General features: G+C 63.7%; 59 protein-coding genes and 1 tRNA gene. 37 read left to right on the top strand and 23 right to left on the bottom strand.

The features are described 5' to 3' along the window. Positions 1 to 190: 190 nt before the first annotated feature. On the top strand, positions 191 to 514 hold the full coding sequence (locus NKI39_RS29080) for a hypothetical protein (protein WP_352539878.1): 324 nt from the start codon (positions 191 to 193) through the stop codon (positions 512 to 514). A 39-nt stretch (positions 515 to 553) separates the two neighbouring features. On the opposite strand, the gene NKI39_RS29075 is transcribed toward NKI39_RS29080, so the two are convergent. The 3 genes from NKI39_RS29075 to NKI39_RS29065 all read right to left on the bottom strand — a co-directional run bounded on the left by NKI39_RS29075 (position 554) and on the right by NKI39_RS29065 (position 2,439). Then, a complete protein-coding gene (locus NKI39_RS29075) occupies positions 554 to 769 on the bottom strand; it encodes a hypothetical protein (protein ID WP_352473044.1) in 216 nt (71 codons plus the stop codon). A 17-nt stretch (positions 770 to 786) separates the two neighbouring features. After that, positions 787 to 1,158 carry a SpoIIAA family protein gene (locus NKI39_RS29070; RefSeq protein WP_352539879.1) on the bottom strand — a complete coding sequence of 124 codons (372 nt, stop codon included), beginning with the start codon at positions 1,156 to 1,158 and terminating at the stop codon, positions 787 to 789. Between the two features lie 99 nt (positions 1,159 to 1,257). Then, positions 1,258 to 2,439 carry a DUF3182 family protein gene (locus tag NKI39_RS29065; protein WP_352836152.1) on the bottom strand — a complete coding sequence of 394 codons (1,182 nt, stop codon included), beginning with the start codon at positions 2,437 to 2,439 and terminating at the stop codon, positions 1,258 to 1,260. Positions 2,440 to 2,607: 168 nt separating this feature from the next. On the opposite strand from NKI39_RS29065, the gene NKI39_RS29060 reads away from it, so the two are divergent. Both NKI39_RS29060 and NKI39_RS29055 read left to right on the top strand, forming a co-directional pair. Further along, positions 2,608 to 3,075 carry a YbhB/YbcL family Raf kinase inhibitor-like protein gene (locus NKI39_RS29060; RefSeq protein WP_352836149.1) on the top strand — a complete coding sequence of 156 codons (468 nt, stop codon included), beginning with the start codon at positions 2,608 to 2,610 and terminating at the stop codon, positions 3,073 to 3,075. A gap of 46 nt (positions 3,076 to 3,121) precedes the next feature. Continuing rightward, entirely contained in the window at positions 3,122 to 3,319 is a 198-nt protein-coding gene (locus NKI39_RS29055) for a hypothetical protein (RefSeq protein ID WP_352836147.1), read from the top strand. A 78-nt stretch (positions 3,320 to 3,397) separates the two neighbouring features. Here NKI39_RS29055 and cyoD read toward each other — a convergent pair whose 3' ends face one another. From cyoD to cyoA, 4 genes are read right to left on the bottom strand one after another with little or no spacing between them, the layout of a single operon-like run. Beyond that, a complete protein-coding gene (gene cyoD / locus NKI39_RS29050) occupies positions 3,398 to 3,826 on the bottom strand; it encodes a cytochrome o ubiquinol oxidase subunit IV (protein WP_352769325.1) in 429 nt (142 codons plus the stop codon). Then, a complete protein-coding gene (gene cyoC, locus NKI39_RS29045) occupies positions 3,823 to 4,473 on the bottom strand; it encodes a cytochrome o ubiquinol oxidase subunit III (protein ID WP_352449535.1) in 651 nt (216 codons plus the stop codon). Before cyoC ends, cyoD begins: the two co-directional genes overlap by 4 nt. Then, entirely contained in the window at positions 4,470 to 6,476 is a 2,007-nt protein-coding gene (gene cyoB, locus NKI39_RS29040) for a cytochrome o ubiquinol oxidase subunit I (protein WP_352836144.1), read from the bottom strand. The genes cyoC and cyoB overlap by 4 nt, the downstream gene beginning before the upstream one ends. A gap of 2 nt (positions 6,477 to 6,478) precedes the next feature. Next, entirely contained in the window at positions 6,479 to 7,402 is a 924-nt protein-coding gene (cyoA, locus tag NKI39_RS29035; RefSeq protein WP_352539884.1) for a ubiquinol oxidase subunit II, read from the bottom strand. Between the two features lie 609 nt (positions 7,403 to 8,011). Between cyoA and NKI39_RS29030 the strand changes: the two genes are divergently transcribed. The 11 genes from NKI39_RS29030 to NKI39_RS28980 all read left to right on the top strand — a co-directional run bounded on the left by NKI39_RS29030 (position 8,012) and on the right by NKI39_RS28980 (position 20,152). After that, complete coding sequence (locus NKI39_RS29030; RefSeq protein WP_352615127.1) at positions 8,012 to 9,154, top strand: ABC transporter substrate-binding protein; 1,143 nt, start codon at positions 8,012 to 8,014, stop codon at positions 9,152 to 9,154. Further along, positions 9,154 to 10,005, top strand: a complete 852-nt coding sequence (locus NKI39_RS29025) for an IclR family transcriptional regulator (protein WP_352615125.1) — start codon at positions 9,154 to 9,156, stop codon at positions 10,003 to 10,005. Before NKI39_RS29030 ends, NKI39_RS29025 begins: the two co-directional genes overlap by 1 nt. A 23-nt stretch (positions 10,006 to 10,028) precedes the next feature. Further along, entirely contained in the window at positions 10,029 to 11,060 is a 1,032-nt protein-coding gene (locus NKI39_RS29020) for a sugar ABC transporter substrate-binding protein (RefSeq protein ID WP_352473034.1), read from the top strand. Positions 11,061 to 11,201: 141 nt separating this feature from the next. Next, on the top strand, positions 11,202 to 12,185 hold the full coding sequence (locus tag NKI39_RS29015) for an ABC transporter permease (RefSeq protein WP_352539886.1): 984 nt from the start codon (positions 11,202 to 11,204) through the stop codon (positions 12,183 to 12,185). Next, positions 12,175 to 13,707 (top strand): sugar ABC transporter ATP-binding protein, encoded by a 1,533-nt coding sequence (locus NKI39_RS29010; protein ID WP_352615123.1) that lies wholly within the window; start codon positions 12,175 to 12,177, stop codon positions 13,705 to 13,707. Before NKI39_RS29015 ends, NKI39_RS29010 begins: the two co-directional genes overlap by 11 nt. Positions 13,708 to 13,737: 30 nt before the next feature. Beyond that, entirely contained in the window at positions 13,738 to 14,733 is a 996-nt protein-coding gene (locus NKI39_RS29005) for an ABC transporter permease (RefSeq protein ID WP_352836141.1), read from the top strand. A gap of 1 nt (position 14,734) precedes the next feature. After that, complete coding sequence (locus NKI39_RS29000; RefSeq protein WP_023677038.1) at positions 14,735 to 15,520, top strand: SDR family NAD(P)-dependent oxidoreductase; 786 nt, start codon at positions 14,735 to 14,737, stop codon at positions 15,518 to 15,520. An 18-nt stretch (positions 15,521 to 15,538) separates the two neighbouring features. Beyond that, positions 15,539 to 16,744 carry a CaiB/BaiF CoA transferase family protein gene (locus NKI39_RS28995; protein WP_352615121.1) on the top strand — a complete coding sequence of 402 codons (1,206 nt, stop codon included), beginning with the start codon at positions 15,539 to 15,541 and terminating at the stop codon, positions 16,742 to 16,744. 2 nt (positions 16,745 to 16,746) lie between these two features. Beyond that, positions 16,747 to 17,535, top strand: a complete 789-nt coding sequence (locus NKI39_RS28990; protein ID WP_352615119.1) for an enoyl-CoA hydratase/isomerase family protein — start codon at positions 16,747 to 16,749, stop codon at positions 17,533 to 17,535. Next, positions 17,532 to 19,307, top strand: a complete 1,776-nt coding sequence (locus tag NKI39_RS28985; RefSeq protein WP_352836138.1) for a CoA-transferase — start codon at positions 17,532 to 17,534, stop codon at positions 19,305 to 19,307. Before NKI39_RS28990 ends, NKI39_RS28985 begins: the two co-directional genes overlap by 4 nt. Before the next feature lie 11 nt (positions 19,308 to 19,318). Next, a complete protein-coding gene (locus NKI39_RS28980) occupies positions 19,319 to 20,152 on the top strand; it encodes an SMP-30/gluconolactonase/LRE family protein (RefSeq protein WP_352836135.1) in 834 nt (277 codons plus the stop codon). A 26-nt stretch (positions 20,153 to 20,178) separates the two neighbouring features. Here the strand turns inward: NKI39_RS28980 and NKI39_RS28975 are convergent, their stop codons facing one another. Next, positions 20,179 to 20,520: an antibiotic biosynthesis monooxygenase family protein gene (locus NKI39_RS28975; protein ID WP_352539894.1), complete on the bottom strand. Its 342-nt coding sequence runs from the start codon at positions 20,518 to 20,520 to the stop codon at positions 20,179 to 20,181. A 170-nt stretch (positions 20,521 to 20,690) separates the two neighbouring features. Further along, positions 20,691 to 21,221: an EF-hand domain-containing protein gene (locus tag NKI39_RS28970; protein ID WP_352836132.1), complete on the bottom strand. Its 531-nt coding sequence runs from the start codon at positions 21,219 to 21,221 to the stop codon at positions 20,691 to 20,693. 157 nt (positions 21,222 to 21,378) lie between these two features. On the opposite strand from NKI39_RS28970, the gene NKI39_RS28965 reads away from it, so the two are divergent. Then, positions 21,379 to 21,645, top strand: coding sequence for a DUF3606 domain-containing protein (locus NKI39_RS28965; protein ID WP_352455899.1), 267 nt, complete (start codon positions 21,379 to 21,381; stop codon positions 21,643 to 21,645). Between the two features lie 36 nt (positions 21,646 to 21,681). Here NKI39_RS28965 and NKI39_RS28960 read toward each other — a convergent pair whose 3' ends face one another. Then, positions 21,682 to 22,230 (bottom strand): DNA-3-methyladenine glycosylase, encoded by a 549-nt coding sequence (locus NKI39_RS28960; RefSeq protein WP_352615109.1) that lies wholly within the window; start codon positions 22,228 to 22,230, stop codon positions 21,682 to 21,684. 101 nt (positions 22,231 to 22,331) lie between these two features. Continuing rightward, positions 22,332 to 22,661: a hypothetical protein gene (locus NKI39_RS28955; protein ID WP_352615107.1), complete on the bottom strand. Its 330-nt coding sequence runs from the start codon at positions 22,659 to 22,661 to the stop codon at positions 22,332 to 22,334. Between the two features lie 257 nt (positions 22,662 to 22,918). Between NKI39_RS28955 and NKI39_RS28950 the strand changes: the two genes are divergently transcribed. The 3 genes from NKI39_RS28950 to NKI39_RS28940 all read left to right on the top strand — a co-directional run bounded on the left by NKI39_RS28950 (position 22,919) and on the right by NKI39_RS28940 (position 25,183). Next, positions 22,919 to 23,446, top strand: a complete 528-nt coding sequence (locus tag NKI39_RS28950) for a metallophosphoesterase (RefSeq protein ID WP_502898628.1) — start codon at positions 22,919 to 22,921, stop codon at positions 23,444 to 23,446. Between the two features lie 50 nt (positions 23,447 to 23,496). Continuing rightward, positions 23,497 to 24,795, top strand: a complete 1,299-nt coding sequence (locus NKI39_RS28945; RefSeq protein ID WP_352539900.1) for a cytochrome P450 — start codon at positions 23,497 to 23,499, stop codon at positions 24,793 to 24,795. Positions 24,796 to 24,868: 73 nt separating this feature from the next. Next, positions 24,869 to 25,183, top strand: a complete 315-nt coding sequence (locus tag NKI39_RS28940) for a hypothetical protein (protein WP_352540042.1) — start codon at positions 24,869 to 24,871, stop codon at positions 25,181 to 25,183. Between the two features lie 106 nt (positions 25,184 to 25,289). Here the strand turns inward: NKI39_RS28940 and NKI39_RS28935 are convergent, their stop codons facing one another. From NKI39_RS28935 to NKI39_RS28915, 5 genes are all read right to left on the bottom strand, one after another. Beyond that, entirely contained in the window at positions 25,290 to 25,523 is a 234-nt protein-coding gene (locus NKI39_RS28935; RefSeq protein WP_352539901.1) for a hypothetical protein, read from the bottom strand. A gap of 39 nt (positions 25,524 to 25,562) precedes the next feature. Next, positions 25,563 to 25,772, bottom strand: a complete 210-nt coding sequence (locus NKI39_RS28930) for a hypothetical protein (protein ID WP_352474763.1) — start codon at positions 25,770 to 25,772, stop codon at positions 25,563 to 25,565. 274 nt (positions 25,773 to 26,046) lie between these two features. After that, the gene (locus NKI39_RS28925) at positions 26,047 to 27,036 is read right to left on the bottom strand and encodes a DUF2332 domain-containing protein (RefSeq protein ID WP_352539902.1); all 990 of its coding nucleotides are present in this window, start codon (positions 27,034 to 27,036) and stop codon (positions 26,047 to 26,049) included. 257 nt (positions 27,037 to 27,293) lie between these two features. After that, a tRNA-Arg gene (locus NKI39_RS28920) sits at positions 27,294 to 27,370 on the bottom strand. A 163-nt stretch (positions 27,371 to 27,533) separates the two neighbouring features. Further along, positions 27,534 to 28,454: a zinc-binding dehydrogenase gene (locus tag NKI39_RS28915; protein ID WP_352501145.1), complete on the bottom strand. Its 921-nt coding sequence runs from the start codon at positions 28,452 to 28,454 to the stop codon at positions 27,534 to 27,536. Positions 28,455 to 28,656: 202 nt separating this feature from the next. Here NKI39_RS28915 and NKI39_RS28910 point away from each other — a divergent pair, with 202 nt between their 5' ends. Continuing rightward, positions 28,657 to 29,463, top strand: coding sequence for an AraC family transcriptional regulator (locus NKI39_RS28910; RefSeq protein WP_352474758.1), 807 nt, complete (start codon positions 28,657 to 28,659; stop codon positions 29,461 to 29,463). 33 nt (positions 29,464 to 29,496) lie between these two features. Here NKI39_RS28910 and NKI39_RS28905 read toward each other — a convergent pair whose 3' ends face one another. Then, positions 29,497 to 30,387, bottom strand: coding sequence for a D-alanyl-D-alanine carboxypeptidase family protein (locus NKI39_RS28905; protein WP_352836125.1), 891 nt, complete (start codon positions 30,385 to 30,387; stop codon positions 29,497 to 29,499). Between the two features lie 247 nt (positions 30,388 to 30,634). Between NKI39_RS28905 and NKI39_RS28900 the strand changes: the two genes are divergently transcribed. From NKI39_RS28900 to NKI39_RS28885, 4 genes are all read left to right on the top strand, one after another. Continuing rightward, positions 30,635 to 31,741, top strand: coding sequence for a hypothetical protein (locus NKI39_RS28900; RefSeq protein WP_352836122.1), 1,107 nt, complete (start codon positions 30,635 to 30,637; stop codon positions 31,739 to 31,741). Between the two features lie 76 nt (positions 31,742 to 31,817). Beyond that, a complete protein-coding gene (locus NKI39_RS28895; RefSeq protein WP_352539906.1) occupies positions 31,818 to 32,438 on the top strand; it encodes a nucleoside triphosphate hydrolase in 621 nt (206 codons plus the stop codon). A 70-nt stretch (positions 32,439 to 32,508) separates the two neighbouring features. Further along, the gene (locus NKI39_RS28890) at positions 32,509 to 32,769 is read left to right on the top strand and encodes a hypothetical protein (protein ID WP_352539907.1); all 261 of its coding nucleotides are present in this window, start codon (positions 32,509 to 32,511) and stop codon (positions 32,767 to 32,769) included. Next, complete coding sequence (locus NKI39_RS28885) at positions 32,756 to 32,884, top strand: hypothetical protein (protein ID WP_302893450.1); 129 nt, start codon at positions 32,756 to 32,758, stop codon at positions 32,882 to 32,884. The genes NKI39_RS28890 and NKI39_RS28885 overlap by 14 nt, the downstream gene beginning before the upstream one ends. 21 nt (positions 32,885 to 32,905) lie before the next feature. On the opposite strand, the gene NKI39_RS28880 is transcribed toward NKI39_RS28885, so the two are convergent. From NKI39_RS28880 to NKI39_RS28870, 3 genes are all read right to left on the bottom strand, one after another. Beyond that, positions 32,906 to 33,610, bottom strand: coding sequence for a glutathione S-transferase family protein (locus NKI39_RS28880; protein WP_352771134.1), 705 nt, complete (start codon positions 33,608 to 33,610; stop codon positions 32,906 to 32,908). A gap of 136 nt (positions 33,611 to 33,746) precedes the next feature. Beyond that, positions 33,747 to 34,955: a beta-ketoacyl-[acyl-carrier-protein] synthase family protein gene (locus NKI39_RS28875; RefSeq protein WP_352836119.1), complete on the bottom strand. Its 1,209-nt coding sequence runs from the start codon at positions 34,953 to 34,955 to the stop codon at positions 33,747 to 33,749. A gap of 4 nt (positions 34,956 to 34,959) precedes the next feature. Then, on the bottom strand, positions 34,960 to 35,214 hold the full coding sequence (locus NKI39_RS28870; RefSeq protein ID WP_023677013.1) for an acyl carrier protein: 255 nt from the start codon (positions 35,212 to 35,214) through the stop codon (positions 34,960 to 34,962). A gap of 223 nt (positions 35,215 to 35,437) precedes the next feature. Here NKI39_RS28870 and NKI39_RS28865 point away from each other — a divergent pair, with 223 nt between their 5' ends. The 5 genes from NKI39_RS28865 to NKI39_RS28845 are packed head-to-tail and all read left to right on the top strand — an operon-like array spanning position 35,438 to position 37,802. Beyond that, positions 35,438 to 36,259, top strand: coding sequence for an urease accessory protein UreD (locus NKI39_RS28865; protein WP_502898627.1), 822 nt, complete (start codon positions 35,438 to 35,440; stop codon positions 36,257 to 36,259). 28 nt (positions 36,260 to 36,287) lie between these two features. After that, complete coding sequence (locus NKI39_RS28860; protein WP_023677011.1) at positions 36,288 to 36,590, top strand: urease subunit gamma; 303 nt, start codon at positions 36,288 to 36,290, stop codon at positions 36,588 to 36,590. A gap of 19 nt (positions 36,591 to 36,609) precedes the next feature. Further along, entirely contained in the window at positions 36,610 to 36,867 is a 258-nt protein-coding gene (locus tag NKI39_RS28855; protein ID WP_352539910.1) for a DUF1272 domain-containing protein, read from the top strand. Positions 36,868 to 36,895: 28 nt separating this feature from the next. After that, on the top strand, positions 36,896 to 37,489 hold the full coding sequence (locus NKI39_RS28850) for a HupE/UreJ family protein (RefSeq protein ID WP_352836117.1): 594 nt from the start codon (positions 36,896 to 36,898) through the stop codon (positions 37,487 to 37,489). A 7-nt stretch (positions 37,490 to 37,496) separates the two neighbouring features. Then, complete coding sequence (locus NKI39_RS28845) at positions 37,497 to 37,802, top strand: urease subunit beta (RefSeq protein WP_023677008.1); 306 nt, start codon at positions 37,497 to 37,499, stop codon at positions 37,800 to 37,802. Between the two features lie 26 nt (positions 37,803 to 37,828). Here NKI39_RS28845 and NKI39_RS28840 read toward each other — a convergent pair whose 3' ends face one another. Continuing rightward, on the bottom strand, positions 37,829 to 38,323 hold the full coding sequence (locus NKI39_RS28840) for a hypothetical protein (protein ID WP_023677007.1): 495 nt from the start codon (positions 38,321 to 38,323) through the stop codon (positions 37,829 to 37,831). Between the two features lie 126 nt (positions 38,324 to 38,449). Further along, entirely contained in the window at positions 38,450 to 38,833 is a 384-nt protein-coding gene (locus tag NKI39_RS28835) for a hypothetical protein (protein WP_023677006.1), read from the bottom strand. A gap of 179 nt (positions 38,834 to 39,012) precedes the next feature. On the opposite strand from NKI39_RS28835, the gene ureC reads away from it, so the two are divergent. The 8 genes from ureC (at position 39,013) to NKI39_RS28795 (ending at position 45,458) form a co-directional block, all read left to right on the top strand. Continuing rightward, complete coding sequence (gene ureC, locus NKI39_RS28830) at positions 39,013 to 40,725, top strand: urease subunit alpha (protein ID WP_502898626.1); 1,713 nt, start codon at positions 39,013 to 39,015, stop codon at positions 40,723 to 40,725. Positions 40,726 to 40,733: 8 nt separating this feature from the next. Beyond that, on the top strand, positions 40,734 to 41,510 hold the full coding sequence (locus NKI39_RS28825) for a hypothetical protein (protein WP_352836115.1): 777 nt from the start codon (positions 40,734 to 40,736) through the stop codon (positions 41,508 to 41,510). A 114-nt stretch (positions 41,511 to 41,624) separates the two neighbouring features. After that, on the top strand, positions 41,625 to 42,218 hold the full coding sequence (locus NKI39_RS28820) for a hypothetical protein (protein WP_352474742.1): 594 nt from the start codon (positions 41,625 to 41,627) through the stop codon (positions 42,216 to 42,218). Positions 42,219 to 42,275: 57 nt separating this feature from the next. After that, positions 42,276 to 42,851 (top strand): urease accessory protein UreE, encoded by a 576-nt coding sequence (locus tag NKI39_RS28815; protein WP_352836112.1) that lies wholly within the window; start codon positions 42,276 to 42,278, stop codon positions 42,849 to 42,851. Further along, positions 42,844 to 43,533, top strand: a complete 690-nt coding sequence (locus NKI39_RS28810) for an urease accessory protein UreF (protein ID WP_352836110.1) — start codon at positions 42,844 to 42,846, stop codon at positions 43,531 to 43,533. Before NKI39_RS28815 ends, NKI39_RS28810 begins: the two co-directional genes overlap by 8 nt. Continuing rightward, on the top strand, positions 43,530 to 43,970 hold the full coding sequence (locus NKI39_RS28805; RefSeq protein WP_352836107.1) for a DUF3995 domain-containing protein: 441 nt from the start codon (positions 43,530 to 43,532) through the stop codon (positions 43,968 to 43,970). Before NKI39_RS28810 ends, NKI39_RS28805 begins: the two co-directional genes overlap by 4 nt. After that, positions 43,967 to 44,608, top strand: a complete 642-nt coding sequence (gene ureG, locus NKI39_RS28800) for an urease accessory protein UreG (protein ID WP_352836104.1) — start codon at positions 43,967 to 43,969, stop codon at positions 44,606 to 44,608. The genes NKI39_RS28805 and ureG overlap by 4 nt, the downstream gene beginning before the upstream one ends. An 82-nt stretch (positions 44,609 to 44,690) precedes the next feature. Continuing rightward, complete coding sequence (locus NKI39_RS28795; protein ID WP_352836101.1) at positions 44,691 to 45,458, top strand: class II aldolase and adducin N-terminal domain-containing protein; 768 nt, start codon at positions 44,691 to 44,693, stop codon at positions 45,456 to 45,458. Between the two features lie 20 nt (positions 45,459 to 45,478). Here the strand turns inward: NKI39_RS28795 and NKI39_RS28790 are convergent, their stop codons facing one another. Next, positions 45,479 to 46,111 (bottom strand): HAD family hydrolase, encoded by a 633-nt coding sequence (locus NKI39_RS28790; protein WP_352474734.1) that lies wholly within the window; start codon positions 46,109 to 46,111, stop codon positions 45,479 to 45,481. A gap of 360 nt (positions 46,112 to 46,471) precedes the next feature. On the opposite strand from NKI39_RS28790, the gene NKI39_RS28785 reads away from it, so the two are divergent. Next, positions 46,472 to 46,906: helix-turn-helix domain-containing protein (locus NKI39_RS28785; protein WP_352836155.1), on the top strand; the 435-nt coding region annotated here is incomplete at its 3' end.

Genomic DNA, 46,906 nt, shown 5'->3' with positions numbered 1-46,906 from the left:
AGGGCGGCTACCCTCTCTCAGCGTTCCTTTCTGACCCATTCGGCAGCGAAAGTCATAAGACAAGCAATTCCAGGAAAAGTGTGAAACGGTTTTCCGTTCGGAATTGCGTCAAAACAAGAGTGATCGGTTCAGCGTTTCCCCCGATGAACCGTTCTAGGCTCGGACAGCCCTTCTTCGAGGGAGAACAATCATGGCTCACGCCCAGCAGGAACTGGTCGAATTCGTTATCAGCAAAGCGTTCAATCCGGTCATGCGGGCCAAACCAGACGGAAAATCCGATGCCGAACGCAAGACGCTCGAGCACGTCCAGCAAGCCACGAAGACCGAGATCGAGCGCTATCGCCATTACGGCTCGGCCGAGGAGGTCGCGACCAATTTCAAGCGCGACCTGAGCTCAGATGCCGCCAAAAAGTTGCACGCCCAGCTGCGGCGCCTGCATCTGCCGACGATCGAGGATATTCGCGACGAATTTGAGGACAAAGCCCGCAAGCTTGGGGTCAAGGCCTCGTCGTAGATCCGCGACCGGTCCTCGGTGACGTCCGTCAGGCTGTCATCACAAACCGTCCTTGGTCGGAGGCCACCCTGACCGAACCGTCTCGGGGATGTTGTCCGACGTCAGATCGCCCCGATTGAGCTTTTCAATCGCTTCATCGGCTTCGCTTTCGTCGAGACCGGAAAGCGGCAACCCGCCGACCACGACGGCTTCGTCGCTCTCGCTGTCATAGACCTCCCAGAGGCCTTCCGGATCCTGTCGTTTGTCGAACGGCATGGCACTCCCCAACACCGCTATTGTACGCCTGCCACCCATTTCAGGGCCTGGGCTTTTTCGTCCTCCGGGAACACCCGCGCCTCGATTTGCGGAAACAGCGCGTCCGTCATTTCCGTGGCTGCCTTGATCCACTGCTTGTTGGAAATCACGGCGGCACGTTTGAAGCGGTGGACCTCGCCAAGTTTGCTCAGGCCATACTGCAGGTCGCGCCGCAAGGCGCCAGCCGTCATGTCCTCGAAATCGGCAAGATCGGTCAGGACGCCGATGTCCTTGTGGTCGCTCAGTTTCGCTTCGATTGCCGGGATGACTTTGTCGTAGTCGTCCGCCGTCACGGTGCCGGTGACACGAAAGGCGGCGACATTCTGGGGAGCGGCAATCATCTCGATCATTTTTTCCTCCGGTCTCTGACTTGCTGCCTGCCCGAAACAAACTCGGGCCATTGGCGGATGTTCCCTGCCGGAGGCGTGCTTGGCTTCAACCTGACATGGTTAGAACGACGATCGGCCGGCCTCCCCGACCGGCCCTCGGATCGCCTGGGTGACGACGGTATAACGCGTGATTTGACCCTCCTCGGGGTCCTCCCCGTGGAAATGGATCGCTGCGTTCAGCGGCAGGTGGGCAGTGCTGCCAAACTGCTTGACGGCGGAGACATGCACGATCTGCACGTCGGGGTCGCGCTTCATGGCGTCCATCGCCGCAAGCTCGGCGCTGCTGCTGCCACCGATCCGCCAGCTGGCTTCCAGCACTCCCGATCGCCAGATGCCCGAGGAATCGACACCTTGGCCGATGTCGTAGTTGCGCCGTGAGGCAAAGAATCCGGGATAGCCATCCATCGCGGCGTCGTAGATCCTCGCCTGCGCCACAGCCAAACTTAGCGCCGGAGAAAGCTGCAGCCCGTCCAGCGCCTCCCATCCGCCGCGCACGACGACCAGATCGGATCCGCCGTAAACGGGCTGTCCGGCATTGTCGGCCGTCATTCGCTGCACGCCGTAATAGGCGACCGATGTTCCGTCGATCGCCGTTCTGCCAATGCTCAGCGTGACGATATCGCGAAGCTCCGTTTCGAGAACAAGGCCGTATTCCCTCAGGTCGGAGGATGGATATCGTTCCAGCAGCCTTTCGATGTCGGCAACGGTCGCGGCGGTGTGCTGGTCGCGGCCCCGCGAAGCGCGCGGTGGCTTGAACCGGACCAGCCCTAGCTGCAGCAGACGTTCCGCTGCGCGCAGCGCGTCATCGCGTGAAAATGCGGTATAGCCGGGCAGTACGGCCGCGCCGACGGCTCTGCCGAAGCCGGCTGGCCATTCTTTTGGCCGTGCCGCCGACCCGTCCACCAGCTCGTGGGTTATGGCCTTGGTGGTTGCGAGGCGCCAGGGCACCACACCGCCGAAGAGGTCGTCGGGCCCGTTTATGCCCAGTTGGAGCGCATCGACGGCAAGCAGGCTGTCGTCCGGCACGAAATACAGTCGGCGACCGTCACCGCCGCCCTCACTCAGGCCCTCGCGGAAGGCAAAGCCCTTCAACGCCGCAATCGTGCGCGCAACGGCAGCGACGGTTTCCCGCTCGTGGGTATAGATTGTCTCGCCGCCCGGCGCGGAGAATGCGACCACAACACCTTTCGCCCCGCTTGGTTGCTTACCGCTTAGCCCGGTCATGTCGCGCCCTTCGTCCATTGCCGAGCCCATTGCCGTTTCCGCGGCGATGCGTCCGAACCGAAAAACCCGCTTCCTCGGCGAATGTTCCGGCCAACGGCCGGCAATCCGGTTTGACCGGGGCGGCGACCGGAACATCGGCGGCTCGTAGCTGTTTATGAGGGAACGTCAGACAGGGAGATGGAGACCATGGCTTTCACTCTCAAAAGCTCTGCCTTTGCCGATGGCGACAAAATACCGCCGCGCTATTCCCGCGACGGCGGCAACGTCTCGCCACCATTGGAGTGGACGGACGCCCCGCAAGGAACCAAAAGCTTCGTCCTGGCCGTCGAGGACCCCGACGCCCCTTCAGGCACGTTCCGTCATTGGGCGGTCTACAACATCGACGCACAGCGCAACTTTCTTCCCGAAGGCACGACCGCCGGCGCCAAGACCGAGAGCCTCGGACACGGCGTCAACGATTTCGGCAATCCTCATTATGACGGCCCCCAGCCGCCGCCTGGGCATGGGCTCCACCATTACCATTTCCGGCTTCTTGCACTCGACGCCGAGACGCTTCATCTCGGCGAGAAGGCTGCCGTCGACGACGTGCTGAAACAGGCCGAGCCGCACGTCGTGGGAGAGGCCGAGCTCGTCGGCACGTTCGAACGGGCTTGAGGACGCCACGCCACCCCGTCGCCTGGTTCGGCACAAACGGAGAAGCATGATGGACAACAAATCAAACCCTGTCGACCAACCCATATCCGGCAAGAAAGCCAGCGGCAGCGACAAGGCCGAGGCACCGAAGGAAGCAGGCGATCAGGCACGGAAAGCCCAGGAGTGGGGCGGCGGCTCAAAGGCCTCGAAAGGCGCGATATCGCCGAAGGATCGCAAAAATCAAAACTCCAGCCAGCGCAGCTGATACCGGTCCGTCATCCGGCAATGCGTCTGAAGCGGCGGGCAAGGCCGGGCTGGAGGCACTGCGCTGCGCCTCACATCGCTAGCGGTTCATGTTCATGGTCGCATTCATCGGCATCAAATTGTGGTCGAGATTGGCCATGATCCAGATCGAGCCGCCGATCACCAGAACTACGATCAGCACGCCGAAGGCAAGCGCCAGGGCGTTGTTGGTGTTGTCCGGTCCCGTCGTGATGTGCAGGAAGAAGACGAGATGGACGCCCATCTGGGCGATCGCCAGCACGACCAGCGCCACCGGAATGCCGGGTGCCCATATCAGGTTGGTTCCGGGCAACCAGAACGAGGCGATGGTCAGCAGCGTTGCCAGCCCGAGGCCGATCACATAGCCGCGTAGCCCGGATCCGACCTCGGTGTCGCCGAGGTATTCGTCACCCGGCGCCGTATCGATGTCGTAGCGCTCCAGCCCATCGGTGTCGCGCCGTTGCGCGTGGCGATCGTCCGCATTGCTCATCGACTTGCTCCCAGGAGATAGACCACCGTGAACAGGGCGACCCAGATGATGTCGAGGGCGTGCCAGAACAGGCTGAAACACATGAAACGCCGAAGAATATCGTCGCGGAATCCCTTGGCGAAGATCTGCGCCATCATCGTGAGCAGCCACAGCAGCCCCGCCGTGACGTGAAGGCCATGGCATCCAACCAGCGTGAAGAACGCCGACAGGAAAGCGCTGCGCGTCGGTCCGGCACCGCTGGCAACCATATGCGCGAACTCGCGCAACTCGAGCAGGATGAAGCTGGCGCCGAGCACGAAGGTGACAGCCATCGCGACATAGAACCAGGAGCTTCGCCGCGCTGTCACGGCGAGGCTGGCGAGACCGCAGGTGAAGCTCGACAACAGCAAAGCGGCCGTCTCGATCGCGACGTTGCGCAGGTCGAACAGCTCGGCTCCGCTTGGTCCGCCCGCCGTCTTGCCCGCCAGCACCGCATAGGCCGCGAAGAAGGCCGAGAACATCACGATGTCGCTCAGAAGGAAGATCCAGAAGCCGTAGCCCACGACGATCCGGATCGGTGCCGGGCCGCCGTCTCCGTGGCCGGGTGCATGGCCGTGCCCGCCATGGAGGCGGTAGGGGTCACGCTCTCGAACGTCGATCGCGGTCATGGCCTTGGCCCCGTGTAAGTGGCCAGCGCCTCGCGGCGCGCACTTCGGTTGGCGCGGTCGATCCGGGCGACTTCGGCGGCAGGAATGACGTATTCGGGGATGTCGCGCCACGCGAATACGACGAAGGTGGCCAAAGCACCGAGCGCGCCGAGCGCCACCATCCACCAGATGTGCCAGATGAGGGCAAAACCCATCACGGTCGCAAAGAAGGCGCAGATGAACCCGGTGGGACTGTTGCGGGGCATCTCGATCGGCTCGTAGTCAGGCTCGTCGCGCAGCCGGTTTTGCTCGCGTGCCCGCTGCTTGATGCTCCAGTAGGGCTCTTCGCCCTCGACATGCGGAAGCGCGGCGAAGTTGAAGACCGGCGGCGGCGAGGGCGTGGCCCATTCCAGCGAGCGGCCGTCCCAGGGATCTCCGGTGGCGTCGCGAAGCGCCGCGCGCTGCCGGATGCTGACGACGAGTTGTACGATCTGCGCGACCACGCCGGCGGTGGTGATCAACATGCCGACGCCGGCAACCAGCACCCACGGATGCCAGGCCGGCACGTCGAAATGCTGCATGCGGCGGGTCATGCCGAGCAGGCCGACAGTGTAGAGGGGCACGAAGGTGGCGTAGAACCCGATCAGCGTCAGCCAGAAGGCCAGCTTGCCCCAGCCCTCGTGCAGCCGGAAGCCGAATGCCTTGGGAAACCAGTAGGTATATCCCGCGAAGGCGCCGAACAGCACGCCGCCGATGATGACGTTGTGGAAATGCGCCACCAGGAACAGGCTGTTGTGGAGCAGGAAATCGGCTGGTGGCACCGCCAGCAACACACCCGTCATGCCGCCGATGACGAATGTCACCATAAAGCCCAGCGACCACAGCATTGGCGTCGCGAAGCGGATGCGGCCGCCATACATGGTGAACATCCAGTTATAGATCTTCACGCCGGTACCGACAGCGATGATGCTGGTGGCGATGCCGAACGCGGCGTTGACGTCGGCGCCGGCGCCCATCGTGAAGAAGTGGTGCACCCACACCATGAAGGAGACGATGCAGATGAAGAGCGTCGCGGCCACCATCGAGCGGTAGCCGAACAGCGGCTTGCTGGAGAAGGTGGAGATGACCTCCGAGAAGATGCCGAACGCCGGCAGGACGAGGATGTAGACCTCGGGATGGCCCCAGGCCCAGATCAGGTTCACGAACATCAGCATGTTGCCGCCAGCTTCATTGGTGAAGAAATGAAAGCCGAAATAGCGGTCGAGCGTCAGCATCGCGAGCGTGGCGGTGAGGATCGGGAAGGCGGCGACGATGAGCAGGCTGGCGGCAAGTGAGGTCCAGCAGAACATCGACATCCTGAGGTAACTCATGCCGGGCGACCGCATCTTCAGGATCGTGGTGACGAAATTGATCCCGGTGAGCAGCGTTCCGACGCCCGCTATCTGCACGGCCCACAGATAATAGTCGACGCCAACGCCCGGCGAATAGGCGGTCTCGCTGAGCGGCGGATAGGGAAGCCATCCGGTACGCGCGAATTCACCGATCACCAGCGAGATGTTGACCAGCAGCGCACCGGTGGCGGTGAGCCAGAAACTCACCGAGTTGAGCGTCGGAAAGGCAACGTCTCGGACGCCGAGCTGCAGCGGCACGACCAGGTTCATCAGGCCGATGACGAACGGCATCGCCCCGAAAAAGATCATGATGGTGCCGTGGGCGGAAAAGACCTGGTTGAAGTGGTCGGGCGGCAGATAGCCGGGCGCCTGGAAGGCGAGGGCCTGCTGCGACCGCATCATGACGGCGTCGCTGAAGCCGCGCAGCAGCATCAGCAGCGCCAGCAGCGTGTACATGACGCCAATCCGCTTGTGATCGACGCTGGTGATCCATTCGCGCCAGAGATAGGGGAAATGGCCGGCCAGGAAGACCCAGGCCAGCACGCCGAGGATTGCCAGGGCGACGACCGCCGAGGCGATCATCGGCAGAGGCTGATCGAACGGAATGACGTCCCAGCTCAATTTTCCGAGCATTGTCAGCCTCCTGCCTTGGGCGATACGCTCGGCCCGGGGCGACCGGCCTGGGGGCCGGGCGCGGGTGGAACGCCCTGCGTCGCGATTTCGTGGAAAAGGTCCGGCTCGACCGAGCGATAGGTCGAAGGCGGCACGTCGATGCTCTGTCTGGCCAGTTCCTGGTAGCTGGCCTTGTCGAGTGCCTGTCCCTGGCTTCGCGCCGAATTGACGAACGCCTCGAAGGCATCGGCCGCGACGGCATGCAGCACGAATTGCATGCCTGGAAAACCGTCACCGCTGAAATGGGCCGACCGCCCATAGAATTCGCCCGGCTGATCCGCCTGCAGGTGAAGCTGCGTCGTCATGCCGTTCATCGTGTAGATCATGCCGCCGAGCTGAGGCACGAAGAACGCATTCATGACGCTTGCCGAGGTAAGCGAGAAATGCACCGGCCTGCCCGCCGGCACCACAAGCTGGTTGATGCTCGCGACATTCTGCTCGGGGTAGATGAACAGCCATTTCCAGTCGAGCGAGACGACCTGCACCTCAAACGGCCTTTGCTGGGAATCCAACGGCTTCATTGGGTCGAGGTCATGCGATCCGATCCAGATGATGCCGCTCAGAAACAGGATGACGAGGATGGGGATCGACCAGACTACCAGTTCGATGCGTCCGGAATAGGCCCATTCCGGCAGGTACCGCGCTCTTGTGTTGGTTTCCCGGAACCACCAGGCAAAGCCGAGCGTCGCCACGATCGTCGGGATGACGATGGCCAGCATGATAGCGACCGAATTGAGCAGGATCGTCCGCTGCGCCGCCCCCACCGGCCCTTGCGGATCGAGCACGCCGCCCTGGCAGCCGGCAAGCAGCGCGGCAACAAGCATCGTCGCGCCGACGCGGCCAACACGGATGGCGGCACAATTTCGAACGATCGCCCTCAGCAGCATGACATCTCGCCGTTTCCTGAAAACCGATGGAACGTTGCAGGCAGCGTGGCTGCCAACCCCCGAATGTGCGCGCCGGTGTGCTCCTGGCGACAGTTTCTTCACGCACGGGGCTCCGGCTGGCAGAACCACACGCGGCGGACGTCATCGTTAAGCGGTCAACCTGTCGAGAACCCTCCAAATCCTAAAAACCAGCGGCAAATCCCAAGCAACCAGAGCCAAATCCTAAGAAATCAGAAACAGTGCCCAGATCGAAGTTATCGCCAGAAACGTGGCGAATGCCAAGGCGGTAAACCGGTTCATGGCCCCGCCCACGGTTGGTCCATTTAGTCCGCTCCCTGCGACGTGGCTGCTGATTCCAATGATGCTGCTCAAGATGGTTGCGCCAACCGAACGAATGTTCGTCGCGAAAGTTCCAAAAAGCCAGATCCGTCGCAGCCTTTGGTTGCAGGCCGGCGGCAACGCGATGCGCACCAGGGATGGTTGGGCGGCTTTCTCGCCAAGCGGAAGCGAGGACTGGCTTTGCGTATGTAAAAACTACTTGTCTAGGTGAAAATAGTTGCTACTAATCGGCTGGGCCGGCGCATGGCCGCCTCTGGGAGGAATTTCGGCATGACAAGACTGCGGGGCCTCGCGTGGGATCACCGACGCTGCTGGGGTCCGCTCGACGCCAGCATCGGGCCGTATTGTGCCGCCAATCCCGGTCTTGAGATCGAATGGGACCGCCGCAGCCTCTATGAGTTCGGCGAGGGCGCGCTTGGTCCGGTGCTCGGCGCCTATGACCTTGTCGTGTTCGACCATCCGTTCATCGGCGATATTGCCGAAGGCGGGCTGATGGTGCCGTTCGATTTGTCGGCCGAGCAGCGCCACGGCTTCGAACGGGATTCGGTCGGCGCATCCTGGCAATCCTACGCAAGGGACGGGCTTCAATGGGCGTTGCCGATCGACGCCGCCTGTCAGGTTGCCTCGTATCGCCCCGATCTCCTGGAGCGCTACGGACCGCTGCCGCGCAGCCATGACGAGGTGCTGGAGCTCGGCCGGCGCGCCTTGAAGGACGGCAAATGGCTTGGGCTGCCGTTGGTGCCGACTGACGCCATGTGCCTGCTTTTGACGCTCGGTGGGCCCCGGGAAGACGGCGACGGGTTCATCGCCGGGGAAAAAATCGAGCGGGCCGTCGGGCAATTGCGCCAGCTTGCGGCGCTGTCGCATCCGAACTCGCCGAAATGGAACCCGATCCGTTGCTACGATCACATGATTGCGCATGACGACGTGGTCTACGTGCCGTTCGCCTTCGGCTACGTGAACTACGCCTCCAGGGCAGACAGGCCGTATCTGCGCTTCGCCGACGTGCCGACGCCGCGATCCGCCGGCGCCTTGCTCGGCGGCGCCGGCATCGGCGTCAGCGCCCAATCGAAACACAAGCAGGCAGCCATCGATTACGCGCTATTTCTGTGCTCGCCCGGCTATCAGCGCGGCGACTATGTGAAATCCGGCGGACAGCCGGGGTCGCTGGCGGCGTGGCAGGATACCGAGGTCAACGCGCTCTCGGGCGGCTTCTTCGCCTCGACGCTGGCGACGATCGAAGCCTCTTATCTGCGCCCGACCCATCCGGGCTTCATCAGCTTCTTCCGCCAATGCGCCCCTCATGCCGCGGCGGCGATCGCCGGCGAATTGCAGGCGGCCGAGCTCGCGGATCGGCTGAACCGGCTCTATCGCGAGACCAGGCATGGCCAGCCGCAACGGAGCGTCGCGTAATGGCCGCCGATATTGCCCAGATCGTCGACGAAGGCGAAAGCGGCCGCAACGGCTATCGGGTGCCCGCTGTGGAGAAGGCGCTCGACATACTGGAATTCATGGCTGCCAGCGGCGAGCCGCTGACCCAGACCGAGATCGCCACCGGAATGGGGCGCTCCATTCACGAGATCTACCGCATCCTGCTGCTGCTGGAGAAGCGCGGCTACATTTTCCGGACGCAATCGGACCGCTTCCGCCTGTCGCTGAAGCTGTTCGAACTGGCGCATATGCATCCGCCGGTGAACCGCCTGGTCGAATGCGCGCTGCCGGTGATGCGCGGCCTCGCCGCCAATGCCGACCAGAGCTGCCATCTGGTCGTGCGCGAAGGCGAGAGCGCACTGGTCGTGCTGCAGATCGATTCGCCTTTGCCGATGCGTTATTCGGTTGCCCTTGGCTCGCATTTCCCGATCCTCGAAACGAGCTCCGGCGCGGTGCTGCTGGCGCATTCGAGCCGCGCCGAGCGCGACCGCATCGTCGAACGGATCGTCGCTGCAGGCGAAGGCCAAGGCAGCCGGGCGGAAATCGAAGCGCGGCTGAACGAAGTCGCAAGGCTCGGCTATGAAATGCGCGCCTCGCTGGCTGTCGAGGGCTGCACCAACATTTCGATGCCGGTGCGCGACCATACCGGCGCCGTCATTGCCGCGCTCACCGTCCCCTTCCTGCCGCAAAAGGCCGCCCGCTTCGATCGCAGCACTGTGTTCGAGCGGACGAAGGCGGCGGCCGAGGCGATATCGTCGGCGCTGGGCGCGGGCGAAGCTGCCGCCTCTTCACGTGCCGACCCGGAACGGCGGGACTATCCGTTCAGCAACTGACAAGAAATACAGGGAGAAGAAACATGAACTGGTCCAAATCGATGCTGTTTGCCTCGGCGGCGGTGCTTGCTCTGAGCGCCGCCGCGGCACACGCCGAAAACATGCCGAAGCGCATCGGCTACGTCACCAACTACGCCACGCATGAGTGGTATCAGAACGTCATCAAGGGCATGCAGTCCCGCGCCAAGGAACTCGGTATCGAGCTCGAGGTGCAGGACGCCAATCTGGACGTTGCCAAGGAGGTCTCCGCCGCCGAAGATTTCATGGCCAAGGGCGTCGACGTCCTGATCATCACGCCCGTCAACGAGGAAGGCGTCGTGCCGCTGCTGCGCCAGGCGAAATCCAACAACGTTCCGGTCGTGCTCGAAGGCAATCCGGTCAAGGGCATGACCACAATGGTCGCGATCTGCGACTACGACACCGGCTACACCGCCGGCGTCGAAGCCGGCAAATACGCCAAGGAAAAGCTCGAAGCCAAAGCCAAGGTGATGAATGTCGGCCTGCCGCTGCTGTCCGCCACCGTGCTGCGGTCGCAGGGTTTCATGGATGGCCTCAAGACCATCATCCCCGACGCGGTCATGGTCCACGACCTCGACGGCGGCGGCAATCCCGATCGCGCGCTCGAAGTCTCTTCGGCGGCTCTTGCCAAGAACGCCGACATCAACATCATCTACGGCATCAACGATTCCTCTTCGCTCGGCGGCCTTCAGGCCTGGAAAGCGGCCGGCAAGTCGCAGGACGGCCTCTTGACTGTCGGCACCGGCGGCGAAGGCCTCGCCTTCATCAATGCGATGCAGAACGAGCCGTCCTACCGCATCGAGGCCGCGATGTTCCCGGAAAAGGAAGGCTACACCGCCATCGATGCAGCGGTTAAGCTCTTCAATGGCGAAGAGGTGCCGGAACACATCGTCAGCCCGACCGCGCCGATGAACGGCGACGACTGGAAGAAGTTCTACGACTACGATGGCACCACACGCAAAATCAAATGGGATGCCGTCAATGCGCTTCAGCCACCGGAAAAATGCATGAAAACTTCCGCCGATCTGAAGAAGTAAGGATTCCGGGTAGCCCTTCCCGCACGGCGGGAAGGGCGGCGGATCGGATATGCCGAACGGCAAAACAGGGCGACCGTCCTGTTTTGGCCGGCAGTTTCCAGATGGCGACGGCACCGATACGGGCCCGGAAATGAAATGGACATGAGCGAGCTTACGCAATCCTCTGCGCCAAGGCGTTTCATCGGCGGCCAGCTGCTGGGCAGCAGCCAGCTGGTGCTCGGCGTGATCCTGGCCGTGCTCTGCATCGCCATCTCGATTGCCGCGCCGCAATTCTATTCCGAGGCCAACATCATCGCCATCCTGCGCCAATGCGCGCTGGTGCTGATCGTTGCCTCCGGCATGACGATGCTGATCATCACTGCGGAAGTCGACCTGTCGGTCGGTGCATCGCTGGCTTTTGTCGGCTGCATCGGCATGGCCGTGCTCAATTCAACGCACAGCCTGACGCTCGGGTTGCTGGCGGCGCTCGTCTTTTCAGGCGCGGTCGGCCTTTTCAACGGCCTCGTCGTCACCAGCCTCAAGGTGAACTCGCTGATCGCCACCATCGGCACCATGATGATGCTGCAGGGCGGCGTTTACCTGTTCACCCGCGAGGCGGTGCAGAACCACCACCGGCTTGCCGGCTTCACCGATCTCGGCGCTGGCTATATCGGCGCGATCCCGCTGCCCGTGGTCGTTGCCGCGGTGATTTTCGCGCTGGCCGCGGCAACGCTGCGCTTCACCACGCTCGGCCGTTATCTCTACGCTGTCGGCGCCAACGAGCGCGCGGTTCGTCTCTCCGGCGTGCGCTCGCAACGGCTGAAACTGTTCGCCTTCGTCGTCACCGGCCTGTGCGTCGGCGTCGCCGGCATGATCCTGTCGTCGCTGATGAATGCCGGCCAGCCGACCGCTGGCCGCGGCTTCGAGCTGACGGTGATTGCCGCCGTCATCCTCGGCGGCACCAGCCTGCTTGGCGGCCGCGGCTCGCTGCTTGGCACGTTGCTGGGCGTGCTGGTGCTGAAGGTCATCGACAACGGCATCATCATCCTCGGCTGGAACCAGGACCTGCAGATGGTGGTGCCCGGCATCGTCATCATCCTGGCGACCTATCTCGACATCGTGCGGAACAGAGCCAATGTCGGTTGATTTCCTTCACCCCGGCGAAACCGTGGCTGTCGACAAAAGCGTGCCGGCGCTGGAGATGCGCGGCATCGGCAAGCGTTTTCCCGGCGTGATGGCGCTGGACAATGTCGATCTGACCTTGGAACCCGGCAAAATCCATGCCCTGATGGGCGAGAACGGCGCCGGCAAGTCGACGCTGATCAAGATCATGGCCGGGGTCTACGGCAAGGATGCCGGCACCATCCGCCTGCGCGGCCGCGAGGCCGACATCAAGTCGCCGCGCGATAGCCTGAAAGAGGGCATCAAGGTGGTGTTCCAGGAGATCGCGCTGATCGCCGAATTCAGCGTCGCCGAAAACATCTTCCTCGAAGGCTATCCGACCGGCAAAGGCGGCTCGATCGACTGGAAGAAGATCCGTGCCGATGCGGCCGCTCTGTTCAAGCGTATCGGCTTCAACGTCGACCCGGCGGCGCGCACGGGATCGCTGCCGGTCAGCCAGCAGCAGATGGTCGAGATCGCCCGCGCACTCGCCCATGAGGCCCGCGTCGTGGTGATGGACGAGCCGACCTCCTCGCTGACGCCTAACGAGGTCTCGCTGCTGTTCACCGTCATCCGCCGGCTGGCCGCGCTGGGCATCGCGGTGCTCTATGTCAGCCACAAGCTCGACGAGGTCTTCGAGATCGCCGACACCGTGACCGTGCTGCGCGACGGCCGCCACGTCTCGACCAGGCCGATCGGCCAACATACCAACGACACGCTGATCCAGGACATGATCGGCCGGCGCATCGAAAACCTGTTCCCGCGCAAGCGCGGCGCGCCGGGCAGCAAGGTCGCGCTTTCCGTTGAAGGACTCAGCACCGCCAAGAAGCTGAAGGATGTGTCGTTCGAGGCGCATGCCGGCGAAGTCCTCGGCTTCTTCGGCCTGATGGGCGCCGGCCGGACCGAGCTCGCCAAGGCCATCGTCGGCTACGACCCGATCACTTCCGGCGCCATTTCGGTCGATGGCAGCCGGCTGCTGCCGCACGAAACGCACACCGGCGTCCGGCTCGGCATCGGCCTGCTCACCGAGGACCGCAAGAGCGAGGGGCTGATGGGCGAGTTGCCGGTCTACCAGAATGCCAGCCTCGCCTCACTCGGCGCCTTCGCCAGAATGGGCTTCGTCGACAAGGTCAGCGAACGCAAGGCGGTGCAGGACTATGTCGACCGTTTCCGCATCCGGACGCCCAGCCTGTTCCAGCAGGTCAAGAACCTGTCCGGCGGCAATCAGCAGAAAGTGCTGATCTCGCGCTGGCTGATGCGAGGCTTGAAGGTGATCGTCGTCGACGAGCCGACCCGCGGCATCGACGTCGGCGCCAAGTCGGAGATTTTTGCGCTCATCGACCGGCTCGCCGGCGAAGGCCTGGCGGTCGTCATGATGACGTCCGAAATGCCCGAGCTGCTGGGGCTTGCCGACCGCATCGCGGTGATGTGCGAAGGCCGCCTCACCGCGATCATGCCTCGCGACGAGGCCACGCAGGAGAACATCCTCAATGCGGCAATCGGCTAAGACGATGACGCTTCGCAAAGGGACCAAGCGATGAGCCTGGCAAGCACCGACACCATGAAAGCTGGGCCGTCCATGCTGGCGCGGCTCGTCGCGCGGCAGGAATTGGCATTGCTCCTCTGCCTCATCCTGGTGATCGCGTTCTTTTCCTTCACCGCCGAGAATTTCTTCTCCGTGCGCAACATCACCAATGTGCTCGGTCAGGCTTCGCTGGCGCTGACAGCCGGCATCGGCTGCGCCATCGTCTTCATATCAGGCGAGGTCGACATCTCGATCGGCTCGCTGCTGGCGACGATCGCACTGCCGCTGATCATCATCATGAACGACACGAATTCTCTGCTGCTCGGCATCAGCGGCGCGCTGCTGTTCGGGCTGATCATCGGCGTCGTGAATGGCTATCTGACGGCCTATGCCGGCATCAACTCGCTGATCGTGACCCTGGGCACGATGTTCATCATGCGCGGCGGCGTTTATCTCTATACCGGCCAGCGTGCTATTCCAGACGACGCCGCGCTCGACAGCTTCATCGCGCTGTCGGACGGCCGCCTGTTCAACGTCGTTCCCTATTCGGCTGTCATCGCCATCGTCCTGCTCGCCGTCTTCGCCTACGTGATGCAGCACCGGCCGTTCGGACGGCAGATCTATGCCGTCGGCGGCAATCCGGAAGTGGCACGGCTGGCGGGTTACGACGTGCCCCGCGTCAAGTTCACCTGCTTCATCATCAGCGCGCTGCTGGCGACGGTAGCCGGCATCATCCTGGCAGCCCGCGTCGGTTCGGCGCAGCATACGGCCGGGCTGAATTTCGAGTTCCAGGTCGTCGCCGCCACCGTGCTCGGCGGGGTGAGCCTTGCCGGCGGCATAGGCAGCCTGACCGGCATGGCGCTCGGCGTGCTGATCCTGCAGTTCCTGTCCAACGGGCTGCGCGGTCTCGGCCTGCCGACCGAGTGGCAACTGGTCATCACCGGCATGATCATCATTGCCGCCGTCGCCTTCGACGAAGCAAAGCGCCGGCGCGCCATTGGAGGCTGATATGGATCGTCTCAAAGGGAAAACCGCAATCGTCACCGGCGCCGCCGACGGCATCGGCCACGCGATCAGCGAGGCGATGGCAAGGGAAGGCGCGCACGTCTTCCTCGGCGACATCGCCGACGAGAAGGGTGAAAAATTCGCAGCCGAGCTGCGCGCCGCCGGCCACCGCGCCGACTACATCCATTGCGACGTGGCGGAGGAGGCCGACATCGCCGCCCTGATCGACGCAGCCGTCGGCAAGACCGGCCATCTTGATATTCTCGTCAACAATGCCGCCATCGCCATCGGCGGCATGCCGGTTCACGAAATGAGCGACGAGCAGTGGCACCGGCTGATCGCGGTCAACCTTACCAGCGTGTTCCGCGGCTGCAAATATGCGCTGCCACATATGATCGCGCAGAAATCGGGCTCGATCATCAACATGGCCTCGGCACAAGGGCATATCGGGCTCGACGGCTGGACCGCCTATGCCGGCGCCAAGGGTGCGGTGATGGCGATGACGCGCCAGATGGCGGTCGAGTTCGGCCCGCTCAACATCCGCGTCAACTCGATCTCGCCCGGCACCATCAACACGCCGATGAACGACAAATTGGTCAAGGAGATCGGCGGCAATCTCGCCAAGGCCTGGGTCAAGATGCATCCGCTCGGCCGCATCGGCAAACCGTCCGAGGTGGCCGAAGCCGCCGTCTATCTGGCCTCCGACGCCGCCGGCTTCACCACCGGTACCGACCTGCGCGTCGACGGCGGCCTCACCGCGGCACCCCGCTACGTACCCGACCTGCTTTGACAACCAACGAGACATGAAATGAACAAAGCCCTCGAAGGCGTCCGCATTCTCGATTTCAGCCATCTGCTGCAAGGGCCGTTCGCCACGCAACTGCTCGGCGACATGGGCGCCGACATCATCAAGATCGAGCGTGCCGGCGCCGGCGACATGTTCCGCGGCATGACCTTCTTCGCCAAATGGGTCGGCGGCTCCGAAAGCCCGAATTTCCTCGCCTGGAACCGCAACAAGCGCTCCATCGCGCTCAACCTGAAAAGTCGCAAGGTGCATGCCATCATCATGGACATGGCTGAGAAGGCCGATGTGGTGGTGCAGAATTTCCGCCCCGGCGTGCTCGCCAGGCTCGGCTATGGCTACGAGGATTTCAGGGCGGTCAATCCCGCCATTATCTATTGCTCGGGCTCCGGCTATGGCGAGGAAGGCCCCTATGTCGAGCGCCCCGGCCAGGACATGCTGATCCAGGGGCTGTCCGGGTTGATCTCCAACACCGGCCGCGGCGATCAGGCTCCTGTTCCGGCCGGTGCCGGCCTGGCCGACCAGATCGGCGCCATGAACATGGTCTACGGCATCCTGTCGGCGCTCTACTATCGCGAGAAGACCGGCAAGGGCCAGAAGATCGAGGTCAATCTGCTCGCCGGCATGCTGGCGCATCTCAATCAGGAATATGTCGCCGTGCTCAATCTCGGTGAGGATTTCGTGCGCCCGAATTCCGGCATCGGCCACCCCGGCATGCAGGCGCCGTTCGGCGTCTATGAAGCGAAGGACGGCGGCTATGTGTCGATCGCCATGAGCCCGTTCAAGACGCTGTATGAAGTGCTGGAGGCGCCGCAGCTTGCTGTCTACGACGATCTGAAGACGCTGTTCGACAGGCGCGACGAGGTGTTCGACAAGGTCAACGCCGAAACCAGGAAGTTTGCCACGCAGGACCTGCTGGCGCGGCTGCTGGCAGCCGACATCTGGTGTGCCGAGGTGAAGGACATAAGGCGCGCAGCCGAGGACCCGCAGGTCAAGCACCTGGGCATGATCACCAGCTACGATCATCCCCGCGGCGGCAGGGTCAGGGTGGTCGCGCCGGCGGTCAAGATGAGTGAGACGCCGGCTACCATAGAGCGGCCGGCGCCGCTGGTCGGCCAGCATGGCCGCGAGATACTGGCCGAATTCGGCCTCTCCAGCGGCGAGATTGCAGCACTTGAGGCATCCGGCGACATGACCGTGGATGCTGCCTGACGATGAGCGTTTACCAGGCACTCACCTTGGAAATATCTGGGCGCGTCGCGGTCGTTACCTTCCGGCGCGCCGATCAGCTCAACGCCATGAACCGGCTGATGCAGAGCGAGATCACCGAGGTTTTCGAGGCGCTGTCGCGGGATGACGGGGTCGGCGCGATCGTGGTGACCGGCGAGGGGCGCGGCTTCATGGCCGGCGCCGACATCAAGGAATATGCCGCCCAGACAGCTATCGAGTTCGATGCCTTCCAGGCTGCCGGCACGCGCATGTATGCGGCGGTCGAGAACAACCGCAAGCCGGTCATCGCCGCGGTCAACGGCTTTGCGCTCGGCGGCGGCATGGAGCTGGTGCTGTGCTGCGACATCGTCATCGCCAACCAGTTCGCGAAGCTCGGCCTGCCCGAGATCAAGCTCGGGCTGGTCCCCGGCGGCGGCGGCACCCAGCGCAGCGTCCAGAAGCTCGGCCGCAACCGCGCCAATTTTCTGCTGATGACCGGCGCCATCGTGCCGGCTTCCGAGTTCGTCGGCGCCGGTCTGGTCAACGAGATCGTCGATGCCGAAAGGCTGATGCCGCGGGTGCGGGAACTCGCCGAGATGATCGCCGCCGAACCGGCCGCAGCGATTGAAGGGCTGAAAGCGCTGACCGTGCACGCCGTGTCGGGCGATCTGGCCGACGGCCTTGCCATGGAGCGCGATGTCCTGGGTGGCCTGTACCGCAGCGAGATCGGCCAGCGGCGCGTCAAGGAATTTGCTGAAAAGAGCGCGACGCGGCCGAAGAAGGCCGGGCAATGATCTCCCTGGTCAAGCCGAACCGGCCGCGCTTCACCGATGTCGAGGGCCTGGCCGCGATGGTCGGCGGCGGCGACGTCTTCGGTGTCGGTGGCCATCATTTTGCCCGGCTGCCGATCGCCTTGTTGCGGGCCATCGCCCGCTTGGGCGTCAAGGATCTTCGCTATGTCTGCTGGGCCGGCGGCCTGCCGCTCGAACTGCTTCTCGAAGCGAATGCCGTGGCGGAGGTCGATATCTGCTTTTCCAGCCTCGATATTTTTGGCTTGCCGCCGCGCTTCCGCGCGGCCGCCGAGACCAATGCCGTGCCGGTCCGCGACTGGACGGCGCTGGCCATGATCCAGGCGCTGCGGGCGGGGCAGCAGAACCTGCCGTTGATGCCGTTTCAGCTTCCGGAGGGTTCGGACATGCTGGCGCGCGTGCCGGGTGCGATCGCCGCGCCCGATCCGATCGCGGGAATCACGACCGGGATCATCCCGGCCTTGCGGCTCGATACCTTCGTCGTCCATGCCCAGCGTGCCGACGAGAGCGGCAATGTCCAGATCATCGGACCACGGGCGCTCGACTTCGCCATGGCCGGCGCGGCGCGCGAGGTGCTGGTCACGGTTGAGGAGATCGTCCCGGTCGGAGCGCTGCGGCATGATGGTCGGCAGAGCATTTTGACCCGCAACCAGGTGTCGGCGATCGCGCTGGCACCAGGCGGCGCCTATCCCGCCTCCTGCCTGCCATTCTATGTGACGGATTATCAAGCGTTGGCGGGGGCGTTCGCGGCCAAGGAAATACCTTTGCCGGACAGCCTGAGCATGCCTTCGGAAGGCGTGCCGGAGCGGGTTCAAGATGCTGCAAAAGTCCGCGCTGAAACAGTCCTCGCAATGCCCAGGCTCGTGCACGGCAACAAGGAGGCGTCCATCGACGAGATCATCGCCGCCCGCATCGCCGCTGAGCTTGACAATGAGAGCTTTGCAAGTGCCGGCGCGGTGTCGCCGCTCGCCAATGTCGCCTACCGGCTGGCCAAAGCGACGCACGCGCCGGACATGATCATCGCCACCATGAGTTGCGGCCATCTCGACATAGCACCGAGCCCGATGATCCTGTCGCTGATCGAAAGCCTCGATTGCGAGACGGCGGTGGCGCATGCCGGCGGCGACGACACCTATTCGACCTATTACCAGGCCGGCGCGGTGACGCATGAGATCGTCGGTGCCGCGCAGGTCGACCGCCGTGGGCGCGTCAACACCATTGCGCTGCGCAAGCGTGACGGCAGCCTTATCCGGCTGCCCGGGCAAGGCGGCATGGCCGACGTCGCCAACATGCATCGCGATTATCTGCTCTACGTCCCCCGCCATTCCGTGCAGTCGCTGGTCGAGACGGTCGAGATTGCCAGCTCGGCGCGCGGCCTGTTGACTGAGGCCGAACGCGAGCCGATGGGCTATCGGACCGGCGCGGCATTGGTGTTCACCGACCTTTGCGTGTTTCGGCTCGACGGGGAGAGCCGGCAATTGGCCGTCATCGAGACCATGCCGTGCGTGACGCGCCAGCAGCTCCAGGATGCCACCGGCTTTGCCCTGACATTCGATGCCGATTGCCGCGAAGTTGCGCTACCCTCAAACGAGACGCTCGACATCCTGCGAAACCGCATCGACCCGCTCGGCCTGCGGCGCCTCGAATTCGTCAGCGCCAGGGAGCGCAGCGCCCTGATCGCCGAGATCCTGGCCACCGACCGGCGGATGGTCGAGCGCTGCATCGCCGCACAGCGGTCGCATACTGCACCGGATTGAAGGGGGTGCGCATGGCAAAGCCGTTGCTCGAAATGTCGGCCGCGAGGGTCTTCTTCGATGGCATCTTCACCAGCCCGCGCATCGCCCATCCGGAAGGCGTGGCCATCCATTGCGACGGCTCGATCTGGTGCGGCACCGAAACCGGCGACCTGCTGCGCTTGGCCGCCGATGGCGGCTCGGTCGAACGCATGGGCGGTACGGAGGGCTTTCTGCTCGGCATCGCCTTCGATAGCGCGGGAAACTGTTTTGCATGCGATTTGAGACATTCGGCGATCTTTCGCTGGGATGCCGCGACGGCTGGTATGCAGCGCTTCGCCTCGGCCGGCATCCGCGTGCCGAACTATCCGATCGTCGACGAGACACGCGGCTGGCTCTACGTGTCGGACAGCCTCGGCGAAGACAACCGCTCCGGCATTTTTCGCTACGATTTGAAGACCGGCGAAGGCGGCCTGTGGTGCAGCGAGACCATGGCCTTCGCCAACGGCATGGCGATGGCGCCGGGTGGCGATGGGCTTTACGTCGTGGAAAGCCATGCGGCCTGCCTCAGCTATGTGCCAATCCGTGCCGACGGCACGGCAGGACCTCGCCAACTCGTCGTGGACGGCGTGAGCAACGTTCCCGATGGCGTCGCCTTGGCGCCGGACGGGTCGCTGTTCATCTCATGCTACGAGCCCAGCCGCATCTATCGTTGGCGAAAACACAGCGGGCTCGAGGTGCTGATCGAGGATCCGGCGGCAACGACGCTCGCCCACCCAACCAACATTGCCTTCAAGGGCGACAAGCTCTACACCGCAAATCTCGGCCGCTGGCACATCACCGAAATCGACTTGACGGCGATTTCCTAGATCGGGCCGAACCGGGCGGCGCTGCCCTATCCCAGCCGCCCGTGACTCGATCGGATGCGCAACACCTGCACCCGCGACGGCAGCTCGATCAGGAACTCTTCGTCCCGCTCGAGATGGTGGATTTTTGTCGGATCGCCGCCGGTGAGCGCCGCCATCGCCTCGACGTTTTCCCAATAGGAGATCGTCACGAATTCCGAATGGGTCGTCGTGTCCTCGCGAAAGGTCTGAACGCCCAGGGCCTTCTCGATCAGCGGCTTGATGCCGGCCTCGTAATTGTAACTCTCATAGGCATCCGCCTTTTCAGGCACGGTTCTGCCGCGCCAGATACGAGCGATGGTCGGGGATTTCTCTGTAGCTTTCTCTGTCATGGCCAATGAATTCCTGCTGGTCTGATTGGTCCGCGGCGTTCGGCAAGGCCAGCCAAGGAACGCATCTCCCCGGCTGGCAGCCTGGTATCCAGTTGCCGGCGACTTTTTATCCTCCCCGGCCGACGAGCTCGCGCTGCCCCAGACAGGCCTCCTGCCGACCGGTAGGAGACTTACTCCTGATCCTCGGCGCCGCCTCCGTGGAAGAAGGACCGGATTTCCTGCATGTCGACGCTGCCGTCACCGTCCTCATCGACGGCGTTGAATATTCGCCCGACGAAATCCTGGACTTCGCTCTGAGAAAGCGCGCCATCGCCGTCCGCATCTACTATGGCGAACATCATTCGCATCTTCGCGCCATGCATCCCGCGTGGAATGCCGCCGCGCCCTCCCATCTCCCACCCTCGCTCAGGCGGGCCCATCCTGTAGCCGCGATGCCAGCGGTCGGGACCTCGCCGTTCCTCCCGGGGCGCGCGATCTTCCTGCATTCTCTCCTCCAGCATCTCAGTCATCATCTGGCGCATCATATCGCGCATGGCATCCTGGCTCTGCCCGCTCATTGCGGGCGACTGTTCGGCGCCACGATCCGGCGCCGGCGCGGCGGGCGCAGGTGGGCTCGTCTGGCCGAATGCCGGCGCGGCCAACATGGCCAGCGCCGCAGCAATTACAGTGGTTTTGCTTGCGAGCGTCATCGTAATCTCCATCGTGTGAATTGTGGGCCGCTGCATCCAAGCCAAACCGGCTGCTCGCCTCATGGTTCCTGGGCAGTCCGGCTCGACGGCGCAAAAGTCCGCCTGGTCGCGGCAACGAAAGCCGCTTGCTCACGTTGCCATTGATGCAAAGCTCCACCAGGAGGAAAAAATGGCCGACGATAAGAGCAAGCGAGATTTCCGCGAGCGCGACCGCGTTGCTGCGGAAGACGACCGTGAAGTCGAGTATTTTGCCCAACAGAACGGCGTCACGGCCGACCAGGTCCGCCAGCTGATCAAGAGCTTCGGCAATGATCGCGGGCGCCTGACCGTAGCTGCGAAGGCATTGCGAGGGATTTCACCTGCCGGAGCCGACGAGGTGACCAGGGAAGCCCGCCAGCAGGCGACACCCATGCATCTCGGCAAACCCGACGAGTGATGCCGGGGGGCAACTGCTCTGCCGCTGCCGCGGGCATCAGAACTTGCGGCTCAAATAGTCCGAGCCGCGCAGTCCGAACCGCCACTCGGCATCGACAGCCTTGGAAATGCCGATCCGGCGGCCTGTCAGAACGGCGCCGGCTTCGCTCGGCGGCCTGAATTCGAATGGCGGCAGGTCCAGCGGCAGCCCGTCATAAGATTTGTCGATAGCCAGCGCCTGGCAAAGGCGGCCCGGTCCCGAGCAAAGCAGCCGGGGATCGTCAACGCGGCGATTGGCCCGCATCACCTCCAGCCCTAATCGCGGTTCGATTGCGCGGATAAGCACGGCACTGCCGGGCAGGCACACGGCATTGAGGCACCAATGCAGGCCATAGGAGCGATAGACATACGCGCTGCCCGGGGCGCCGAACATTGCGCCGTTGCGCACCGTCCTGCCACCGAAAGCATGCGAAGCCGGGTCATCCGGGCGATAGGCCTCGGTCTCGACGATGCTGCCGCCAACGCCGTGCAAAAGCAGCGAGGCGCCAATCATGTCGCGCGCCACGATGGTGGCGTCACGGGCAAAGAATTGATGGTTCGTAGCCAACGTGCACCGGACTGATCGCGCCTGGACCTGGCGCGACAACAAATTCTCGGACCGGAAGCAAAATGTCCAGCCACTGCGCCGCGGGTCTGGAACGGCTGTATTCAGCGCAGCATGGCCGCGCCGATGAAAACTGCAGCGGCCAGCACGACGATGGCGGCAATCACCATGACTGGCCCATATCTGCTCGGTTGGACGTCGGGCTCATCCGTCAGCGGGCGCATCGCATTGGCATAGCTCGCCTGGTTGGTAAACTTCGGCGTTTCATGGCGCGCGGCAGGGCTCTTCGGCGGAGCGTTGCCGGCGGATTCCGCGTCCGTTTCCATGGGAGCCGCAGCCGGATCGATGCCCGGGGTCTTGTCCCCTTCGCGCCCGGCGTCGATATCGCCCCGCGCCTGAGCCGGGCTTCGCCCAAGAGGTGCTGCGTCGGTCATCGTCGAGGTCCTTTCAGAGCATCGGCCTCAAGCATTCTAACCTGCGTCTCATTTCAAAGTTCCCCCGTTTCAAAATTCCCCGGTTCAAAGTTCCCCGGTTCAAAGTTCCCCCGTTTCAAAGTGCCAACGAGCGGAAACCGCCTGGGCCTGCTTCCAGGAACAACCGGCGATCGAGCGGGTTGAGCAAGCATCGGGAGAGCAACATGGACTTGGTGCGCCACGCGCCCAGATCGGCAGTTCGAAACAGGCTCCAGCGCATGATCTACTTCACCGCCGACACGCATTTCAGCGACCCGCGCATTTTGCGCATCGACCGCCGCCCGTTCGGCTCGCTGGCGGAACATGACCGGTCGCTCGTTGCGTTCTGGAACGAGACTGTCGGGCCGGACGACGAGGTCTGGCATCTCGGCGATTTTGCCAGGGGATCGGCCGCGTTCGTGTCGTCGCTTCTGGCGTCTCTTCATGGCAGCAAGCATTTGATCATCGGCAACAACGATGCTGCGGCCACCATCGAGGCCACAGGTTGGGCGAGCACGCAACACTACAAGGAGCTGGCGCTCGACGGCAGTCTGCTGATCCTTTGTCACTACCCTTTTCGCACCTGGAACCAGATCGGCAGGAAATCGATCGACCTGCATGGCCATTCCCACGGCAGGCTGACCCCGGTCACGCGCCAGTATGACGTCGGCGTCGACAGCTGGGATTTTCGTCCGGTCACGCTGACCACCATCCTTGCCAGCCGCGGCCAAAGGGCGGCGCGGCAAAGCCGTCAAAAAGTCGAGTGATCGAAAGTGCCGGCCGTGCGTTGAGGAATTTCAACGCCAGGGAGCACGCCATGAACAGACGTGAACTGATCGATGCCGACGGCGGCAAGCGTGTCGCAAAGCCCATCCCGCGCGATGCCGCGTTCGACAGCACCTTGGCCCTGCTGCGCGAGGGCTATGACTTCATTTCGGCCCGCTGCCGGCGCATGAACACCGACATCTTTGCGACGCGCCTGATGCTGCGGCCGGCAATCTGTGTCCGTGGTGCCGAGGCTGCCGAGATGTTTTATGGCGGCGACCACTTCACCCGAATTGGTGCGATGCCGCAGACCACGCTGCGTCTGCTGCAGGACAAGGGCAGCGTCCAGGCGCTCGACGGCGCCGCTCACCGCCACCGCAAGGCGCTTTTCCTGTCGATCCTGTTGGATGGTGACCAGATCGAGCGGCTCCGCGCAACCTTCCGTCGCGCCTGGCTCGACCAGCTGGAAGACTGGCAGCGGCGTGACGAGATCGTCCTGTTCGACGCCGTAAACCTCGTCCTGACCCAGGCGGCAGCGGCTTGGGCCGGCATCCCCGCCGACAAGGATCGCGCCGAACTCTGCCGCGAGCTCAGCGGCATGGTCGAGAACGCCGGCGGCATTGGGCCGTCGACCGTGCTGGCGCTGTGGCGGCGACGCCGGACCGAACGCACTATCGGCGAGCTTGTACGGCGCGTTCGAAGCGGCGCGCTTGATTTGCCGGCAAACAGCCCGGTCCGCCTGGTCAGCGAACATGTCGATGCCGAGGGAATGCCGCTCGATCTTGCCAGTGCCGCGGTCGAAATCATCAACATTATCCGTCCAATCGTCGCCATCGGCCGCTTCATCATGTTTGCGGCGCTGGCGCTTCACCAGCACCGCCAATGGTATGACAAGTTCGCCGCCGGCGATGACGACGGGCTGGAAGCCTTCGCCGAGGAGATTCGCCGGCTCTACCCGTTCTTCCCGTTCATCGGCGGCCGCGCCCGCCACCCCTTCGAATGGAAGGGCTACCGTTTCCACCAAGGCGACTGGGTCCTGCTCGACCTGCACGGCACCAACCATGATCCGCGCCTGTTTGTGGAGCCGGACCGATTTATCCCGGAGCGCGGCTTGAGCTGGAAAACCCACGGCTTCGACTTCATCCCGCATGGCGGCGGAGATCCGGCGACTACCCATCGCTGCCCCGGAGAAGCCGTCACCGTCGCGCTGATCATGGAAGCGGTTCGCCTGCTGACGCGGTCGATGGCCTACCAGGTGCCTGATCAGGATATGACCGTCTCGCTTGCCCGCATGCCGGCGCGGCCGAAATCCGGGTTCAGGATAGATAATGTGCGGCAAACACCCCGCTGAAAGGCTGCCGGTCGAACCGGAACCTCTGCGGAGCTGAGGCGTTCGAAAATTGCAAGGCGTAAAGGCAAACGCAATGGCTCAGAAGATCACGACAGGCGCGAACGACCGGCCGCGCAATGAAACCATCGGCCAATCCGGCGAAGGCCTGCCGGACGATAGCAGCAGGCCGCTCGAGGTCGACGAAGGCTGGGTCGCCCGGCTGAGAAACAAGCTGCAGGGCAAGCCCCGGCAAGCCGGTCAGACCAACACGGACGAAGTCCCCGCAGGCACTCCAGGCGCTGGCGAGAATATTTGCCGCCGCTGTGCAGGGTCAGGCATGATCGACGGCCGCACCTGCCCCGAATGCGGCGGAACCGGCAAGGTGACGACGCCGATAGGCGGAGGCTGAGCAATTCCAGGAAAAGTGTGAAGCGGTTTTCCGTCCGGTATTTGCGTCAAACAATACGATAGACCGGTTCTGCGTTTCCGCGGAACGATGAACCGTCCAGCGGCGGTCAGATCGCCGGCACCCACTTCCAGAACACGCCTTCCTTGCGTTCGGGGTAGTGCTTGAACTCGCATTCGAAGCGCCAGCCGTAGTTCTTGGCGGCGGCAAGCGCCTCCTTGCTGACCGGGTTCATGCCGGTTCCCGGCGCAAACCAGTCCTCCAGCAAGTCGTCGGGGATATAGGCGCCTATCCTCAAAGGCAGCTTTTCGAGGACGACATCCATTTCAGGTGGTGCAGGCACGGGGGGCGCTCCTTTGAAACCTACCCGCGAAGAAGCCGTTTAACGCCAAGCGGGTTCATTCTTCTGTTCATAGTCCTGGAACGCCTTCTGGAGACCGCCGATCACCTCGGCGGACGTCTCGAACATCGCCTTCAGCTGCGGCTCATCGACCTTCTCGATGTCCTCGCGAAGGTGCTGCTTCACCTCCTCCAACTTTTTCTGCATTTTCTGCGTGTGGTGGCGCGGATCGCGGTCGGCAGCGCTAGTCATGATCAATCTCCAATTGGTGGATCTCGGAAAACTCGCCCGGCTCTGAGGATCGACAGGCGGGTTTGCAGCGTAAACGGCTTGCCGATAGCTGTGGTTCCCGACTGCGGATGCGGTCTTCGCGCGCCCAACGCGCTGTTCCTGGGTTCAACCGCCCGGTAGCAAGTCCGAAGGGCGCTTGCCGCGAATTCAAGACGCAAGCAGTGGCAGACGAGCATTGATGAAACTGAGAACTGATGGCGTCTCTGGCCAAGGACGGCAATCCACGACCTATAGCCTACGCCTCGTCCGCGATCCATTCGAGCGAGGCGCCATGCGGGTCAGTCCAAGCTACAGGGGAGCCGTTCGCAGATAGGAGGAAGCGGCCAGGCGGCCAGCTTGTTCCGGCGCGTGTGGCGATGGACGGGAAGACGCGAGGGAACTCGTTCGATACCCAATAAGGCGAGAGACGCATCGCCTGCTCGGCGAAAGCTTCTCTGTCACCAAGGTCGGAGACATAGTCGAGGACGGCTGTGTGAAAGATGACGAGTGTAGCGTCGTTTGGCGCTTCGTTGCAGAGTTGCACGAGGTCGCTCCCGCGCAGGTCGCCCTTCACCACCCGAGGCTTGACTGTGGCAGCGATCTTTAGGGCCGCCCGCAGATTGGCAAGCCGTGCTGTCTGTTCCGGCCAGACCAGTGTCTCAAGCCATGCGACTTGCGAGTCGTCCGAAGCATCTATCGGGCTCAGGTCCAATCCAGCCCGCCAGACGACTTGCGGCAAGGCCGTCGGCAATGGCGTTGTTTCGCTAGCGAGGCATCGGAAGACAGGCGGCTCCAAGGCCATTGCAGGTGCGCGGATCACCTTGCGTCCGTAGTCATAGCCGTAGAGGTCGGGCATGAGGCAGAGCCCTGCGGAGGTCCCGACCTCGATGAGGGCCAGCGGCTGCGGCAAACGCGCCAGGACGGGGAGCAGGGTGGCGCATCTTCCCGGCTCGTTGGTTTGCGTTGAGCGCTCGAGCATGAGCGAGCGGATAGCGTCGGGATTAGCCTGAAGCGCCTGGCGAAGCTCGGTCCACCCTGTTGGCGTGCCGAACAAGTGACGCACCGCTGCAAGTAGAAGGTTCGGTTGCCGCTTTAGGTCCGGAAGAGTCGACAGGAAACCGAGCGCCTCCCGATCCCCAGCGACTGCCCGAGCCAACTCCTCGTAGAGCGGCGAGCGACCGCGAGCTTCCGTATCGGCGAAGCGAATATATCGGGCTGAGATCTCGGCCAAGCCCTCCTCGTCCATATCCGCTGATCCTCGGTCCCGACGTCCCATCACAATACACGATCCACGGATCTGATTGGACCAGGCCACGGCGTTTTTACACAGGCTTGACCCCAGCGGACTTGCCGCGGTCGCCTACTTAACCGTTGCGTTATGAGGTCGTACGCAATCCAAAATCTGGGGAACTGTCCCTAATTGGTGTCTCACCCAGGGATGCGGTCCACCATGTCTCCGGTATAAACCGCAACCCATGTCTCCGGGTTGGACAATTTGAGATTTGGCGCACCCGACAGGATTCGAACCTGTGACCTCTGCCTTCGGAGGGCAGCGCTCTATCCAGCTGAGCTACGGGTGCTTTCAGGATCGGTGATCCCAAAAACGAACCAGCCGGTAAACCGGCCAGCCACGGCTTCTTAGCGGAAGCAGGCGCCGGCTTCAACGGGCAATCGCCAGCGGGCTCAAACTGCCGTAGCAGCCCGGGGGAGACAGACACCGTCCCGTCCGCCGCCACCGCCTGCTCATTCGGTCACGGTAAGCACCGCCTTGCCGCTGATGCTGCGCTGCCGCAGCGCGTCGAGGGCTTGACCGACGTCCCGCCACGGCACGGTGAGGACCACCCGCGTTTCGAGCCGGCCGGCTGCGATCGGCGCGAGCAGCGAGGCGATGTCGGCGCCTACCTCCGGACCGGAAGCGTAGTAGGCGAAGGTCTGCAGCCGCGCACCTTCGTGCCCCGGAACGAACTGGCGGAAGCCGATGGGCGTGAGTTCGCCGCGGCTCGAGCCGAACATGACGACGGTCCCGCCGGGCGCGATCCGTTCGATCGCGTGGGCGAGGCTATCGCCGCCCACCGATTCGGTAATCAGCGAGAACAGTCCTTCGGTCAGCTCGATCGTTTCGACGACCCGCTCGGCTCCGAGGCCGCGGAGATCGTCGGCATGCCGTTCAGCGGCGACCGCCACCACCGACGCGCCCTGCTGGCGGGCGATCTGGATCTGGAAACGGCCGACCGCGCCGCTTGCGCCGGTAATCAGGACCCGCTGGCCGGCCAGGTCGCCGCCGAGGCGCAGGGTCCGCAGCGCGGTCGTGCCCGCGACCGGAACAGTGGCGGCGGAGACGAAGCTGACGTCGTCCGGCAGGACGGCGAGGTGGTCGGTCGGAACGGCGACCCGTTCGGCCCACCCGGCCTCGTCGACCAGAGCCGCAACCCGGGCGCCGACGGCCGGCCCGGAGCCGTCGGCCGCGGCGCGCTCGACAATTCCGGCGACGTCCTGGCCAGGCACCCAGCCGTTCGGACGGATGTTGAGCAAGCGCAGTTCGCCGCGGTTCAGCGAGACTGCCCGGACCGAGACCAGCGCCTCATGCGGGGCGGGCTCGGGCTCACCAAGCTCGGCGAGCCGCAACCCGGTGGCGCTGTCGGAAGATGTGACCAAGGCGAGCATTGGTATCGTCCCTTCTTGCTGCGTGGCGGACGCCAGCCTGTTTTCGTGCGCCGGGCTTGTTGGTCCGACGTTCAGAACGCAAGCAGGGCATGGCTAAATGGAAGTCCGCCTGTCGGCTTCTGAGTTACTCATCCCTAAACTATCGACTTTCCTGTTTGAGTAATTTAGATATCTTGGCAGTCGATCGCTAAAAACAGTCAATGTGAGACAGCCGCTCCGCTACCCCTGGCCTTTCGATCCGGATGACGTCCTCGCCCCGGCAATCGCCGTGCGCGTTGACGTTACCGAAACCGGGGCGGAGGTGCCGGACCACCACCACCGCAAGGGGCAACTCGTCTTCGCGCTGGGCGGCGGCGTCACATGTCGCGTCCCCAGCGGTCTGTGGATGGTGCCGCCGCATTGCGCGGTGTGGATTCCCGGCGACATGGAGCACAGCAATATCGCGACCGCCAATGCCCGGATTTTCTTCGTCTATATCGAACCGGGAGCTGCCGACCTGCCGGACCGGTGCTGCACGCTTTCGATCACGCCGTTGCTGCGCGAGCTCATCATAGAGCTGACGGATCGCGTTGAGGACGATGACGCGAGGGGCGAGCTCCTGACCAGGGCTCTGCTCACCGAACTGCCGCGCATGCCTGTCCAGCAGCTGCATTTGCCGATCTCGTCCGAGCCGCGCTTGAGGCGCATCGCGGCGGCGTTGGCGCAAGATCCTGCCGATCGCAGCACCCTGGCGGAATGGGCCAGTCGCGTCGCGCTCAGCGAGAGCAGTCTCGCACGTCTCGTGGTGAAGGAGACAGGGCTGACCTTCGGGCGCTGGCGCCAGCAACTGCACCTGATCGTCGCAATGCGCGAGCTGGCCTCCGGCGCCAGCGTGCAGCAGGTTTCGGCCGATCTCGGTTACGAATCGGTCACCGCCTTCATCACCATGTTCAAGAAAGCGCTTGGCAAGCCGCCGGCAAAGTATCTCAGCAGTGTCGCGCAAAACGGCGGCTCTGCGTTTGTCGCCTGAACCCGCACGCGGTCAACACTCGGACTTCAACTATCACTGCTCCTCGGCATACAGCAGCCGCGTCTTTGCCTCGGAGGTCGGCAACAGGCTGCGCTGGATCAGCGCCTCGACGTGGTCGTTGCGCTGGCGCGCGCTGTCGGCGCCCATCACCACGATGATCAGCCTGTGCCCGTCTGCATTATAGGAGGTGACGATGTTGAAGCCCGAAGCCCTGATGTAGCCGGTCTTGATGCCGTCGACCCCGCGCACCCGGCCGAGCATGTCATTGTGGCCGCGCACCAGCCTGCCGCGGAACATGAAGTCGCTTTCAGAGAAATAGTGGAAATGCTGCGGGAAGCGGGCGTGCAGCGCCATGCCGAGCACCGCCATGTCGCGCGCGCTCGTGTGCTGGTCGCCGTCCGGCAGGCCCGAGGCGTTGCGGAACACGGTGCTGCTCATGCCGATCTGGCGCGCCTTGGCGGTCATCATGCCGGCGAACGCCTCTTCGCTGCCGCCGAGATATTCGGCAACGGCGACCGCCACGTCATTGGCCGATTTGACGATGATGGCGCGGATCGCCGAATCGACGTCGATGGTCTCGCCGCGCCTGAACCGCAGCTTGGTCGGCGGCTGCCGGGCGGCGTTGTCCGACACCGGAATTTGCGTCTCCTTGCTGATGCGGCCCTGGTCCAGCGCCTCGAACAGGAGGTAGAGCGTCATCATCTTGGTCAACGACGCCGGATAACGCGGCGCCGTCGAATTGACCTCGAACAGCGTATTGCCGGTGCCGGCATCGATGACCATGGCGGCATATTTCTGCGGCGGCGCCGGTACCGCCAGCACGCTGTCGGGCGGCGTGACAGTCGTGCAGCCGGCAGCAAACAGCAGCAGCGCCAGCACAGCGACGCATTTGTGGATGGACGAAAAGAACCGGAAGGCGGACAAGTCAGTTCCGAAGGCAGGCAGTTTCTGAGACGAGGCGAAGCTATCTTAACGCAAAGGCACAGTCCATTTGGTTAATATCGGTCTGGCCCTCGAACGGTGCCCTGTCCACAGGCCGACGTGGCGCCGCCTGATGTGAATTGCCGGCCACCGCGCTTGCGCAACCGGCGGCGAGTGGGCTTTGCTGGCGCCGACAGAATCGGGCCGCCAGAATCGGGCTGGCAGAATCGGGCTGAATCGGTAGGTGCACATGGATACGGTCACGATCACGGCGAAGGGCATTTCGGTATCGGTCGATCTTGCCGTCGGCCATCTCGCCGACATGACGGTCGATATCGATGGCCGCCGGCTGAAGCCGCTGCATCGCGCACCCTGGGTCGGCGAGCCGCGCGAGATGCTGCCGAAAGACCTGCCCGAAGGGACGGTCCACCTGTCCGGCGATTTCCTCTGCGCACCCTTCTCGATCAGCGACGTCGAAGCGGCACCTTTGCATGGCTGGCCGGCAAATAGTCGCTGGGACGTCGTCGACAGCGCGGCAACGGCCGACGGCTGGCGCGCCGTCTTCCGCCTGCAGCGCCCGGTCATGGGCGCAACCGTCGACAAGATCCTGACCTTGCGCGACGATCATCCCTTTCTCTATCAGGAGCACGTCTTTTCCGGCGGCGCCGGCGCCATTCCCGTCGCCCACCACCCGATGACGGTGATGACGGCCGGCGGCAGGCTAGCGTTCTCGCCGAAGCGCCTTGCCGCAACGCCGAGTGAGGCGCCGGAGCCCGATCCGGCCCGCGGCCGCTCGTTGCTCGCCTACCCGGCGCGAACCGCCGACCTGACGCGCTTTCCCGCTGCCGACGGCGGCACGATTGACCTGACCACCTATCGCATGGACCAGCTGCGTGAGGACTTCGTCACGCTGGTCGAAGCCGACCATGGCGGACCGGGCTGGACGGCGCTGGCGCGCCAGGCGGAAGCCGACCTCGTGCTGGTGCTGAAGAACCCGGCCGAACTGCCGGTCACCATGCTGTGGGTCAGCAATGGCGGGCGCGACTATGCGCCGTGGAGCGGCCGCCACCGCGGCGTGCTCGGCATCGAGGACGGCCGCACGGCCGTCGGCCACGCCGCATCGCTCGGCGACAATTGGCTGAAGCGCGAAGGCGTGGCGACCGCCTTTGCCCTTTCCGAAGGGCGCCGCTTTTCGTTCCGCCATGTCATCGGCGCGCTGCCTTGGCCATCCGGCGAGCCGCCGCACGACGTCACGACCTCGCCGGGCCGCATGCGTATCCTGGCGGCTGACGGTGCCGTGCGCGACATCGGCTTCGACGGCGATTTCCTGCGGATCGGTCAATCCAGGCCCGATTGAAGGCTTGGCACAATCCGGCGTTTGAAATTTCCGAAAACTGCCGCCAAAATGCGCCAGAACCACCGTAAGGGGGCCAATGTCAGAAATCGCCCATATCGCTGCTGCCATTTTCAAGCGCGCCGGCAAGGCGCCGCGCTTCATCGTTGCCATTGCCGGTCCGCCCGGCGCCGGCAAGTCGACATTGTCGGCAGGCTTGCACGACCTGCTGCCGGAAGGCACGGCGGAAGTCGTGCCGATGGATGGCTTCCATTACGATGACGTCGTGCTCGATCGACGCGGCCTTCGCGCGCGAAAAGGTGCTCCGGAAACCTTTGATTTTGCCGGCTTCGAAGCGCTGCTGAAGCGCATCCGCGCCGGCGAGCCGGATATCGCCATCCCGGTCTTCGACCGCAGCATGGAGCTGTCGCGCGCCGCCGCTGCGATTGTCGCCGCCGACACCAAATTCATCCTGGTCGAAGGCAATTATCTGCTGCTCGACGAGGAACCCTGGACGCGGCTGGCGCCGCTGTTCGACTTCTCGATCTTCGTCGATGTGCCGCGCGCCGAGCTCGAGCGCCGACTGCTGGCGCGATGGCACGAGCACGGCCGCTCCGACGAGGACGCGCGCGCCTGGATCGCCTCTAACGATATGCCGAACATCGACCGCGTGCTTGCCCGTCGGCGGCCCGCCGACCTGGTGGTCGGCGACCTGGCCTGACTTGCAAGGAACCGCCCGGCCGGAACCTTGCCAGTTTCAGGCCGTTATCCCGGACACGGCAATTGTGCCCATGAGGGAACCGTTCGATGGAAACCATGGCAAGAAAGCCTGCGCCCGCCAAGGGCAGGGCAACACGATCAAAAGCCACTCGAGTGAAAACCAGCGCCGGCCCGGCAGCAGCGGCCCGCTCCAAGGATGCGGCAAAGCCCAGCTTTGGCAAGGCGGCGCCGAAAAAGGTGATGCCTGCCGCGGCCAAAGCCGCTGCACCCAAGCCCAAAAGATCGGCAAGCAGCAGAGGATCGATCGCAGGCAGCGCAATGCGCACTGTTAAAGCAACGGCCAATGTCGCCGCCGGTGCCGTGCTTGCCACCGCCAAAGGTGCGGCGTCGCTTGCTGCTTCCGTAGTCGGCAAGGGCGGCTCAAAGCCCCGGACCAAGGCAAAATAGCCGAGCGGAATCGACGTAAGATCAGCTTCTGGCCGGAATGGTGAGGCCCCTCTGCACCGCCGGTCGGGCGAGGCCACGCTCCAGCCATGCGCCCACGCTGGGGAAATCGTCGAAACCGACGAGTTCCCGCGCCTCGTAGAAGCCGATCAGATTGCGCACCCACCCAAGCATCGAAATATCGGCGATCGTGTAATCGTCGCCCATGATCCAGCTACGGCCCTTGAGCCTCGTTTCGAGGACGCCGATCAGCCGTCGCGACTCGTCGCGATAACGTTCCAGCGGGCGCTTGTCGGCGATTTCGCGCCCAGCGAATTTGTGGAAGAATCCGACTTGGCCGAACATCGGCCCGATCGAAGCCATCTGGAAGAACACCCACTGGATCGTCTCATAACGCAGCGTCGCGTCTGCCGGGACCAGCTGGCCGGTCTTGTCGCTGAGGTAAAGCAGGATGGCACCGGATTCGAACAAGCCGATCGGCTTGCCGCCCGGGCCGTCCGGATCGATCATCGCCGGTATCTTGCCGTTCGGGTTCAAAGACAGGAATTCCGGGGTCCAGCTCTCGTTCTTGCCGATATCGACGGCATGCGGCTCGTAAGGCAGGCCAAGTTCCTCCAGCGCGATCGATATCTTCACCCCGTTCGGCGTCGGAAACGAATAAAGCTGGATGCGGTCGAGGTGGCTCGCCGGCCAGCGCCTGGCAATCGGAAACGCGGACAGATCGGTCATCGAAACTCCTGGTAGGGGACCGCGCCGAGCGGCACGGTCATGGCGGGTCGCAGAGAGTTAGGCGCGACGCCTGGCGCGATCAATATGCGCATGGAAAGTTTCGCCGGCCCCGGTGAAGGACCCGCAAGGGGTGCGGTCACACGGCCTTTACCGCCAGCACCGCATTGGTGCCGCCGAAGGCGAAGCTGTTGCTGATCGCGGTGCGCACGGTGCGTTCGCGCGCCACGTTCGGCGTGATGTCGAGATCGCAGTCGGCGTCGGCTTCCCGATAATTGGCGGTCGGCGGCACGATGCCTTCGCGGATCGCCATCACGCAGGCGATCATTTCCAGCGCGCCGGAGGCGCCGAGGCAGTGGGCGTGCATCGATTTGGTCGAGGACACCGAAAGCTTGTAGGCATGGCCGCCGAACACGCGTTTGATCGCCGCCGTCTCGATCTGATCGTTGGCCTTGGTGCCGGTGCCATGCGCGTTGAGATAGTCGACGTCCTCGGGATTGAGCCCGGCATCGACGAGGCAGAAGCGCATCGCCGCCTCAGGCCCTTCGATGGTTGGCGCGACGATATCGGAGGCGTCGGCGGAAAGGCCGACGCCGGCGATTTCGGCAAGGATGGCGGCGCCGCGCGCCATGGCATGCTCATATGTTTCCAGCACCACCATGCCGGCGCCTTCGCCGAGCACGAGCCCCTGGCGGTCGGCCGAAAACGGCCGGCAGGTGTCCGGCGATAATACCCGCAGGGCCTCCCAGCCCTTGAGGATGCCCCAGACCAGCGGCGCATCGGTGCCGCCGGCGACCATGACGTCGGCCCGGCCGAGCCTGATCTGATCGACCGCCGAGGCAATGGCGTGGTTGGATGACGAGCAGGCAGAAGTGATGCCGAACACCGGCCCGCGCAGACCAAGATTCATGCTGACATGGCCGGCTGCAGCGCCCGGCATTACTTTCGGGACGGTGAAGATGCCGGCGCGGTTCTTGCCTTCGAGCAGGATGGCGCGATAGTTCTCTTCGATCGCCTCCCAGCCGCAGACGCCGACGCCGACGACGGTGCCCATCCGGTAGGTGTTGGCGGCGTGCGGGTTCAATCCCGCCTGCTGTGCCGCCTCCCGCGCGGCGATCGTCGCCAGAAGGCTGAAGCGGTCCATCGACACGACCTGCTTGCGCTCGATGCCGTGCTCGGGAAGCGCCTTGATTTCGCAGCCGACCTTGACCTTCAGATCATGCAGCAGCGGATTGTCGATCGCGCCGATTGCCGAACGGCCGGCGCGCATTTCATTCCAGATTGCCGGTGCGTTGGTGCCGAGCCCGCATAATCCGCCGATGCCCGTGATGACGACGCGCTTGTGCATTCAGTCAGGCTTTTTTCGCGATCAGCGCGCGAACCGCCTCGACCATGTCGCCGACATTCTTCAGATTGCTCCAGGCATCGACAGTGTTCATCTCGATTTCGATGCCGTACTCTTCCTCGAGATCGAAGATGATCTCCGTCAGTTCCAGCGAATGGATGCCAAGGGCGGTCAGTTCGGTACTGGTGGTGATTTCCTCGCCGCCCGGCTCGGCATGAGCCTTGATCTTGGCGATGATATCGTTTGCCAGCTGGTCAGCCATTCGGTTTCTTCCCCAACTCTGTCGTTTCCCGACGCCAACTGATCAGCGCCCCTTTTGTCCTCGATTACGTCGTCATCGTCGCCTTTTACCCCCGCCAGGCGCCGGTGACCGTACCAAGGTGGCTCCCTCTATAGAAACCGAAACGCTGTCAAGCAACAAGCTATATATCGACAAAGCCGCCGCAGTGCTTAACGTTGGTGTCGTGGATACGATCGCATATAGCTTGACTTCAGTGCCGCCGGCCCAGCGTGTTGCCGGCGTCGCGCGGCTTGGCTGCGACTGGAACGGAGGCCGCACGCGTCTTCGGCGTCTGTACCAGGACGGTTCGGCCAAGATCCGCATGCCGGCGGTCTCGGCCGATCCGCTCGAAGCCGTCCTGATCAACACCGCCGGTGGGCTGACCGGTGGCGACCGTCTCGCCTGGGAGGTCGATGTCGGTGCCGGCGCCTCCGTAACCATGACAACGCAGGCCTGCGAGAAAATCTATCGCGCCGCATCCGATCGCGCCGAAGTGCGGGTGCAGCTGACTGTCGGGGAAGAAGGCCACATTGCCTGGCTGCCACAGGAAACCATCGTCTTCGACCGCTCGGCCTTTGCCCGCAGCCTTGACGTGGAGCTTGCCACCGGAGCCGAGGCGCTGATCCTGGAGGCCACCGTCTTCGGCCGCCTGGCCATGGGTGAACGGGCCACGCAAGGCCATTTCCACGACCGCTGGCGCGTCCGCCAGGACGGGGCGCTGGTCCATGCAGAGGAGTTCCGCATCGGGCCGGACATTGCGGCCGCCTTGAACCGTCCCGCAGCGGCCGGCGGTGCCGTCGCCGTGGCGACGCTGCTGATGGTGTCGCCACGGGCAGAGGCTTTGCTCGAGCCGGCCCGGGGCATAGTCGGCGGCCAGGGCGGCGTCAGTTTCTGGAGCGTGCGGAAATCTGGCAAGCTTCTTGCGAGGCTGTTCGCCGAGGACGGCTACCAGCTCCGCAAGCGGCTGGTGCCGCTTGTCGAATTGCTCAACGGACGGGCGGGCCTGCCCAAATTATGGTCACTCTGATTTCGATTGTGCCACTGCAGGAAAAAGCATGAATCTGACGCCGAGGGAGAAAGACAAGCTGCTGATCGCCATGGCGGCGATCGTGGCCCGCAAGCGGCTCGAACGCGGCGTCAAGCTCAATCATCCGGAAGCGATCGCGCTGATCACCGATTTCGTCGTCGAGGGTGCCCGCGACGGCCGCGCGGTCGCCGAGCTGATGGAGGCCGGCGCCCATGTCGTCACCCGGGCCCAGGTGATGGAAGGCATTGCAGAAATGATCCACGATGTGCAGGTCGAGGCGACGTTTCCAGACGGCACCAAGCTGGTGACCGTGCACGAGCCGATCAGATAACACCGCCAAGGAGAGGAAAATGCTTGAGCTGCGTCCCAACTGCGAGTGCTGCGACAAGGATCTGCCGCCCGATGCGACGGATGCGGTGATCTGCACCTTCGAATGCACCTTTTGCGCCGACTGCGCACAAAACGTGCTCGGCGGCGCCTGTCCGAATTGCGGCGGCAACTTCTCGGCCCGCCCGATCCGTCCGGCAGCGCTGCTGAAGAAATATCCGGCCTCCACCAGGCGCGTCCTCAAGGCAGAGGGCTGCGCTCCGGCCCGCAAGGCGGCGTGAGAGGTACTCGAAGATGGAAGCTACGCCGATGATCCCCGCTACGATGAAACGCTCAACGCTGTCGGCGGTCCTGCTGCTGGCGGCAGCAATGCCAGCCTATGCCCATGTCGGCGTCGGCACGGTTTGGTCCTTCACCGCCGGCCTCTCCCACCCGCTCTCCGGCCTCGATCACATGACGGCGATGATTGCCGTCGGGCTATGGGCCGCGCTCAAGGGCGACAAAGCGATCTGGGCATGGCCGCTGGCCTTCGTAAGCGTCATGCTGGCCGGCGGCGTGCTCGGCATGCTGCATGTGCCGATGCCTTTCGTCGAGCCGGCGATACTGGCGTCCGTCGTGGCACTCGGGCTGCTGGTTGCGCCCGCCGTCGATCTTCCTGTCTCGGCCGGCGTCGCCGTCATCGGCCTGTTCGCGCTGTTCCACGGCTATGCCCATGGCACCGAGGTGCCTGAGAATGTCGGCGGACTCGGCTATATGGCGGGCTTTGCCGTTGCCACGGCACTGCTCCACGCCGTCGGCATCGCCGCCGGTCTCGGCCTCGGCTGGCGCTTCCGCGGGCTTGCCCGCGCCGCTGGCGCCGCTTGTGCCGCGATTGGCGCCGGCCTCGCTTTTGGCGTCATGTGAGGCCGCAATGATCCCCGGCGAAATCATCACGGCAAGCGGCGAGATCGAACTGAACAAGGGTCTGGCGACGGTCACCTTGAAGGTAGCCAACAGCGGCGACCGGCCGATCCAGGTAGGCAGCCATTATCATTTCTTCGAGACCAATGAGGGACTGAGATTCGATCGCGACAAGGCCCGCGGCATGCGCCTCGACATCGCTGCCGGCACCGCCATGCGCTTCGAGCCCGGCCAAGAGCGCGACGTTACCCTGGTGCCGTTCGGCGGCAAGCGCGAGGTCTACGGATTTCAGCAGAAGATCATGGGCGCGCTGTGAGATCGAAGGCGTTGAGCAGTTTCGGCTCAGCCGGGCGGCTTGGCCGCCGCATAGATGACGACCTTTCCCGGATCGTCGAATTCCACCGCCAGAACGTCCTCGGTTTGCACTCGCCGCGAATCGATGGCGTTGAACAGCAATGCGTTCGCTTCGATCTCCTTGCGCAGCTCGGCGATGTCGTCCCGATGTTGCCTGACCTTGTTTTCGATCGCCGGCGGCGGGCCGCCTTCGGTGCGCGCAGCATCGGTAAGAAACACGATATCGACCTTGTCGAGCTTGGATGTCTTGCGCACGGCGGCGATGTTTTCACGCGTGCGGTCGATCGCCGAACTGACCTTGCCGGCTTCCGCATTTGTCTGGGTCTCTTCCTGGCCGACCTCCGAGCCGACGATCCGGTTGACGGTCTCGGCGCTGTCGAGGCTCTGCGCGTTCAGCGCGGCGTGCGGAATGCTGGCTGCCAGAAACGCGGTCGCGGCAATCCCATGCAGCCATCTGGTGTCGGAGAAGGTGGTGATCGCCATCGCTCGTTCTCAGGGTCCTTTTCGAGGCTCGTGTCAGGGCGACAGGACCGAAACGTAACGTCCCCCGTGAAGGTTCCCTTTGTGATGCGGCGGGCTGGCCGGGCGCCGGCCCGCCGCCTCGTCTCGTCAGCTCGCTTTCTTGGTGATCAGCGTCAGCGCGCCATTGGTGCTCATGCTGGCGGCGATCACCTGCGCCGAGGTGAGCCCCTTGGCTTCGAGCGCGGATTTGACCTGCGGTGTCGCGTCGATCGAGCCGCGCAGTTTCTGCAGGTCGGCATCGCTGCGCTTGGCGATCACCTCGTTGACCTTGGCTTGAGTGTCCGCGGGCAGATCCTTGATATCGACGACGTTGATCGCCTGGATGGTGGGCGCCTGCGGCTGCGCCCCGGGCGCGGCAGGAGCAGGCGCAGCCGGCGCCGGACTGGGCTGCTGCGCAGGCTGTTGCTGGGCGCTGGCGGCGGTTGCGAGCACCAGCGTGGCGGCGGCTGCCAGAAGGGTCGTTTTGCGCATGGATGTTCCTTTCCATCGATTGGCAAATGGTCGTTTTGGGGTGGCCCGGCCACCTCAAACGCTAAATGGGATCGGAAAGTGTCGCTCAGCGGGTCATTGCGTGACCATAGGATGGCGGCAATGTGGAGCCCGGCTTCGACAAGCGGTATTTTCGGGCTGTATTTCGGGAGCAATTGCTGATGGCTAAAATCACCCGCGCCGCCTATGCGCAGATGTACGGCCCGACCGTCGGCGACAAGGTCCGGCTCGCCGACACCGAGCTGTTCATCGAGGTCGAAAGGGATCTCACTCTTTACGGCGAGGAGGTGAAGTTCGGTGGCGGCAAGGTCATCCGCGACGGCATGGGCCAGAGCCAGGTGTCGCGCGCGCAAGGCGCGGTCGACACCGTCATCACCAATGCGCTGGTCGTCGATGCCACCGCCGGTATTGTCAAGGCAGATATCGGCCTCAGGGACGGCCGTATCGCCGCGATCGGCAAGGCCGGCAATCCGGATACCCAAGGCGGCGTCACCATCGTCATCGGTCCCGGCACCGAGATAATCGCCGGCGAGGGCAAGATCCTGACCGCCGGCGGCTTCGACGCGCATATCCACTTCATCTGCCCGCAGCAGATCGAGGAAGCGCTGATGTCGGGCATCACCACCATGCTCGGCGGCGGCACCGGCCCGGCGCACGGCACGCTGGCCACCACCTGCACACCTGGGCCATGGCATCTGGCGCGCATGATCCAGTCTTTCGACGCCTTCCCGATGAATATCGGCCTGTCGGGCAAGGGCAACGCGTCGCTGCCCGCCGCGCTCGAGGAGATGGTGCTTGCCGGCGCCTGCTCGCTGAAGTTGCACGAGGACTGGGGCACGACGCCGGCTGCAATCGACTGCTGCCTGTCGGTTGCCGACGATTACGACGTGCAGGTAATGATCCACACCGACACGCTGAACGAGTCCGGCTTCGTCGAAAACACGGTCGCGGCGATCAAGGGCCGCACCATCCATGCCTTCCACACCGAAGGCGCCGGCGGCGGCCACGCGCCTGATATCATCAAGGTCTGCGGCCTGCCTAACGTCATTCCGTCCTCGACCAACCCGACACGCCCCTACACGATCAACACGCTGGCCGAACACCTCGACATGCTGATGGTCTGTCACCATCTGTCGCCGTCGATCCCCGAAGATATCGCCTTTGCCGAGAGCCGCATCCGCAAGGAAACCATCGCCGCCGAAGACATTCTGCACGACATCGGCGCCTTCTCGATCATCTCGTCGGACAGCCAGGCCATGGGCCGTGTCGGCGAAGTGGCGATCCGCTGCTGGCAGACCGCCGACAAGATGAAGCGGCAGCGCGGTTCGCTGCCGCAGGAGACCGGCGACAACGACAATTTCCGCGTCCGCCGCTACATCGCCAAATACACCATCAATCCGGCCATCGCGCATGGCCTGTCGAAGGACATCGGCTCGGTGGCGGTGGGAAAACGCGCCGACCTCGTGCTGTGGAATCCGGCCTTTTTCGGCGTCAAGCCGGACATGGTGCTGATCGGCGGCATGATCGCCGCCGCCCCGATGGGCGATCCCAACGCCTCGATCCCGACGCCGCAGCCGATGCATTACCGGCCGATGTTCGGGGCCTACGGCAAGGCGATGACCAATTCGTCGGTGACCTTCGTTTCGAAGGCCGCGCTCGACGCCGGCCTGCGCGGCAGGCTCGGCGTCGACAAGCAGATGGTCGCGGTCGAAAACACCCGCGGCGGCATCGGCAAGCATTCGATGGTGCTCAATGACGCCACGCCGCATGTCGAGGTCGACCCCGAAACCTATGAGGTCCGCGCCGACGGCGAACTCTTGACCTGCGAGCCAGCAACCGTGCTACCGATGGCGCAAAGGTACTTTTTGTTTTGAGGTGATGCGTGTTCTGGCGCACAAGCTCCCCGCTGGACGCCGACGACGAGGAGTGGCAGCTCGATTGCTGGGGTTGGCTGCTCAGGCATTTCGGCGGGGCAGCCGCGCTGCGCAAACGTTCGCTGATCTTGCCAACACGAACATTTTTCACCCCCTCTGAAGAACAGGGGCACGCCGCTGCATCGCACTATTTCGGGCAGGTGGCGGCATATTTTGGCATCGATGCGGCCCGCTTCAATCTCGTGCCACAGGAAGATTCAATCGACCCGGTTTTGGGACCGCTTCAGGTCCTTCAGGACGCGCCGCGGGAGCCTGCCGGGACCTTCTCCGTGTCCCGGGGCGGTGCCATGACAATCACCTACAATCCGGCGATCGTTCCCAAGTCCATGAAGCTCATTGCGACGTTCGCGCATGAGATTTGTCATCCATTGCTGTTCTCGGTGCCTGAAGAACCGCCGGGCGGCACCGAGATGGAGGAGTTCGCAACCGATCTCGCGGTCACCTTCTTCGGCTTTGGTATCTTCAATTCCAACACTGCGGCGAGTTTCACTCAGTACCGCGACACCGCCACCGGCACGCAAGGCTGGTCCTTCGAGCGACAAGGCTATCTGTCGCCAGCGGAACGCGCCTTTGCGCTGGCGCTGTTCATCCAGGCGCGCGGTCAGGGAATACAGGACGCGCGCGAGTATCTGGATTCCGGGCCGTTGGCCTATTTTCGCAAGGCAACGAAGTATCTGGCGCAGACGCCATCCATTTCATCCGATCTGCTTGCGGCGCACCAATAGCCAAGGTCTCAACGGACTCAACATTCGAACGGCAGGTCAGCGCAGCAGAAACCGGTTTTCACTTTTCAGATCACAATCTAGAACGCCAAATGTAGAACATGCCGCGCCAGGCCTATGGACCAGCAACTCCCCTACGCCCACGACATTTTCCCGCATATCCGCATCGTCCTGGGCATGGTGATCGGCCTCGGCGTCACACGGCTGCTGTCGGGGCTCGCCCGCATCGTCCAGCATCCCGGCCAGTACCGGCTCTATCCCGTTCACCTCGCCTGGGTTGCGTCGGTGCTTTTGATGCTGGTGCATTTCTGGTGGTGGGAGTTCGGTCTGTTCCAGATCGAGAATTGGACCTTCGGCAAATACCTGTTCATCATCTTCTACGCCGTCACGCTGTTCCTGCTCTGCGCGCTGCTGTTTCCGGATTCGATGCTGGACTACACCAGCTATGAGGATTTCTTTTATTCGCGCCGGGCCTGGTTCTTCGGCCTGCTGGCGGCGACCTATCTGCTCGACGTGATCGATACGCTGCTGAAAGGGCCGGAGCATTTCGCCCATTTTGGCGTCGAATATCTGATCCGCACGCCGGTTTTCGTCGCGCTTTGCGTCATTGCGATCCTGCTGCGCGACCGCCGCTTTCACATCGCCTTTGTCGCCGGCGCGCTCGTCTATCAGATATCGTTCATCCTGCGGCTCTTCGACACGATCGTCTGAGCCCCATTGGGGCGGCGGACGCGATAGGCTAGGCTTTTTGGGAGAGGCAGTTTTTACATGAAGCTCGATATTCGCACCGACTTCACCAAATTCCCGCGCGCCGTCTCCGTCCTGGCCGCAGGCGAAGCCGGAACGACCACGCCATACGACAGTGCGGTGCTTGCCCATGACGAGCGGCATCTGCGCCGTCGCGCCATCGAAACGGCCCGTAGCGACAAAGTGCTGGTCGACCTGCCCGAACCGGTGACCTTGAACCATGGTGACCGGCTGGTGCTGGAGGATGGCCGCCACATCGAGATCATCGCGGCCGAGGAGCCGCTCTACGATATCCGTGCCGGCGGCCCTGTCCATCTGGCCGAACTTGCCTGGCATATCGGCAACCGTCATCTCGCGGCAAGCATCGAGGCTGGCCGAATCCTCATTCTGCGCAACCATGTCATCAAGGCGATGCTGGAAGGGCTGGGCGCCACGGTGAGCGACGTCTCCGAGCCATTCAAGCCGGTGCGCGGCGCTTATTCCGGCCATGGCCATTCTCACGCCGAGGCGCATGCGCACAGCCATGCCGAAGCGCACTCCCATACCCATAGCGAATCGCATTCCCATAGCCATTCGCACGACCATGACCATGACTGACCAGCCTTCCGACGTTGCCCAGCCTTCCAATATTGCTTTGTTGCGGCTGATGGCGTGGCTGTCGCCTTCCTTCCCGGTCGGCGGCTTTTCCTACAGCCATGGTCTCGAGCAAGCCGTGCATGCCGGGCTGGTTGCCGACAGCAAAGAGCTCGCCGCGTGGCTGGAAACGCTGGTCGAGATGGGTTCGGGCTGGAATGATGCGGTGCTGTTTGCCGAAAGCTGGCGCAGGGCGCGCGAAACCGGCGATCTCGATGAAATCGTCGCCCTTGCAGAAGCTCTGGCAGGCTCGCGCGAGCGCCATGCCGAGACCATGCTGCAGGGCGCTGCTTTCCTGAAGGCGGCCATCGCCTGGCCGTGCCAGGTGCTGGATCGCCTGCCGGCCGAATGTGCCTATTGCGTTGCCGTCGGCGCCGTTGCCGGCGATCACGGCATTGCGCTGCGGGACGCCCTGGCGGCCTTTCTGCAGGCCTTCTTCTCCAATCTCGTCCAGGCTGCGATCCGGCTTGGCATCGCTGGCCAGAGTGCCGCGATGACGCTACTGGCCGCCTTCGAACCGCTTGCCCTGGCCACGGCCGACCGCGCTGCCGGCTCGACCCTCGATGATCTCGGCGGCTGCGCTTTCATCTCCGACGTCACGGCGATGAAGCACGAGGCCCAGTATTCGCGGCTGTTCCGCTCATGATCGTCCTTGCTTTCGCCCTCTCGCTCGTCCTGCTGTTGATCACGGCACTGCATGTCTATTGGGGCATTGGCGGCATCTGGCCGGGCAGGGACGCTGCCTCCTGCGCTCGTGCGGTCATCGGCTTTCGCGGCGTCGACGAAATGCCGGCACCCTTCGCCAGCTTCGCCGTTGCCGCCTGCCTTGGCCTTGCGACACTGTGGCCGATGGCGCTCGAAGGCGTGTTCGCCACGCCCTTTCCCAAGGCCGGGCTGGCCGCCACGGCGCTGCTCATCGCGCTGGTTTTCCTGGCGCGCGGCATTGCCGGCTTCACGCCTTGGTGGCGCCGGCTGACGCCCGAGCAGCCTTTCGTGCGGCTCGATCTGCGTTATTATTCGCCGCTGTGCCTGCTGATCGGGCTTGGCTTTGCCATTCTTGCCCTCACGGAGTTCCCCGCATGATATCACCCAACGGTCCTCTTCGCGTCGGCATCGGCGGTCCGGTCGGCTCGGGCAAGACGACGCTCACCGAAAAGCTTTGCAAGGCGCTGCGTGACGAGTTCTCGATCGCCGTCGTCACCAACGACATCTACACCAAGGAAGACGCCATGATGCTGGCCCGGCTGCAGGCGCTCCCTGAGGATCGCATCGTCGGCGTCGAGACCGGCGGCTGCCCGCACACCGCCATTCGCGAGGACGCCTCGATCAATCTGCAGGCGATCGCCGAGATGACCAAAAAATTCCCGGATCTCGACATCGTCTTCATCGAATCGGGCGGCGACAACCTCGCCGCCACTTTCTCGCCGGACCTTGCCGACCTGACGCTCTATGTCATCTCGGTTTGCCAGGGCGAGGAGATTCCGCGCAAGGGCGGACCGGCGATCACCCGGTCCGATTTCCTGGTCATCAACAAGAGCGACCTTGCGCCCTATGTGAACGTCAATCTCGACATCATGGAGAGCGATGCTGCCCGCATGCGCGGCAAGCGGCCGTTCGGCTTCACCGACCTGTCGCGCGGCAAGGGACTGCAGGAGGTGATCGATTTCATCGTCGAGCATGGCGGGCTGAGGGTCGGCGCGGCCACCAGCACGGCGGCATAACGGCGCTCGCCTGCACCAAACGAAACCGGGTTGCGCGTGTTCCAGCCGCGCGGCATCCTTGCTTTTTTCACGGAGGTTTACGATGAGCATCACTCGCCTGCAGAAGGAAGTGCTGACCAACCTGGCGTTCTATGAGGAGCGCGTCGATCTGGCTTGCGCCTTCCGCTGGACGGCGCGGCTTAACATGCATGAGGCGGTGGCCAATCATTTTTCGCTGGCGGTCAACGACGATGGCTCGCAATTCCTGATGAACCCTAACCAGGTGCATTTCTCGCGCATCAAGGCGAGCGATCTGCTTCTGATCGACGCCAATGATCCCGACACGCTGGTCGGCCCGAATGCGCCTGACCCGACGGCGTGGGGCCTGCATGGTGCCATCCATCGCAACGTGCGTCATGCGCGCTGCGTCATGCATGTTCACTCGATCCACGCCACCGTGCTTGCCTCGCTCGCCGACTCGACGCTGCCGCCGGTCGACCAGAACTCGGCGATCTTCTTCAACCGCCATGTCGTCGACGCTCATTATGGCGGGCTGGCCTTCGAGGAAGAGGGCGAGCGCTGCTCCCAGCTTCTTGTCGACCCGAAGGTCAAGGTGATGGTGATGGGCAACCATGGCGTGCTGGTCATCGGCGACAGCGTCGCCGACACCTTCAACCGCATGTTCTATTTCGAGCGCGCCGCCGAAACCTATATCAAGGCGCTGTGGACCGGCCGGCCGCTGCGGGTACTGTCGGATGAGATCGCGGAGAAAGCGGCAAGGGAACAGGAAGACTATCCCGGCCAGGCCGAGCGCCACCTTTCCGAACTGAAGGCGATCCTCGACGAGCAGGAGCCTGCCTACCGGAGTTGAGCGGTCCCGCCGGGCCTGGCTTAAAGCCCGAGTTCGGCCCGCAATTCGCCGGCACTGTTGATGACAATCGCCCCCGGCGGCCCCTCCATGGGCACCTCTGGCCAGAAGATCGTCTTCATTCCCGCTGCCAGGCCCGCCGTGGCGCCGGTCACGCTGTCGTCGACCGCCACGGCCTTGGCGGGATCGACGTCGGCCAACCAGGCGGCGCGCAGGAAAGGTTCGGCATGCGGCTTGCCTTCGCGCACGTCGTTGCGGCTGATGGTCTTCATGCCGGGATAGAAAAGGCCGACGGCGCGCAGATTGGCGTCGACGATCAGCCGGTCGGAATTTGATACCACCGCCTGTGCCACGCCAAGCTCCCGCAACTCGTTGAAAATCTCGATCGCGCCGGTGCGTGGCGTCAGCGTTTCGGCCATCGGCAGATAGTGATCGTATTTGCGCACGATCCAGTCGTCGAAAGGCAGGTCGAGGCCGAACTCGTCGCGCAGCATTTCGTAGACCGGCCATGCGGCGATGCCGAGCACGCGCTCATGCAGGTCGGCCGGCGGCGCGATGCCGACGCTGTGCAGCGCCGCAATCAGCGCCGCCTCGTGCAGCGGCTCGCTGTCGACCAGCGTGCCGTCCATATCCCAGAAAACCGCTTTCGGCGTCATGCAAGGCTCCATTCTCAAAAAATTCCTTAAAGCGTTTAGCGCACGAGATAAACCGCCGCGTCCCCGCTAATGCATGTCGCGCAAAGTGTGCAGCGGTTTTGCAATGACGACATGCATAAAAAGCAACCTAAAACCCGTCGCATGAGGCCGATCGAACGCAACGCGCTTTAGAACCGGGATTGGTGCGACCTCGACAGCCTTGCTGTTGCAACGAGACTGGGTCGACCTGTCACTTCGCTCCAAACACCAAGTTTCATCACTAAGCAATTGCTCTTACAATAGGCAATTGCGCGCAAGTTCATTCCCTGCGAGACTACTGCGCTCCGCCTCTTATGCTCGGCGGGGTTGGGAGGTAGGAACTTGAATTCGCGGCAGGACAGCGGCGGCAACAGGCTGGACGACGCGGCGCGTGCCGGCTGGCTCTATTATGTCGCAGGCAACACCCAGGACCAGATCGCCGCCACGCTTGGCATCTCGCGGCAGACGGCGCAGCGGCTGGTGTCGCTCGCAGTCTCCGAAGGGCTGATCAAGGTGCGCGTCGACCACCCGATCGCCAATTGCCTCGACCTTGCGGCACGGCTGAAATCGCGCTTTGCGCTTGATCTGGTCGAGGTGGTGCCGAGCGACCCTTCTTCGTCCTCCACCGTCATCGGCGTCGCCGAGGCGGCGGCGGCCGAGATCGAACGGCGGCTGCGGTCGCCGGGGGGGCGCGGGCCCGGCGGCCGGGAGCGCGCCCCCCCGCAGGGCCCCCGCCCCCGCCCCGCCCCCCGCAACACCGCCAGACCACCCCCCAAT

The sequence above is a fragment of the Mesorhizobium sp. M0664 genome (assembly GCF_040320565.1).
In the GTDB taxonomy this organism is placed as follows: Bacteria; Pseudomonadota; Alphaproteobacteria; order Rhizobiales; family Rhizobiaceae; genus Mesorhizobium.
The sequence above is the reverse complement of the archived record's forward strand: the minus strand, read 5'-3'. Positions and strand labels throughout refer to the sequence as shown.

What these genes read in the sequence shown, in the direction of transcription:
- NKI39_RS29080 (WP_352539878.1), top strand. Translation starts at nt 191, where the DNA reads ATGGCTCACGCCCAGCAGGAACTGGTCGAATTCGTTATCAGCAAAGCG.
- NKI39_RS29075 (WP_352473044.1), bottom strand. Translation starts at nt 769, where the DNA reads ATGCCGTTCGACAAACGACAGGATCCGGAAGGCCTCTGGGAGGTCTAT.
- NKI39_RS29070 (WP_352539879.1), bottom strand. Translation starts at nt 1,158, where the DNA reads ATGATCGAGATGATTGCCGCTCCCCAGAATGTCGCCGCCTTTCGTGTC.
- NKI39_RS29065 (WP_352836152.1), bottom strand. Translation starts at nt 2,439, where the DNA reads ATGGACGAAGGGCGCGACATGACCGGGCTAAGCGGTAAGCAACCAAGC.
- NKI39_RS29060 (WP_352836149.1), top strand. Translation starts at nt 2,608, where the DNA reads ATGGCTTTCACTCTCAAAAGCTCTGCCTTTGCCGATGGCGACAAAATA.
- NKI39_RS29055 (WP_352836147.1), top strand. Translation starts at nt 3,122, where the DNA reads ATGATGGACAACAAATCAAACCCTGTCGACCAACCCATATCCGGCAAG.
- cyoD (WP_352769325.1), bottom strand. Translation starts at nt 3,826, where the DNA reads ATGAGCAATGCGGACGATCGCCACGCGCAACGGCGCGACACCGATGGG.
- cyoC (WP_352449535.1), bottom strand. Translation starts at nt 4,473, where the DNA reads ATGACCGCGATCGACGTTCGAGAGCGTGACCCCTACCGCCTCCATGGC.
- cyoB (WP_352836144.1), bottom strand. Translation starts at nt 6,476, where the DNA reads ATGCTCGGAAAATTGAGCTGGGACGTCATTCCGTTCGATCAGCCTCTG.
- cyoA (WP_352539884.1), bottom strand. Translation starts at nt 7,402, where the DNA reads ATGCTGCTGAGGGCGATCGTTCGAAATTGTGCCGCCATCCGTGTTGGC.
- NKI39_RS29030 (WP_352615127.1), top strand. Translation starts at nt 8,012, where the DNA reads ATGACAAGACTGCGGGGCCTCGCGTGGGATCACCGACGCTGCTGGGGT.
- NKI39_RS29025 (WP_352615125.1), top strand. Translation starts at nt 9,154, where the DNA reads ATGGCCGCCGATATTGCCCAGATCGTCGACGAAGGCGAAAGCGGCCGC.
- NKI39_RS29020 (WP_352473034.1), top strand. Translation starts at nt 10,029, where the DNA reads ATGAACTGGTCCAAATCGATGCTGTTTGCCTCGGCGGCGGTGCTTGCT.
- NKI39_RS29015 (WP_352539886.1), top strand. Translation starts at nt 11,202, where the DNA reads ATGAGCGAGCTTACGCAATCCTCTGCGCCAAGGCGTTTCATCGGCGGC.
- NKI39_RS29010 (WP_352615123.1), top strand. Translation starts at nt 12,175, where the DNA reads ATGTCGGTTGATTTCCTTCACCCCGGCGAAACCGTGGCTGTCGACAAA.
- NKI39_RS29005 (WP_352836141.1), top strand. Translation starts at nt 13,738, where the DNA reads ATGAGCCTGGCAAGCACCGACACCATGAAAGCTGGGCCGTCCATGCTG.
- NKI39_RS29000 (WP_023677038.1), top strand. Translation starts at nt 14,735, where the DNA reads ATGGATCGTCTCAAAGGGAAAACCGCAATCGTCACCGGCGCCGCCGAC.
- NKI39_RS28995 (WP_352615121.1), top strand. Translation starts at nt 15,539, where the DNA reads ATGAACAAAGCCCTCGAAGGCGTCCGCATTCTCGATTTCAGCCATCTG.
- NKI39_RS28990 (WP_352615119.1), top strand. Translation starts at nt 16,747, where the DNA reads ATGAGCGTTTACCAGGCACTCACCTTGGAAATATCTGGGCGCGTCGCG.
- NKI39_RS28985 (WP_352836138.1), top strand. Translation starts at nt 17,532, where the DNA reads ATGATCTCCCTGGTCAAGCCGAACCGGCCGCGCTTCACCGATGTCGAG.
- NKI39_RS28980 (WP_352836135.1), top strand. Translation starts at nt 19,319, where the DNA reads ATGGCAAAGCCGTTGCTCGAAATGTCGGCCGCGAGGGTCTTCTTCGAT.
- NKI39_RS28975 (WP_352539894.1), bottom strand. Translation starts at nt 20,520, where the DNA reads ATGACAGAGAAAGCTACAGAGAAATCCCCGACCATCGCTCGTATCTGG.
- NKI39_RS28970 (WP_352836132.1), bottom strand. Translation starts at nt 21,221, where the DNA reads ATGGAGATTACGATGACGCTCGCAAGCAAAACCACTGTAATTGCTGCG.
- NKI39_RS28965 (WP_352455899.1), top strand. Translation starts at nt 21,379, where the DNA reads ATGGCCGACGATAAGAGCAAGCGAGATTTCCGCGAGCGCGACCGCGTT.
- NKI39_RS28955 (WP_352615107.1), bottom strand. Translation starts at nt 22,661, where the DNA reads ATGACCGACGCAGCACCTCTTGGGCGAAGCCCGGCTCAGGCGCGGGGC.
- NKI39_RS28950 (WP_502898628.1), top strand. Translation starts at nt 22,919, where the DNA reads ATGATCTACTTCACCGCCGACACGCATTTCAGCGACCCGCGCATTTTG.
- NKI39_RS28945 (WP_352539900.1), top strand. Translation starts at nt 23,497, where the DNA reads ATGAACAGACGTGAACTGATCGATGCCGACGGCGGCAAGCGTGTCGCA.
- NKI39_RS28940 (WP_352540042.1), top strand. Translation starts at nt 24,869, where the DNA reads ATGGCTCAGAAGATCACGACAGGCGCGAACGACCGGCCGCGCAATGAA.
- NKI39_RS28930 (WP_352474763.1), bottom strand. Translation starts at nt 25,772, where the DNA reads ATGACTAGCGCTGCCGACCGCGATCCGCGCCACCACACGCAGAAAATG.
- NKI39_RS28925 (WP_352539902.1), bottom strand. Translation starts at nt 27,036, where the DNA reads ATGGACGAGGAGGGCTTGGCCGAGATCTCAGCCCGATATATTCGCTTC.
- NKI39_RS28915 (WP_352501145.1), bottom strand. Translation starts at nt 28,454, where the DNA reads ATGCTCGCCTTGGTCACATCTTCCGACAGCGCCACCGGGTTGCGGCTC.
- NKI39_RS28900 (WP_352836122.1), top strand. Translation starts at nt 30,635, where the DNA reads ATGGATACGGTCACGATCACGGCGAAGGGCATTTCGGTATCGGTCGAT.
- NKI39_RS28895 (WP_352539906.1), top strand. Translation starts at nt 31,818, where the DNA reads ATGTCAGAAATCGCCCATATCGCTGCTGCCATTTTCAAGCGCGCCGGC.
- NKI39_RS28890 (WP_352539907.1), top strand. Translation starts at nt 32,509, where the DNA reads ATGAGGGAACCGTTCGATGGAAACCATGGCAAGAAAGCCTGCGCCCGC.
- NKI39_RS28885 (WP_302893450.1), top strand. Translation starts at nt 32,756, where the DNA reads ATGCGCACTGTTAAAGCAACGGCCAATGTCGCCGCCGGTGCCGTGCTT.
- NKI39_RS28880 (WP_352771134.1), bottom strand. Translation starts at nt 33,610, where the DNA reads ATGACCGATCTGTCCGCGTTTCCGATTGCCAGGCGCTGGCCGGCGAGC.
- NKI39_RS28875 (WP_352836119.1), bottom strand. Translation starts at nt 34,955, where the DNA reads ATGCACAAGCGCGTCGTCATCACGGGCATCGGCGGATTATGCGGGCTC.
- NKI39_RS28870 (WP_023677013.1), bottom strand. Translation starts at nt 35,214, where the DNA reads ATGGCTGACCAGCTGGCAAACGATATCATCGCCAAGATCAAGGCTCAT.
- NKI39_RS28860 (WP_023677011.1), top strand. Translation starts at nt 36,288, where the DNA reads ATGAATCTGACGCCGAGGGAGAAAGACAAGCTGCTGATCGCCATGGCG.
- NKI39_RS28855 (WP_352539910.1), top strand. Translation starts at nt 36,610, where the DNA reads ATGCTTGAGCTGCGTCCCAACTGCGAGTGCTGCGACAAGGATCTGCCG.
- NKI39_RS28850 (WP_352836117.1), top strand. Translation starts at nt 36,896, where the DNA reads ATGATCCCCGCTACGATGAAACGCTCAACGCTGTCGGCGGTCCTGCTG.
- NKI39_RS28845 (WP_023677008.1), top strand. Translation starts at nt 37,497, where the DNA reads ATGATCCCCGGCGAAATCATCACGGCAAGCGGCGAGATCGAACTGAAC.
- NKI39_RS28840 (WP_023677007.1), bottom strand. Translation starts at nt 38,323, where the DNA reads ATGGCGATCACCACCTTCTCCGACACCAGATGGCTGCATGGGATTGCC.
- NKI39_RS28835 (WP_023677006.1), bottom strand. Translation starts at nt 38,833, where the DNA reads ATGCGCAAAACGACCCTTCTGGCAGCCGCCGCCACGCTGGTGCTCGCA.
- ureC (WP_502898626.1), top strand. Translation starts at nt 39,013, where the DNA reads ATGGCTAAAATCACCCGCGCCGCCTATGCGCAGATGTACGGCCCGACC.
- NKI39_RS28820 (WP_352474742.1), top strand. Translation starts at nt 41,625, where the DNA reads ATGGACCAGCAACTCCCCTACGCCCACGACATTTTCCCGCATATCCGC.
- NKI39_RS28815 (WP_352836112.1), top strand. Translation starts at nt 42,276, where the DNA reads ATGAAGCTCGATATTCGCACCGACTTCACCAAATTCCCGCGCGCCGTC.
- NKI39_RS28810 (WP_352836110.1), top strand. Translation starts at nt 42,844, where the DNA reads ATGACTGACCAGCCTTCCGACGTTGCCCAGCCTTCCAATATTGCTTTG.
- NKI39_RS28805 (WP_352836107.1), top strand. Translation starts at nt 43,530, where the DNA reads ATGATCGTCCTTGCTTTCGCCCTCTCGCTCGTCCTGCTGTTGATCACG.
- ureG (WP_352836104.1), top strand. Translation starts at nt 43,967, where the DNA reads ATGATATCACCCAACGGTCCTCTTCGCGTCGGCATCGGCGGTCCGGTC.
- NKI39_RS28795 (WP_352836101.1), top strand. Translation starts at nt 44,691, where the DNA reads ATGAGCATCACTCGCCTGCAGAAGGAAGTGCTGACCAACCTGGCGTTC.
- NKI39_RS28790 (WP_352474734.1), bottom strand. Translation starts at nt 46,111, where the DNA reads ATGACGCCGAAAGCGGTTTTCTGGGATATGGACGGCACGCTGGTCGAC.